The 46,226-nt window shown below is 69.1% G+C and carries 51 protein-coding genes and 1 tRNA gene (1 of these 52 only partly in view); 21 read left to right on the forward strand and 31 right to left on the reverse strand.

Annotation, left to right across the window (positions count from 1 at the left end):
• From mrdA to cbiD, 5 genes are all read right to left on the reverse strand, one after another.
• A protein-coding gene (mrdA, locus tag KUG41_RS11645; RefSeq protein ID WP_216904265.1) for a penicillin-binding protein 2 crosses the window boundary here: on the reverse strand, positions 1-914 show its 5' portion. Its footprint begins 871 nt before the window's first position; 914 of the gene's 1,785 nt are visible here — the first part of the coding sequence; its start codon is at positions 912-914; its stop codon lies beyond the left edge, outside the window.
• Positions 914-1,309, reverse strand: coding sequence for a hypothetical protein (locus KUG41_RS11650; RefSeq protein ID WP_216904267.1), 396 nt, complete (start codon positions 1,307-1,309; stop codon positions 914-916). The genes mrdA and KUG41_RS11650 overlap by 1 nt, the downstream gene beginning before the upstream one ends.
• A 77-nt stretch (positions 1,310-1,386) precedes the next feature.
• A complete protein-coding gene (locus KUG41_RS11655) occupies positions 1,387-2,028 on the reverse strand; it encodes a hypothetical protein (protein WP_371734129.1) in 642 nt (213 codons plus the stop codon).
• A gap of 65 nt (positions 2,029-2,093) precedes the next feature.
• Positions 2,094-3,713: a glutamine-hydrolyzing GMP synthase gene (gene guaA / locus KUG41_RS11660; RefSeq protein ID WP_216904268.1), complete on the reverse strand. Its 1,620-nt coding sequence runs from the start codon at positions 3,711-3,713 to the stop codon at positions 2,094-2,096.
• A 47-nt stretch (positions 3,714-3,760) separates the two neighbouring features.
• Positions 3,761-4,918, reverse strand: a complete 1,158-nt coding sequence (gene cbiD, locus KUG41_RS11665; protein ID WP_216904357.1) for a cobalt-precorrin-5B (C(1))-methyltransferase CbiD — start codon at positions 4,916-4,918, stop codon at positions 3,761-3,763.
• Between the two features lie 79 nt (positions 4,919-4,997).
• Between cbiD and KUG41_RS11670 the strand changes: the two genes are divergently transcribed.
• From KUG41_RS11670 to KUG41_RS11680, 3 genes are all read left to right on the forward strand, one after another.
• Positions 4,998-6,149 carry an alanine--glyoxylate aminotransferase family protein gene (locus tag KUG41_RS11670; RefSeq protein ID WP_216904270.1) on the forward strand — a complete coding sequence of 384 codons (1,152 nt, stop codon included), beginning with the start codon at positions 4,998-5,000 and terminating at the stop codon, positions 6,147-6,149.
• Positions 6,150-6,248: 99 nt separating this feature from the next.
• Complete coding sequence (locus KUG41_RS11675) at positions 6,249-6,689, forward strand: hypothetical protein (RefSeq protein WP_216904272.1); 441 nt, start codon at positions 6,249-6,251, stop codon at positions 6,687-6,689.
• 41 nt (positions 6,690-6,730) lie between these two features.
• Positions 6,731-6,802 (forward strand) — tRNA-Gly (locus KUG41_RS11680).
• A gap of 181 nt (positions 6,803-6,983) precedes the next feature.
• Here KUG41_RS11680 and KUG41_RS16150 read toward each other — a convergent pair.
• The 6 genes from KUG41_RS16150 to KUG41_RS11710 form a co-directional block, all read right to left on the reverse strand.
• Positions 6,984-7,883, reverse strand: a complete 900-nt coding sequence (locus KUG41_RS16150; protein WP_216904274.1) for a gamma-glutamylcyclotransferase — start codon at positions 7,881-7,883, stop codon at positions 6,984-6,986.
• Between the two features lie 18 nt (positions 7,884-7,901).
• Complete coding sequence (locus KUG41_RS11690; protein ID WP_254217186.1) at positions 7,902-8,390, reverse strand: hypothetical protein; 489 nt, start codon at positions 8,388-8,390, stop codon at positions 7,902-7,904.
• 98 nt (positions 8,391-8,488) lie between these two features.
• A complete protein-coding gene (locus KUG41_RS11695) occupies positions 8,489-8,866 on the reverse strand; it encodes a DUF202 domain-containing protein (protein WP_216904276.1) in 378 nt (125 codons plus the stop codon).
• Positions 8,867-8,919: 53 nt separating this feature from the next.
• Positions 8,920-9,111, reverse strand: coding sequence for a hypothetical protein (locus KUG41_RS11700; RefSeq protein WP_216904278.1), 192 nt, complete (start codon positions 9,109-9,111; stop codon positions 8,920-8,922).
• A 261-nt stretch (positions 9,112-9,372) separates the two neighbouring features.
• The gene (locus KUG41_RS11705) at positions 9,373-9,624 is read right to left on the reverse strand and encodes a hypothetical protein (protein WP_216904362.1); all 252 of its coding nucleotides are present in this window, start codon (positions 9,622-9,624) and stop codon (positions 9,373-9,375) included.
• A 48-nt stretch (positions 9,625-9,672) separates the two neighbouring features.
• Positions 9,673-9,957, reverse strand: a complete 285-nt coding sequence (locus KUG41_RS11710) for a hypothetical protein (RefSeq protein ID WP_216904279.1) — start codon at positions 9,955-9,957, stop codon at positions 9,673-9,675.
• 111 nt (positions 9,958-10,068) lie between these two features.
• Here KUG41_RS11710 and KUG41_RS11715 point away from each other — a divergent pair, with 111 nt between their 5' ends.
• From KUG41_RS11715 to KUG41_RS11725, 3 genes are all read left to right on the forward strand, one after another.
• Complete coding sequence (locus KUG41_RS11715) at positions 10,069-10,590, forward strand: AbrB family transcriptional regulator (RefSeq protein ID WP_216904285.1); 522 nt, start codon at positions 10,069-10,071, stop codon at positions 10,588-10,590.
• Positions 10,591-10,654: 64 nt separating this feature from the next.
• A complete protein-coding gene (locus KUG41_RS11720) occupies positions 10,655-11,101 on the forward strand; it encodes a DUF6554 family protein (RefSeq protein ID WP_216904287.1) in 447 nt (148 codons plus the stop codon).
• Positions 11,085-11,570 carry a hypothetical protein gene (locus KUG41_RS11725; protein ID WP_216904288.1) on the forward strand — a complete coding sequence of 162 codons (486 nt, stop codon included), beginning with the start codon at positions 11,085-11,087 and terminating at the stop codon, positions 11,568-11,570. Before KUG41_RS11720 ends, KUG41_RS11725 begins: the two co-directional genes overlap by 17 nt.
• Before the next feature lie 20 nt (positions 11,571-11,590).
• Here the strand turns inward: KUG41_RS11725 and KUG41_RS11730 are convergent, their stop codons facing one another.
• The gene (locus tag KUG41_RS11730; RefSeq protein ID WP_216904290.1) at positions 11,591-13,177 is read right to left on the reverse strand and encodes a DEAD/DEAH box helicase; all 1,587 of its coding nucleotides are present in this window, start codon (positions 13,175-13,177) and stop codon (positions 11,591-11,593) included.
• A gap of 96 nt (positions 13,178-13,273) precedes the next feature.
• On the opposite strand from KUG41_RS11730, the gene KUG41_RS11735 reads away from it, so the two are divergent.
• Positions 13,274-13,711, forward strand: coding sequence for an HNH endonuclease (locus KUG41_RS11735; protein WP_216904291.1), 438 nt, complete (start codon positions 13,274-13,276; stop codon positions 13,709-13,711).
• Here KUG41_RS11735 and KUG41_RS11740 read toward each other — a convergent pair.
• Positions 13,657-14,001, reverse strand: coding sequence for a hypothetical protein (locus KUG41_RS11740; protein WP_216904293.1), 345 nt, complete (start codon positions 13,999-14,001; stop codon positions 13,657-13,659). The two genes, KUG41_RS11735 and KUG41_RS11740, sit on opposite strands and share 55 nt — an antisense overlap.
• Before the next feature lie 34 nt (positions 14,002-14,035).
• Here KUG41_RS11740 and KUG41_RS11745 point away from each other — a divergent pair, with 34 nt between their 5' ends.
• On the forward strand, positions 14,036-14,989 hold the full coding sequence (locus KUG41_RS11745; RefSeq protein WP_216904294.1) for an SDR family NAD(P)-dependent oxidoreductase: 954 nt from the start codon (positions 14,036-14,038) through the stop codon (positions 14,987-14,989).
• 149 nt (positions 14,990-15,138) lie between these two features.
• Positions 15,139-16,134, forward strand: coding sequence for a 4-hydroxythreonine-4-phosphate dehydrogenase PdxA (pdxA, locus tag KUG41_RS11750; RefSeq protein ID WP_216904296.1), 996 nt, complete (start codon positions 15,139-15,141; stop codon positions 16,132-16,134).
• Here the strand turns inward: pdxA and accB are convergent.
• Together accB and efp are read right to left on the reverse strand one after the other, a co-directional pair.
• Positions 16,131-16,616, reverse strand: a complete 486-nt coding sequence (gene accB / locus KUG41_RS11755) for an acetyl-CoA carboxylase biotin carboxyl carrier protein (protein WP_216904297.1) — start codon at positions 16,614-16,616, stop codon at positions 16,131-16,133. The two genes, pdxA and accB, sit on opposite strands and share 4 nt — an antisense overlap.
• A gap of 5 nt (positions 16,617-16,621) precedes the next feature.
• On the reverse strand, positions 16,622-17,182 hold the full coding sequence (gene efp, locus KUG41_RS11760; protein ID WP_216904298.1) for an elongation factor P: 561 nt from the start codon (positions 17,180-17,182) through the stop codon (positions 16,622-16,624).
• A gap of 112 nt (positions 17,183-17,294) precedes the next feature.
• Here efp and KUG41_RS11765 point away from each other — a divergent pair, with 112 nt between their 5' ends.
• A complete protein-coding gene (locus KUG41_RS11765; RefSeq protein WP_216904299.1) occupies positions 17,295-18,401 on the forward strand; it encodes a peptidylprolyl isomerase in 1,107 nt (368 codons plus the stop codon).
• Positions 18,394-19,416 carry a thiamine-phosphate kinase gene (gene thiL, locus KUG41_RS11770; protein WP_216904300.1) on the forward strand — a complete coding sequence of 341 codons (1,023 nt, stop codon included), beginning with the start codon at positions 18,394-18,396 and terminating at the stop codon, positions 19,414-19,416. Before KUG41_RS11765 ends, thiL begins: the two co-directional genes overlap by 8 nt.
• Positions 19,417-19,465: 49 nt before the next feature.
• On the opposite strand, the gene KUG41_RS11775 is transcribed toward thiL, so the two are convergent.
• Positions 19,466-20,488: a type I glyceraldehyde-3-phosphate dehydrogenase gene (locus tag KUG41_RS11775; RefSeq protein ID WP_216904301.1), complete on the reverse strand. Its 1,023-nt coding sequence runs from the start codon at positions 20,486-20,488 to the stop codon at positions 19,466-19,468.
• A gap of 182 nt (positions 20,489-20,670) precedes the next feature.
• On the opposite strand from KUG41_RS11775, the gene murC reads away from it, so the two are divergent.
• Genes murC through KUG41_RS11790 form a run of 3 tightly spaced genes read left to right on the forward strand, consistent with a single transcriptional unit; the run spans position 20,671 to position 23,399 of the window.
• Positions 20,671-22,131 carry a UDP-N-acetylmuramate--L-alanine ligase gene (gene murC, locus KUG41_RS11780; protein ID WP_216904360.1) on the forward strand — a complete coding sequence of 487 codons (1,461 nt, stop codon included), beginning with the start codon at positions 20,671-20,673 and terminating at the stop codon, positions 22,129-22,131.
• Positions 22,132-22,137: 6 nt separating this feature from the next.
• A complete protein-coding gene (gene murB, locus KUG41_RS11785) occupies positions 22,138-23,031 on the forward strand; it encodes a UDP-N-acetylmuramate dehydrogenase (protein WP_216904303.1) in 894 nt (297 codons plus the stop codon).
• 26 nt (positions 23,032-23,057) lie between these two features.
• On the forward strand, positions 23,058-23,399 hold the full coding sequence (locus KUG41_RS11790; RefSeq protein ID WP_216904304.1) for a YbaB/EbfC family nucleoid-associated protein: 342 nt from the start codon (positions 23,058-23,060) through the stop codon (positions 23,397-23,399).
• Here KUG41_RS11790 and rsgA read toward each other — a convergent pair.
• Genes rsgA through grpE form a run of 4 tightly spaced genes read right to left on the reverse strand, consistent with a single transcriptional unit; the run spans position 23,374 to position 26,558 of the window.
• Positions 23,374-24,447 carry a ribosome small subunit-dependent GTPase A gene (rsgA, locus tag KUG41_RS11795; protein ID WP_216904306.1) on the reverse strand — a complete coding sequence of 358 codons (1,074 nt, stop codon included), beginning with the start codon at positions 24,445-24,447 and terminating at the stop codon, positions 23,374-23,376. The genes KUG41_RS11790 and rsgA overlap by 26 nt on opposite strands.
• Positions 24,437-24,676, reverse strand: coding sequence for a sulfurtransferase TusA family protein (locus KUG41_RS11800; protein WP_371734130.1), 240 nt, complete (start codon positions 24,674-24,676; stop codon positions 24,437-24,439). Before KUG41_RS11800 ends, rsgA begins: the two co-directional genes overlap by 11 nt.
• Before the next feature lie 2 nt (positions 24,677-24,678).
• Positions 24,679-25,803: a molecular chaperone DnaJ gene (dnaJ, locus tag KUG41_RS11805; RefSeq protein ID WP_216904310.1), complete on the reverse strand. Its 1,125-nt coding sequence runs from the start codon at positions 25,801-25,803 to the stop codon at positions 24,679-24,681.
• Positions 25,803-26,558, reverse strand: a complete 756-nt coding sequence (grpE, locus tag KUG41_RS11810) for a nucleotide exchange factor GrpE (RefSeq protein WP_216904312.1) — start codon at positions 26,556-26,558, stop codon at positions 25,803-25,805. Before grpE ends, dnaJ begins: the two co-directional genes overlap by 1 nt.
• A 112-nt stretch (positions 26,559-26,670) precedes the next feature.
• On the opposite strand from grpE, the gene KUG41_RS11815 reads away from it, so the two are divergent.
• Genes KUG41_RS11815 through KUG41_RS11825 form a run of 3 tightly spaced genes read left to right on the forward strand, consistent with a single transcriptional unit; the run spans position 26,671 to position 30,506 of the window.
• Positions 26,671-28,128: a GspE/PulE family protein gene (locus tag KUG41_RS11815; RefSeq protein ID WP_216904314.1), complete on the forward strand. Its 1,458-nt coding sequence runs from the start codon at positions 26,671-26,673 to the stop codon at positions 28,126-28,128.
• 5 nt (positions 28,129-28,133) lie between these two features.
• Positions 28,134-29,210 (forward strand): type IV pilus twitching motility protein PilT, encoded by a 1,077-nt coding sequence (locus tag KUG41_RS11820; RefSeq protein WP_216904315.1) that lies wholly within the window; start codon positions 28,134-28,136, stop codon positions 29,208-29,210.
• A 45-nt stretch (positions 29,211-29,255) separates the two neighbouring features.
• Positions 29,256-30,506 (forward strand): type II secretion system F family protein, encoded by a 1,251-nt coding sequence (locus KUG41_RS11825; protein ID WP_216904317.1) that lies wholly within the window; start codon positions 29,256-29,258, stop codon positions 30,504-30,506.
• Here the strand turns inward: KUG41_RS11825 and KUG41_RS11830 are convergent.
• Entirely contained in the window at positions 30,488-31,780 is a 1,293-nt protein-coding gene (locus KUG41_RS11830; RefSeq protein WP_216904319.1) for an NAD(P)/FAD-dependent oxidoreductase, read from the reverse strand. The genes KUG41_RS11825 and KUG41_RS11830 overlap by 19 nt on opposite strands.
• Before the next feature lie 6 nt (positions 31,781-31,786).
• On the opposite strand from KUG41_RS11830, the gene dusA reads away from it, so the two are divergent.
• A complete protein-coding gene (gene dusA / locus KUG41_RS11835; RefSeq protein ID WP_216904321.1) occupies positions 31,787-32,809 on the forward strand; it encodes a tRNA dihydrouridine(20/20a) synthase DusA in 1,023 nt (340 codons plus the stop codon).
• A 35-nt stretch (positions 32,810-32,844) separates the two neighbouring features.
• On the opposite strand, the gene KUG41_RS11840 is transcribed toward dusA, so the two are convergent.
• The 7 genes from KUG41_RS11840 to KUG41_RS11870 all read right to left on the reverse strand — a co-directional run bounded on the left by KUG41_RS11840 (position 32,845) and on the right by KUG41_RS11870 (position 39,932).
• Positions 32,845-33,327 carry an RNA-binding protein gene (locus tag KUG41_RS11840; protein WP_216904323.1) on the reverse strand — a complete coding sequence of 161 codons (483 nt, stop codon included), beginning with the start codon at positions 33,325-33,327 and terminating at the stop codon, positions 32,845-32,847.
• An 86-nt stretch (positions 33,328-33,413) separates the two neighbouring features.
• Positions 33,414-34,832 carry an argininosuccinate lyase gene (gene argH, locus KUG41_RS11845; protein ID WP_216904327.1) on the reverse strand — a complete coding sequence of 473 codons (1,419 nt, stop codon included), beginning with the start codon at positions 34,830-34,832 and terminating at the stop codon, positions 33,414-33,416.
• Positions 34,833-34,869: 37 nt separating this feature from the next.
• Positions 34,870-36,303 (reverse strand): GAF domain-containing SpoIIE family protein phosphatase, encoded by a 1,434-nt coding sequence (locus tag KUG41_RS11850; protein ID WP_216904328.1) that lies wholly within the window; start codon positions 36,301-36,303, stop codon positions 34,870-34,872.
• An 85-nt stretch (positions 36,304-36,388) separates the two neighbouring features.
• Positions 36,389-37,861, reverse strand: a complete 1,473-nt coding sequence (ftsY, locus tag KUG41_RS11855; protein ID WP_216904330.1) for a signal recognition particle-docking protein FtsY — start codon at positions 37,859-37,861, stop codon at positions 36,389-36,391.
• Positions 37,862-37,872: 11 nt separating this feature from the next.
• Positions 37,873-38,502 carry a transcription antitermination factor NusB gene (gene nusB / locus KUG41_RS11860; protein WP_216904331.1) on the reverse strand — a complete coding sequence of 210 codons (630 nt, stop codon included), beginning with the start codon at positions 38,500-38,502 and terminating at the stop codon, positions 37,873-37,875.
• Positions 38,502-39,230 carry a DUF502 domain-containing protein gene (locus KUG41_RS11865; protein WP_216904333.1) on the reverse strand — a complete coding sequence of 243 codons (729 nt, stop codon included), beginning with the start codon at positions 39,228-39,230 and terminating at the stop codon, positions 38,502-38,504. The genes nusB and KUG41_RS11865 overlap by 1 nt, the downstream gene beginning before the upstream one ends.
• 51 nt (positions 39,231-39,281) lie before the next feature.
• A complete protein-coding gene (locus KUG41_RS11870) occupies positions 39,282-39,932 on the reverse strand; it encodes an HpsJ family protein (protein WP_216904334.1) in 651 nt (216 codons plus the stop codon).
• Positions 39,933-39,971: 39 nt separating this feature from the next.
• Between KUG41_RS11870 and queG the strand changes: the two genes are divergently transcribed.
• The 3 genes from queG (at position 39,972) to KUG41_RS11885 (ending at position 44,443) form a co-directional block, all read left to right on the forward strand.
• Positions 39,972-40,925, forward strand: coding sequence for a tRNA epoxyqueuosine(34) reductase QueG (queG, locus tag KUG41_RS11875; RefSeq protein ID WP_216904336.1), 954 nt, complete (start codon positions 39,972-39,974; stop codon positions 40,923-40,925).
• Positions 40,926-40,967: 42 nt separating this feature from the next.
• Positions 40,968-41,900, forward strand: a complete 933-nt coding sequence (locus KUG41_RS11880; RefSeq protein ID WP_216904338.1) for a tetratricopeptide repeat protein — start codon at positions 40,968-40,970, stop codon at positions 41,898-41,900.
• A 65-nt stretch (positions 41,901-41,965) separates the two neighbouring features.
• Positions 41,966-44,443, forward strand: coding sequence for a DNA topoisomerase (ATP-hydrolyzing) subunit A (locus KUG41_RS11885; protein WP_216904340.1), 2,478 nt, complete (start codon positions 41,966-41,968; stop codon positions 44,441-44,443).
• A gap of 88 nt (positions 44,444-44,531) precedes the next feature.
• Here the strand turns inward: KUG41_RS11885 and KUG41_RS11890 are convergent, their stop codons facing one another.
• The 3 genes from KUG41_RS11890 to KUG41_RS11900 all read right to left on the reverse strand — a co-directional run bounded on the left by KUG41_RS11890 (position 44,532) and on the right by KUG41_RS11900 (position 46,075).
• Positions 44,532-45,479, reverse strand: coding sequence for a carbon-nitrogen hydrolase family protein (locus KUG41_RS11890; RefSeq protein WP_216904342.1), 948 nt, complete (start codon positions 45,477-45,479; stop codon positions 44,532-44,534).
• Between the two features lie 109 nt (positions 45,480-45,588).
• Complete coding sequence (locus KUG41_RS11895) at positions 45,589-45,849, reverse strand: DUF2442 domain-containing protein (protein ID WP_216904344.1); 261 nt, start codon at positions 45,847-45,849, stop codon at positions 45,589-45,591.
• Positions 45,842-46,075: a DUF4160 domain-containing protein gene (locus KUG41_RS11900; protein ID WP_087069026.1), complete on the reverse strand. Its 234-nt coding sequence runs from the start codon at positions 46,073-46,075 to the stop codon at positions 45,842-45,844. Before KUG41_RS11900 ends, KUG41_RS11895 begins: the two co-directional genes overlap by 8 nt.
• Between the last annotated feature and the right edge of the window lie 151 nt (positions 46,076-46,226).

Raw genomic sequence — 46,226 nt, forward strand, 5'->3', positions numbered from 1 at the left:
TGGGCCGTTGTGGGCCCGTCGGAAAAGACGTTGGGATCGAAGTTGGGCCGACTGGCCATCGCCAGCACGGCGCCGGTCTGGGGGTCCATGGCCACGATCGCCCCCTTGCGAACCCCGTCGAGGGCTTTCTCCGCCGCCTGCTGCAGATCCAGATCCAACGTCAGGCGCAGATCCTTGCCCGCCTTGGCGGGCTTGTCCCCGAGAACACGCTGCACCTGGCCGGCGGCATTGACCTCGAGCTGCTGCCCCCCCCACTCGCCGCGCAGATGGGTTTCATACGCCTTCTCCAGCCCGAAGCGGCCGATGCGATCGCTGATCCGGTAGCCACGATCCCTGAGGGCGTCGTATTCCTCCTCGGTGATGCTGCTGGTGTAACCCATCACATGGGAGGCCAGGCTGCCGTTGGGATAGGAGCGAAGCACGTCTTCGGATACTTCCGCCCCCCGGAGGGATCCTGACTGCTCCCGGAAACGCAGCACCTGCACCGGGGTCAGGGCGGTGGCGAGGGGGATCCGGAAGCCCTGGCCATTGGCGCCCTGCCTGCGCTGGGTCTCAAGCTTGTTAGCCGGCAGGCCCAGCAGGGAAGCCAGCCGCTCCCGCAGTGCCGGCCAGCGCCGGTCATCGACCAGCAGCGGCTGGAGGTAGAGGTTGTAGGTGAGGCGGTTGGTGGCCAGCACCCGACCCTTGCGATCGAGCAGACGTCCCCGCACCGGATTGCGGGGCAGCAGGCGGATCCGGTTCTCGTCGGCCATGGCCTTGTTCTCGGCCCCGTGCAGCAGCTGCAGCCAGGCCAGGCGTCCGATGATGGCCGCCAGCAGCAGCAGCATGAAGGTGAGCAGCAGGGCGGCCTGGTGACCCACTCCGGTATGACGGGTGGAGGAGGGGCCGCTCCCGAGTCCGGAGGCGCGCACCATCAGGAGAGCCGCGCCTCCAGAAGAGCCAGCCGGTCCTCGATGCGGGCCAGGGCGGCCAGCAGTTCGGAGGGATCGGCGGGATCGGCAGGGGGGGAGGCCGCTTCGGTGGGGGGGGCAGTCCAGGCCACCTCGTCGGCGGCCACATCCCGTACCTCCACCTTCATCACCGGGTTGCCGAGACCGGGCTGAAAGCGATCCAGGTTCTCCCGCACCTGGCTGGCTGCGGGCTCTCCCTCCTGGCGCAGCCGGCCGAGGGGATCGGCGCTGCTGCCGTCGAAGGCGGCCAGCACCTGGGCCGGCCCCCCCTTGCGGACCCGCTCCACCACCGCCAGTCCCACCGGCAGCACGTCCTGCATCAGAGCCAGGCGAAAGGCATCGAGAGGATCGGCAGCCATGGTGACGCAACCTGCGACCGGGTGCTCCAGTCTGACGCGCCCATGGGCCCGGCGGACAGCCGGTGCCGGCCAGACGCTCAGGGCGCCGGACGCTGCACCCCGGGAGCCACGATCACCTGTCCGCAGAAGCGGGTGCTGCCGAGCCACCAGCCGCCGGCGACGGCCAGCACCAGCAGGAACGTGGCGGGAAGCAGGGCCTGCCGGGTGCCATCCAGCGACAGCCATTCCAGCCAGCCGCGCAGCATGCGTTCCCGGTCGAAGCGGCGCCGCTCCCGCAGGCTCTCCTTCTCGCGCCGCTCCAGGGCGCGGGCCACCCAGCGCTCGAAGGCCTTCTTCTTGGTGACGGCCATCTTGCGCTCCACCTCCAGCAGATGGCCGGCGCTGAGGTCGGGATGGAAGGTGCTGATCAGCTCCAGGCTCTTGAGGAACATTTCCACCGCTCCCTCCTTGACCGACAGCTCGGCCGGGTCGAGGGAATCCCAGTCGAGTTCGGGGTAGAAACGCACGCGATTGGAGCGGATCTGCTCCTCAGGCAGCTGGCCGGGCTCCCGCAGCCAGCGATCGGTGTTGGCATCGAAGCGACGCCAGTAGAGGAAGGGGTTGAGGAAAATGGTCTTGCCGGCCAGCAGGATGCTGTCCTGCTGCAGACGACGGTGCAGTTGGGGATCCTGCTCAGCCCCGGCAGGGCTGCCAGCAACGACGGGGGAGACGGGAGGCACGGGGCGAAAGGCCGGGTGCCGACCTTATCGAAGGCCGCCGGCAGGGGCCACCCCGAAGGGATCGCCTACTCCCACTCGATCGTGCCCGGGGGTTTGCTGGTGATGTCGAGCACCACGCGGTTCACCCCCCGCACCTCGTTGACGATGCGGTTGGAGATCAGCTCCAGCAGGTCGTAGGGCAGCCGCGACCAGTCGGCGGTCATGCCGTCCTCGGAGGACACGCAGCGCAGCACGATCGGATAGGCGTAGGTGCGCTTGTCGCCCATCACCCCCACACTGCGCACCGGCAGCAGCACGGCGAAGGCCTGCCAGATCTCGTCGTAGAGGCCGGCGTCGCGCACCTCCTCGCGCACGATCAGATCGGCGTCCCGCAGGATGTCGAGCTTGTCGTCGGTGACCTCGCCCAGGATGCGGATCGCCAGGCCGGGACCGGGGAACGGATGGCGCCCCACGATCTCCTGGGGCAGACCAAGGCTGCGGCCCACCTTGCGCACCTCGTCCTTGAACAGGCGCCGCAGGGGCTCCACCAGCTTGAACTGGAGGTCCTTGGGCAGGCCGCCCACGTTGTGGTGGCTCTTGATCTTCACCGCCACCCGCTCACCGGTCTTGGGGTCCACGTTGGTGCCGGCCGATTCGATCACATCCGGATAAAGGGTGCCCTGGGCCAGGTAGTCGAAGGGACCGAGGCGGCGGCTCTCCTCCTCGAACACGCGGATGAACTCAGTGCCGATGATCTTGCGTTTCTCCTCGGGGTCGGTGATGCCGGAGAGCTTGGAAATGAATCGCTCGCGGGCGTTGATGTACTCCACGTTGATGTGGAACTGGCGATCGAAGAAATCCATCAGGAACTCGGGCTCGCCTTTGCGCATGAAGCCCTGGTCGATGAACATGCAGGTGAGCCGATCACCGATGGCCTGATGCAGCAGGAAGGCCAGGGTGGAGGAATCAACGCCGCCCGAGAGGGCCAGCAGGACCCGCTTCTCGCCCACCTGGGCACGCACCTCATCCACGGCCTCGTCGATGAACGCCGCCGTGGTCCAGTCGGGAATGCAGCCGCAGATGTGATACACGAAATTGCGCAGCATCACCATGCCGCCCGCGGAGTGCACCACCTCCGGATGGAACTGCACTCCGTAGAGGCGGCGGGCGTGGTCGGCCACCGCCGCTTCGGGGGTGTTGTCGGTGTGGGCCAGCCGCACGAAGCCTGTGGGGAGCTCCTGCACCGAATCGCCGTGGCTCATCCACATCGTCGAGCCCTCCTCCACGTTGGTGAGCAGGTCGACCGGGTCGTCCACATGCAGTGGTGCCTTGCCGTATTCCGCCCGGCCCGCCGCCACCACCGAGCCGCCCAGGTGCTGCACCATCAGCTGCATGCCGTAACAGACCCCCAGCACCGGGATGCCCAGCTCCCAGAGGCCAGGGTCACAGGAGGGCGCCCCCTCCTCATAGACGGAATTCGGCCCGCCGCTGAGGATGATCCCCTTCGGCGCCAGGGCCCTGAGTTCGGCCGCGCTGGTGGTGTAGCCCATCACCAGGGAGAACACTTCGGTCTCCCGCACCCGCCGGGCGATCAGCTCGGAGTACTGGGAGCCGAAGTCGAGGATGACGATCGCCGGATGGCGGCGGGAGCCGCTGGCATGGTCCCTTTCCGACCCCTGGGGTGCGGCTGACGGCGTTTGGGACATCGGCTCGAAGGCGGCCAGGGCAGGGGACCGGAATCTGTCCCAGCACCCTAGGTCGCGCCCCCGAAGCGCTCCATCAGAGCCGCCCCCACCGGTCCGCACATCCGCAGCCGCCGCCGCCGGTCGAACAGAGCCGCCCCCACGACGATCGGCCCGGCAGCGTGGCTGGCCAGGTAAGCCTGGCAGCGGGTTTCGATGGTGGCCGCGATCCGCCCCCGCAGGCGCCCGGCCAGGGCGGGATCGGCCTGCTCCAGCTCGTTCAGCCCCGCCTCCACCGTGGCGGCCCCGAGCAGCGCCGTGAGCACCGCGCCGCCCGCCCCCTCCAGGGCCGCCAGGGCGGTGAGCACCTCGGCGCGGCCGTCGGCCAGGTGGTGGTGGGTGTGGAAGATGCCACCGGCCAGCTTGATCAGCTTGCCCTGGTAGCCGAACAGCAGCAGCCTCTCCACCCCTCTTTCGGCGGCCGCCACCAGCACCGGGCCGAGCCAGTTGCCCGCCTTGAGCAGCAGCGATGGCGGCAGCCCCAGCCGCGGGGCGAGATCGAGGCCGTTCTCGCCGATCACCAGCACCAGATCACCGCTGAAACCCGGCGCCGCCGCCCGCTCGGCCAGCGCGGCGAGGGTGCGGCCCAGCTGATCGGGATCGGCGCCGGCCTGCACCTCCGCCTGGGTGCCGATCAGGGCGAGGCCCTCCACCACGCCGAAGGCGGCGTTGCTGGTGCGCTCCGCCAGGCGACGGCCATCGGGCAGCACCAGGGTGAGGGCGAGCCGCCGGCCGGCCGGCACGAGGGGCCGCAGGTTCACCTCCAGCAGGCTGCGGGCATAGGCGGACAGGCAGGCCTGGCCCGTGGCCTCGTGCACCCCCACCCCCTCGCCGGGCTCGAGCTGCAGCCAGTCGTCGGCGTCAGCGTCCTCGCCGGGCCCGGGAGGCGGCAGCCAGCGGGCGCTCACCCACACCACCAGGCCGCGGGTGAGGTCGAGCCCCTCGCCCGGATCACAGCAGCTCTCCCCCAGAGCCAGCCCTTCGCCCAGCCGGGCGGCGGCCCGCACCGGGATCGGCACCACCCCGGGAGGCTGCAGCAGCTCCAGGGCCACCGAGGCCGTGAAAGGATCCCCCCGCAGGGCGCCCAGGGCCGCACGGGCGGCGGCCGCCAGCCACACCGGCAGGGTGAAGCCCCGCTGGGGCGCATCAGGGAAGGGCGGGGAGGTGATGGGCGTGGGGAACGCTGTTTTTTATGGTGGTCGATCGCCTTGCCACCGCCGGGCCCGCGCTCCCTCTTCCCCACAGCTCATGCAGGACAAGCTCACACTGATGATCCCCGGCCCCACCCCGGTGCCGGAGACCGTCCTGCAGGCCATGGCCCGCCACCCGATCGGCCACCGCAGCGGCGATTTCCAGAAGATCGTGCGCCGCACCACCGAGCAGCTGCAGTGGCTGCACCAGACGACGGCCCCCGTGCTGGTGCTCACCGGCAGCGGCACCGCGGCGATGGAGGCGGCGATCGTCAACACCCTCAGCCGCGGCGACCGGGTGCTCTGCGGCGACAACGGCAAGTTCGGCGAACGCTGGGTGAAGGTGGCGCAGGCCTACGGGCTGACCGTGGAGGTGATCAAGGCCGAGTGGGGCCAGCCCCTCGACCCGGAGGCCTTCCGCGCCGCCCTGGAGGCAGATACCGGCAAGGAGATCCGGGCCGTGATCCTCACCCACTCGGAAACCTCCACCGGGGTGATCAACGATCTGCAGGCCATCGCCGGCCACGTGCGGGCCCACGGCACGGCCCTCACCATCGCCGACTGCGTCACCAGCCTGGGCGCCTGCGACGTGCCCATGGACGCCTGGGGCGTGGACGTGATCGGCTCCGGGTCCCAGAAGGGCTACATGATGCCGCCGGGCCTCAGCTTCGTGGCCATGGGCGAGCGGGCCTGGGAGGCGTACAAACGCTCCGATCTGCCCAAGTTCTATCTGGACCTTGGCAAGTACCGCAAGGCGGCCGACGACGACAGCAACCCCTTCACCCCGGCCATCAACCTCTACTTCGCCCTCGAGGCGGCCCTGACGATGATGCAGCAGGAGGGCCTGGAGGCGATCTTCGCCCGCCATGCCCGCCACCGCCGCGCCACCCAGGCGGCCATGAAGGCCATCGGCCTGCCCCTCTATGCGGCCGAGGGCCACGGCAGCCCGGCGATCACCGCCGTGGCCCCCGAGGGCATCGACGCCGAGAGCCTGCGCAAGCAGGTGAAGGAGCGCTTCGACATCCTGCTGGCCGGCGGCCAGGACCACCTCAAGGGCAAGGTGTTCCGCATCGGCCACCTGGGCTTCGTCTGCGACCGCGACGTGCTCACCGCCGTGGCGGCCATCGAGGCCACCCTGCAGGGCCTGGGCCTGGGCAAGGTGACCACCGGAGCGGGCGTGGCAGCGGCGGCGGCCGAACTGGCCCGCTGAGGGGCGGGGCGTTCGTCGCCCCCCTCTGTAAAGGAAGGGCCACCGCACCTGGACGCCGCAGAGGATCGACTTACGTTCTCACTGGACGCTTCTGATGCCATGCGGCTCCTTCCCCTCGCTGTCGCCCTCTGCCTGGGCCTGGCGGCCACAGGCTGCCAGCGGGATGACCTTTCCCAGCGGGAGGCAAAGACCGAAGCGAAGATCTGCACTGAGCTGGCCACGGTGGGCACGGCAATGGAGCAGGTGGCGGCCCTCAAGCCCAGCTCCACCGTGGGTGAGGCCCAGGCCGCCCAGGACAACCTGAGCCAGGCCGTGGCGGCCCTGGAGAACTCCGAGAACCAGCTGGAGCAGATCAGGGTGGAGGCCTTCCGCAAGCTGCTGCAGGGCTTCCAGGGAGAGGTCGCCAAAGCCGCCGCCAACAAGGGCCAGACCCTGGAGCAGGCCGCCACCGAACTGCAGGTCAAGGCCACGCCGGTGATCGCCGCCCGCCGGGCCCTGTCGGCGGCAGTGCAGTGCGAGGAGCCGGCCGCCAGACCCTGAGCGGCCAGGGAGGGCCCAGGCCCTTGCTACAGTCAGCCTGTGCGGGTGTAATTCAGTGGTAGAATGTCAGCTTCCCAAGCTGAACGTCGCCGGTTCGAGTCCGGTCACCCGCTTGATGGAAAACGAAGCAAGAAATTGTCCATTGATAGATTTTATATCATAGGAAGATAGAACCTTCGTGGCATCAGTGATGCGCGAAAGTCAGTTCTCGATGGTCTCGATAATCCGCCGGCGGTAGACCATAACGGCGGGTGACACCCCTCTCTCCATCAGGCAGATCATCCATCCGCTGCCTCACCAGGGATCAAGTTTCAGCTCGGGGCTTGATCCCCTTCCAGTGGTCATGCCACCACCTCCCGCTGCAGAGTGTTGGCGCCTGCACCGGCCCTGCGCCGTGGTGAGGAGCGATGCAGCCAGGCTCTGGCGCCAGGGGCTGGGCAGCTGCCAGTGATCGGCCCCCCGCAGGATGCGGCCTGCGTAGTCGGCGGTGGCCGCCAGCCCCTCGCTCCGGGCCTGGGGCACCGGCACGTAGGTCAGCACGTCAAAGCGCTCGCCGGCCTCGGTGGTGACCGCCACGGTCTGGCGTTCGTAATGGCGGCCTGTACCCGCCCCTTCGCAGCGATCGATCTCCGCCAGGTCGTCCGGGCCCAGGTGGTGCACCACCCCCCAGCAGTGGCTGCCCGCCTCGGCGATGATGCCGGCACAGCCGGCGCCGGTGATGGAGCGCTTGTTGATCCCCCAGCGCCAGCCCTCCAGCCGGGCCACCAGCCCGTGGCCGTCCCAGCCGGGGCAGCGCTGCCGCAGCCGCAGCGGATCCATGTTCGAGCCGTAGCTGAACACCGGCGCGGACCACCAGTCGCCGAGGAGTACCGGATCCTTCCCGGCCACCTGCTCAGGGGCTCCGTGATACACCCAAGCCTCACGGCCGTCGCTCAGCGGCAACCGGCGGCGGTCGTGGACGTGCGGGTAGCCCTCGAGGGCATCAAGGGCGGCCAGGCCGGCATCGTCCACCCGGTACACCTCGCCGTGGATGCTGCCCCCCGCGGCCGGATCGAGCACCGCCATGGGAAAGGCGCCGAGGGAGTGAAGCCTGGCGCCCGCCAGGCGGGCACGACCCTCGAACGCCGCACCCTCCAGACAGCCATGGTGATGGAGACCGCGCTTGTGGGAGCCATACACGAAGACATCAGCCACCACTGCGCCATCCAATCACTAACGGCAGCCCTGCACCGAGATCCTGTAGCTGTAGCCCAAGGCATCCGGGTCGCTGCTGGCGCCCACCTTGAAGTTCATCTCCGTGGCCACCTTGCCGGGGACGGCGGGATAGGGGCCGAACATGCGCCCGGTGCCGATCGAAGGGCTCAGGGTTTCGTTGAACACCTGCAGGTTGCTGCCGTCGCTGAATTTCATGTACCCCTCCACCGGATAGCTGGCATTCGCATCGGAGGAATTGGCCGTGAAGAAGAACTTATAACTGCTGTAGGGCCGGGTCACCAGAAAGTCCGTGTTCCAGTTGGTGTTGCCGATGATCTTTCCGGGTCCCACCGTTTTGGCCACCACCGGAGTCATGCCCTTGCCGCCGATCGGCGGCAGAAAGGTGCAGCGCGATTGGGCCAGACCAGCTGCCGGGGCCTGGACTTCAAGAGCGATCAGGGCTGCGCCGCAGGCCAGCGCCAGACGAAGGAAGGAACGGCTGAGCATCAATCCCGTAGCAATCATCTTGACTGGAGCATGCCACGGGGGCGAGGCGGCCGACAAGTTGCCGCAACCCCTTGGTGCCGAAGAGCCGCCCGCCCGTCTCAGCGGAGGCCGACGAACAACAGCAGCAGCGTCACCATGCCGATCGCCGTGAGGGCGATGGCGGTGGCGACGCCGATGGAGGTCTGGTCGCTGTAGAGGAAGTCGTCGCGTTTCAGCTGCCGCAGGATCTTCAGGTGCTGGCGGGTGGCCGCCGCCATCGCCAGGATGCCGGTGAGCACGAACCCCATTGACACCAGCCGCACCCCGAGCCCGGAGGAGGCCTGGCCATCGAGCTGGGCACTGCGGATCGCCGCGATGATCTTGTCGAGGCCGAAGCCAAAGCTGATCAGCGCCAGACAGGTGCGGATCCAGGCCATCAGCGTGCGCTCCGCCGCAGCCCGGTTGCGCTCCTTGGCCAGCTCGTTGGCGAGATTCACGGTCCTCACGCTCGCTGGGTGGGCCTCAGCCCACCACCGGATCGACTCCAGCCTCAGGCACGGGGTTTGATCAGCTGCAACACCTGGGGGCCGAGGCCAACGGCGCGCCTCTCACAGTCGAGAGCCTCCAGGATGGCCCGGGCCGAAGCCTCCAGCTCGCCCTCCCGGGCCGCCGCGCGGGCGCGTTCATCAAGAGTGGCCGCCTGGAACAGAAGGCGCTGACGGGCGCTGGAATCGGGCGCCATCGCAGCACAGGAACCGGGGCGCTGGGGACGCGTTGATGTCCAGGCGATAGTCGTAGGAGTACTGGTAGCAATCATCATCGGCGAAGGATTCGCACCATTAAAAGCAGACACAACATGGGGCTGGAATGCATCAGACCCCGTCGTTGTTTCACCTTACCTCACAACACATCCCTGAGAGTCCTCTTCGCGAACAAGGCGAAGCAAAACGGCATCTGGAACAACATCTCCAGCAGCCGTGATCGCCATCACGTCAGCTGCAGCTCAGGTGCCGGGCTCCTCCTGATTGCCGCCCAGGGCCGCGATCTGGGAGCGGAGCAGGGCCGAACGCTGCAGATCTCCCCTGGTCAGGGCAACGGCAAGGGCGAATTCAAGTTTTTCCAGCTGATGGTCTCCCTCTTCGTGGGAGGGGTTGCGTAACTGGCAATGGACGGCCTGAGCGGAGGGCCGTGAGCCGCCGTTCGGGGAATGGAGGGAGCCGGAGGAGGACTGGAAAGGGGAGGTGGGGAAGGCCATGACCCGCTTTCTTTTCATTTTGCCACCCCTGGCCAGGGGGGTGCGCCCTCAGGCTGCGGAGGGATAGCCGACCCGGTCGTGACTAGCGTCAGTGGCCGACGCTTCCACGGTCCCATCGATCTCCAGCAGGTGGCGGCAGTCCTGCAGCAGCCGCTCGACGTTGTCGAGGCTGGCCAGCTCTTCAGGCTCCGGCTGGGTCTGGCGTGATGCCTGCAGCTCCATCGCCGCCAGACGCTGCTCCAGCGTCACCAGACGCTGGGAGAGGGCGTGAATGGTTTCGGCGAGATCTTCGGCGTTGCGGCTGATCCGGAACGACACCGAGGCGGGAGCCATGGCAGAGAGAGCGGCTGTGCTGCACCGCATGACAACACACCCGGAGGGCCCTCTCAAGCGCCGCCGGCAGGGATCTCCCAGACTGGGCCCTCCTGAATGGACCCCCGGCGGATGAACCATCCCTGGCATCTGCTGATGTACGTGATGGCGGGACTCGCCGGAGGCCTGCTGGCCCTGCGCACCGGCATCCCGGCGGCCCCCCTGGCCGGCGCCCTGCTGGGAGCCGCCCTGGTGAGCGTGACCGGACGGCTTGAAGTGGCCCAGTGGCCGATCGGCTCCCGCACCCTGCTGGAGATCGGCATCGGCACGGTGATCGGCACCGGCCTCACCGGCACGGCCCTGATTGAACTGCGTCAGCTGTGGCGGCCGGCGATCATCATCACCATCACCCTGGTGCTCACCGGCCTGGTGCTGGGCCTGGGCTGCAGCCGGCTGATGGGCATCGACCCGGTGGTCGCCCTGCTCGGGGCCGCCCCAGGGGGCATCAGCGGCATGAGCCTGGTCGGAGCCGAGTTCGGCGTCGGAGCCGCGGTCGCCACCCTGCACGCGGTGCGACTGATCACGGTGCTGATGATCCTGCCGCTCGTGGTGAAGCTGGTGCTGCCGGCCGCCGCGGCCCCGCCCGGCAGCTGACCCCCCCTGGACAGGGCGGCTGGTGTCGATACGTTGGGCCACTCCGCTCTTTCCTACGGGTCCGATGGCCGCACGCCACTCACTTCCCCGCCGCCTGGGCTGTCTCCTGCTGCTGACCGCAGCAGGCGGCCTGCTCGGCACGATCGGCTCCACCCTCAGCGCCCGGGCGGGCAATGACATCCAGGGTCCCGGCGGCAAGGGGGCCCAGGTCTATTGCTTCATGCGCAACAACGGCAACGTCCACGAAGTGAGCTGGACAGCGGCCTACGCCCTGGTCAAGCGTCAGGGCTCCGGGGTGTTCAAGACCTCCCCCGAACATGCCGCGGTGATGATCACCGAGGCGGTGGTGCAGAACCCTGGCACCTATCCCGACTGTGGCCGTTTCCTGGGCGATCTCTTCGCCCCGAGCAGCACCGCCTCCACCCCCGAACCCAGCCCCACGGCCATCTCGGTCGTCGGCGGTGATAGTGCTGGAGGCAACGGCATGACCCGGAGTGAGCGTTACAACTGATCGGTCGCTCCGACACCACGGCACCCGGGCGGGAGGTCGTCTGCCGCCGCTGGGCCTGATGCTGGTCGCCCTGATGCTCGGTGGCTGCGCCGAAGAGCCGCTGCCCCAGCGACCGATCGGCCGCGAGGACTGCCTGCGGACGGTGAAGCTGGAGCAGCTGCCGGAAGCCCTGGAGCGCTGCGACAAGGTGGTGGCGGCGTTCCCGAAGGATCCAGGCCCCCTGAACGAACGTTTCCTCCTCCACACCCTGGCGGGGAACACGACTGCGGCCTGCCGGGACATCGCCCTGGCCACCACCCTGGCCGCCAGGATTCCCAGGGGCAGACTGGACGCGATCCTGCGGCAGGATCTGGAGATACGGCAGCAGAGCTGCCGCGAGGACGAACCTGGAGCGGGAACCACAGCGTCCCCCGCCACGAAGGAGCCCGCAGCCCCCGGCAGCGGGCAAGCCCCTGGGAAAGAGGGCTGAGTCCCCCTGGCCCCCCGGGCCTACCAGCGCTCAAGCCACTGACGCACCAGCGCGGGCAGGGCCTTCTGGCGGCGCAGGTGATCGCGGTTGTGGAACAGGGTCGCGATGCGCTCGGCCTTGCTGGCGATCAGGTCATCGACCAGTCGGTCGGCGACCCCCAGCTGCATCCAGTGGCTGGTCAGAGCGGCCCCCATACCGATGCGGTGGCAACGGTCCTCCGCCTGTTCGGCGTCGCCGGGGGTCCAGGGCCGTTCGATCAGCACCACATGTCGGGCCCGGTGCAGGGTGAACCCCAGCCCCCCGGTGCCATAGGTGGCGATCAACAGGGGGCTGCGGCCCCCCTGAAAGGCGTCCACCAGCTGCTGCCGGCGGGCCGGGGGCACGGCACCGATCAGGGGGCCCCCATCGCCCTCCCGGCCCAGCTGCCGGTGCAGGGCCTGGGCGGTGGCCACGAAGGCGGTGAACACCACCACCGCTTCGCCCCGCCCCAGCAGGTCGGCCACCAGCTCGGCGGTGGCGGGGATCTTGTGGTGGGAACCGATCAGGCGAAGGGCCGTGAACGCGGCCAGGGCCTCGGCGTCGCTGCGCACCTGGCCGGCCTGGGCCCGGCGACGGAAATCTTCGATCCGCGCCTCCAGGGCCCGCTGGAAGCTGGCCGCGGCGGCCCCGTCGAGCTGCACGGGTCGCTCGAGCCGCTGCTTCGGCGGCAGATCCAGGCACTCACCCTTGCGGCGATGCAGCACCAGAGGCCGCACCAGCCGCTGCAGCTCCTCCAGCTCAGTGGCACCGGTGGCCTGCCAGATCCGCCGTCCCCCCTGCTCCCGCCAGTGGCCCTGGCAGTAGCGCTCCTCGAAGGCCCGCTGGTCGGCGGCCAGGGGATGGCCGATGGCCGCCAGCAGGGGAAACAGCTGGACCGGCCGGCCGTTCTTCATCGGCGTGCCGGTGAGCAGCCAGATCGCCCGCAGGCGGGGATGGCGCGCCAGCCGCAGGAAAGCCTGGGTGCGGGCGGCACGGATCGTCTGGGCGAAGTGCGCCTCATCAGCGATCATGACCGTGCCCGCAGCAGGCAGTTCGCTGGGCAGCCGCGCCCAGCTGTGCAGCTCCAGCCGCAGACCCAGGGCCGCCGCCTCCTGTTGCCAGTGATGGTGCAACCCCGCCGGCGCCACCACCACCAGCCGGCAGTCGGCCAGGCGCACCAGAGCCCGACCCGCCACCAGGGCGCTGAGGGTCTTGCCGAGACCCATCGCATCGGCCAGCACGGCCCCGCGGCGGGCCAGCAGCCAGCGCACCGCCAGACGCTGGTGGCGAAACAGCCGGCGGCCATCCACAAGTTCCCGGTCAGCCGCGGCGGCCGCCACCAGGGAGCGGTGGGGAGGCAGGGGAGGCAGGGGCTGCTGCAGCCAGGCGAACCAGCGGGCCAGCTCCGGCGTGGCCGGGAAACGACCGGCACACTGCTGCTGGAGCGCCACGGCCGCCTCCAGGGGAAACTGCCAGCAGCCGCGGCGGCTCAGCCACTGCCCCCGGGGGCGGATCGCCCGCAGATGGGCCTGGGTCACGGCGTCGAACGGACTGACCACTTCGATGAGACCCGAAGGGCCCAGGCGCATCTGCACCAGGGGGGCAGTCAATGCGGCAAAAAGCAATCATCAACACATTGACACCTGGCGCACCGAGGGCAAACTTCCGCCAACCGAGGCGCGCTGATGCAGGCCAGGGATGGAGTCTTTCTCGAAGACCTCTGCCCCAAGCTGCGCGCGCGACGATGGCGACAGTCGCTGCACCGGATGACCGGTCAACGGTGCCTCTACTGCGGTGAGGCCTCAGAATCCATCGATCACGTCCATCCCCTCAGCCGCGGTGGCCTGAGCGTGACCGAGAACTGCGTCCCGGCCTGTCTGGGCTGCAACGGCCGCAAGGGCGACAGCGATGCCTTCATCTGGTACCGGAGCCAGCCTTTCTACGACCCGCGCCGGGCGATGGCCCTGCGGGCCTGGACCGACGGCGACCTTCGGCTGGCCCTGCGGCTGCTCCAGTGGGTGGCTCCCGTCGAGCCGGACGAGACCGCAGCCGCCACCGCCGGGGAGACTCACCAGACGCGGCAGGCGGCCACCCCGTTGTGGCGGTGGCAGATGGCCTCCTGAGCGCGGGGCTGCTCCGGCGCCAGAAGCACGGCCCCCAGCACCAGCCCCACCGCCACCATCAGGGGCGCTGTGGGCCGGGCATGGGCAGGGGTCACACCCGGGCCCCAGCGGCTGGGCCCGCGCAAGGAGCGCGGCAGGGGAAGCGCCGATGGGAGGCCGACCGGCGGACGGACCCTCAAGCCGGGAGACAGGCCGTCGGCCGGTCCTGCCGCCGCAGAGACGCCCTGCGGGGCGGGGGTCAGCGAGGGTGCCAGTGCGGGTGCCAGTGCGGTGGCCAGACTGGGGGTCACGGGAGGATGGTCAGACAGTGATACAGATGTACTGATGCCCATGGAATCTGTCAACCCCGCGCCCGATCCAGGCGCGCCCGTTCATCCGGCGATGGCCGGGGCCCGCGCCGCCATCGGACGGATGCTGGTGCTGGGCGGGGGCTACACCGGCCGACGCCTGGCCCTGACCCTGGAGGCGGCCGGGGTCCCCGTGGTGGTCACCCATCGGCAGCCCCCCCCCGAAGCCCACGACCCGGGCTGGCTGCGCTTCGATCCCGAGGGTGGGGCGCTGCCCACCCTGGCGGATCTGGCGGGCGTCACCCACGTGCTGGTGACCATTCCCCCCGACGCCGGCGGCCGGGATCCGGCGGTGGATGCCCTCACGCCCTTGTTGCGCAACCTGGCTCCCGCCTGGGTGGGCTACCTCTCCACCACAGGGGTCTACGGCGATGCCGGCGGCGCCTGGGTGGACGAGACCACCCCCACTCGGCCGCTGCTGGAACGCAGCCGGGCCCGGCTGGCCTGCGAGGAGGCCTGGCGCCGCAGCGGCCTGCCGGTGCAACTGCTGCGGCTTCCGGCCATCTACGGCCCCGGCCGCAACCCGATGCTGAGCCTGCGCAACGGCACGGCACGGCTGATCCACAAGCCGGGCCAGGTGTTCTCCCGGGTGCACGTCGACGACATCGTCGGGGCGGTGCTGCACTGCATCAGCCTGGCGTCCGCGGAACGACCCGACACTCTGATCCTGGCGGATGCCTGTCCCTGTCCCTCGAGCGAGATCCTCGGCCTGGCCGCCCATCTGCTGGGCTGCCGGCTGCCGGAGATGCAGCGCTACGAGGACATCGCCCCGACCATGGGAGCCATGGCCCGCAGCTTCTGGGGCGAGAACCGACGCTCCTCCAGCCGGCGACTGCGCGAGGGCCTGGGCTACAGACTGCTCTATCCCACCTACCGGGAGGGTCTGCCGTCCTGCGTGGGGGACTTCTTCTTGGAGTCGAAGATCGACTGATCGATCAGGGACGGCAAGCCCAGGTCGTCACCCGCCTTCTGCCAGTTCACCACAATCCACTGGTTGCGGAAGGCGATGCCTCCTCCGATCAGAAGAACAGCCAGGATCAGCAACCGGAACATGGACCCACTCTCTGAGCGCCTGGAGCCATGAAAACTACATCCGGCCGCCTTGTCATCGCTCTGGGGGATCCCGCCGGCATCGGCGCGGAGGTGACCCTCAAGGCCCTGGCCCTGCCACCGCCCCCTGGCCGTGAGGTGGTGCTGGTGGGTTGCGGCCGCTGGCTTCGGGACTGCCACCGGCGTCTGCAGGAGTGCAGCGGCGTCCCCCTGGCCGACCCGTCTGCCTTCGCCCTGGTGGATGTTCCGCTGGAGCAGCCGATCCGCCCCGGAGTGAGCAGCCCCGCCGCCGGCGCCGCCAGCTTCACCTGGCTCACCCGGGCCGTCGAGCTGGTGCTCGACGGTGAGGCCGACGCCCTGGTGACGGCGCCGATCGCCAAGGCCAGCTGGAACGCCGCCGGCCATGCCTACCCGGGTCAGACGGAACGGCTGGCGGAGCTCTGCGGCAGCGCCGACGCCGCCATGCTGTTCACCGCCGTGGCCCCTGGGGAGGGCTGGCGGCTCAACACCCTCCTGGCCACCACCCACATCCCCCTGGCCGAAGTCAGCCGCCGGCTCGGGCCGGATCTGGTGAGCCGCCGGCTGGATGACCTGCTCAGCTTCTGCCGGCGCTTCACCCCCCGGCCCCACCTCGTGGTGGCGGGCCTCAATCCCCATGCAGGCGAGGAGGGCCAGCTGGGTCGGGAGGAGAGGGACTGGCTGATTCCCGCCCTCGAGCGCTGGCGGGGGCTGCATCCGGAGGTGCGCCTGGAGGGGCCCGTCCCACCCGACACCTGCTGGTTGGACGCGGCGGCGGCCTGGCGAGGCGACGGCCCGGGGCCGGACGGCTATCTGGCCCTGTACCACGACCAGGGACTGATCCCGGTGAAGCTGCTGGCCTTCGACGCCGCCGTCAACACCACCCTGGGGCTCCCCTTCCTGCGCACCTCCCCCGACCACGGCACCGCCTTCGGGATCGCGGGCCGGGGGGTGGCCAGGGCCGCCAGCATGGCGGCCGCGATCCGCACCGCCTGGGAACTGGGTTAGGCGGGCTTGATGCGCATCAGCACCTGGCCGAACTCCACCGGAGTCCCGTTTTCCACAAGGATCTCCACCACCTCGCCGCTGACCTCCGATTCGAGCTCGTTCATCAGCTTCATCGCCTCCAGGATGCAGACCGGCTGGCCGGCGGTGATGCGGCTGCCCACCTGCACGAAGGGGGCCTCCCCAGGGGCCGAGGACCGATAGAACGTGCCCACCATGGGCGCCGTCAGCGCCTGGAGGTCGCTGCGCACGGAGGCCGCCGGCGGGGGCGGGGGTGACGGCGACGGCGGGGCACCGCTTCCTGCCGAGGCCGCCGGCGGGGGCGGCGCGGCAGGCGGCTCAAGGAACACGGTGGCCGGTGCGGCCGATGGCAGATTGCGGCGCACCTCCAGCCGGAAGTCGTCCCCCTCGAGACGGAGCTCCTGGATGTCGCTGTCCCCGAGCAGGGCCAGCAACTCGCGCAGTTGGTCGTGGTCGAGCTGCATGGCGGTCAGGACTCCCGGCCCAGATAGCTGTCGGTGCGGGTGTCGACCTTGATCTTCTCGCCGATGGTGATGAACAGCGGCACCATCACCTGGGCCCCGGTCTCGACGATGGCGGGCTTGGTGCCGCCGGTGGCGGTGTCGCCCTTCACGCCGGGGTCGGTCTGGGTGACTTCGAGCACCACGGAATTAGGCAGCTCCACCTCCAGGGGCTTGCCGTTCCAGGAGACCACGCTCACCTCCATGCCTTCCTTGAGGTACTTGCGGCCGTCGCCGATCTGCTTGGCGGTGAGCCGTGTCTCCTCGTAGGAGGCCATGTCCATGAAGACATAATCCTCGGCTTCCATGTAGGTGTGCTGCAGCGTCGACTTCTCCAGCAGGGCCTGGGGCATGGTCTCCCCGGCGCGGAAGGTCTTCTCCACCACGTTGCCGCTCTGCACGCCCTTGAGCTTGGTGCGCACGAACGCCGACCCCTTGCCGGGCTTGACGTGCAGAAACTCAACGACACGCCAGACCTGGCCATCCAGTTCGATCGTGGTGCCGGTACGAAAGTCGTTGCTGGAGATCATTCCGGCGGATCGGATCGGGGGATTGTACGTCTGGCTACCGGCCCTTCCCGGGACAGCGGCGGGGTGAGCCCCGGGCGGGTTGTGCCAAAGTCCAGGCAGTCACAGGGGAAGCATGGACCGGGGACGCTGGCGTATCGGGTTCACCACCACGGCGGCCCGCCCGCTGGGGGGGGTCGCCGTGGCCCTGGCGCTCACCCTGCTGCTGGCGGTCCCCGCCGCCTGGGCCTACCTGCCCCAGGGCAACGCCGTCAGCGATCCCAGCGCCCTGCTGCGCAACGCCCTGCCCATGGAACAGGGAGACCTTCAGAAGCTGCAGCACCGCCTGGAGGACACCAGCGACGATCTGCGCGCCAAGCGCTGGAACAGCCTGACCGGCTCGGTGCGCCGTTCCCAGTCCCTGCTGGGCAGCAGCCGGGAGCGGATCCTGGCCAGCTTCGATTCCGTCGACCGCCCCAGGGCCGAGGCCCTGCTGGCCGACACGGAGCTGCACCTCCAGGATCTGGCGGCCGCTGCCGAGAGCCAGAACCGGGATCCTTTCCTGGCCGCCCGCCGGGAGGCCCTGGCCGACATCGGCCGGGCCGAAGCCCTGCTGGTGGGTCCCTTCCCCTTCACGATCCCGGCCGAATTCGATGCCCTGCCCCGGCTGCTGGGCCGGGCCACGGTGCGTCTGAGCACCACCAGGGGAGACCTGATCGCCGTGGTGGATGGCTACAACGCGCCCCTGACCGCCGGCGCCTTCGTGGATCTGGTGCAGCGGGGCTTCTACGACGGCCTGAGCTTCGACCGGGCCGAGGACTTCTATGTGCTGCAGACCGGCGATCCCAGGGGCCCGGACGCGGGCTTCATCGATCCGGTCACGAAGCAGGAACGCACCGTGCCCCTCGAGATCATGGTTCCGGGAGAGGAGGCCCCCTTCTACAACCAGACCTTCGAGGACCTGGGCCTGTTCAAGGCTGAACCGGTGCTGCCCTTCGCCAGCAAGGGAACCCTGGGCTGGGCCCATTCCGACAAGGCCCTGGGCGACGGCTCCTCCCAGTTTTTCCTGTTCCTGTTCGAACCCGAACTCACCCCCGCCGGCCTCAACCTGATCGACGGCCGCTACGCCGCCTTCGGCTATGTGGTGGACGGCCTGGACGTGCTGGAGGAGCTCACCGCCGATGACGGCATCGTCTCCGCCACGGTGATCGAGGGCGCCGACAACCTGCGCCCCCATGCCTGAAGGGCCCACCCTGGCGGAGCTGGGGGAGGCCGAACTGATCCGGCGCCTCGGCGCCTTCGCCCCTGCGGGCCAGTTCAGTGATGACGCAGCCCTTCTGACGCTGAACGCCTCAGGATCGATGCAGCCGGGCGGCTCCCTGCTGGTGGTCAACACCGACGTGCTGGTGGAGGACGTGCATTTCAGCGATGCCACCACCGGCGCCACGGACGTGGGCTGGCGGGCCGCCGCCGCCAACCTCTCCGATCTGGCCGCCATGGGCTGCCAGGGGACCCTGGGCATCACCGTGGGGCTGGTGGCTCCGGGCCACACCCCCTGGAGCTGGGTGGAGGAGGCCTATGCCGGCATGGCCGCGCTGGTGGCGGCCCATGGGGGTGTGCTCCTGGGGGGAGATTGCAGCGGCGGCAGCCAGCGGCTGCTGGCGATCACGGCCCTCGGCCGGCTCGAAAGCGGCCGCGGCGGGCCGATCCGCCGCGGTGACGGGCGCCCGGGTGATCTCCTGGTCTGCACCGGCGTCCACGGGCTCAGCCGCCTGGGCCTTGCCCTGCTGCGGCAGGAGGCCCTGCCGACCATCTCCCAGGACGCCCGGAGTCGTGCCGTCGCCGCCCACCGGCGACCGCGTCCCCGCTTCGATGCTGTGACGGCCCTGACCGCCAGCCGACCGTCGGCCCTGCCCTGGCGGGTGGCCGGCTGCGACAGCAGCGATGGCCTGGCCGAGGCAGCGGCCTGTCTGGCGGTGGCCAGCGGCTGCACGGCCCTGCTGGATCCGGAACGGTTGCCCCTGGCCCCGGAGCTGGACGGCCTGGCCGCAGGAACGGCGTGGTGCCTGTGGGGGGGCGAGGATTTCGAACTGGTGCTGGCTCTGGAGCCCACCTGGGCGGAGGGCCTGGTGGAGCGGCTGGAGGGAGTCCGCCCGATCGGCCGGCTGACGCCACCCCAGCCGGCAGGGCCGCTGCTGTGGTCAACCGACGGGGGAGCGATCCGCCCCCCGGGTGGGGCCTTCCGCCATTTCGGCTGATGCCTCCCCACCGGGAGGACCCTGCCAGGGTGGGATCAGACGCCCGGGCTCACTTCCAGTTGCGGGCCACCACTTCGGCAAGGTCGACGACGCGCTGGCTGTAGCCCCACTCGTTGTCGTACCAGGAGATCACCTTGACCATGTTGTCGCCCATCACCAGGGTGAGATCGGCATCAACGATCGCCGACTCGTCGGTGCCGGCGTGGTCGGTGGAGACCAGGGGCAGATCGCAGTACTTGATGATCCCCTTCATGCCGTTCTCCGACGCGGCCTTGAGGGTGGCGTTGACCTCTTCCTTGGTGGTGCTGCGGCTCACCTCGATCACCAGATCCACCACCGACACGTTGGGAGTGGGCACCCGCAGGGCGATGCCGTTGAGTTTGCCCTTCATGGGTGGATACACCAGGGCGACCGCCTTGGCGGCACCGGTGGAGGTGGGCACAATATTGACGGCCGCAGCCCTGGCCCGGCGCAGGTCGCGATGGCTGGCATCGAGGATCCGCTGGTCGCCGGTGTAGCTGTGGGTCGTGGTCATGGTGCCCTTGACGATGCCGAAGGCCTGGTCGAGCACCTTCACCAACGGAGCCAGGCAGTTGGTGGTGCAGCTGGCGTTGCTGATGATCGCGTAGTCATCGTGGCGGTACTGATCCGCGTTGACGCCCACCACGAACGTGCCGACGCCCTCACCCTTGCCGGGGGCGGTGATCAGGACCTTCTTCGCTCCGGCTTCGATGTGCTTACCGGCTCCTTTTTCATCGATGAACACACCAGTGGCTTCGATCACCAGATCAACGCCCCACTCTTTCCAGGGAAGGTTGAGGGGATTGCGATCAGAGAAGCACTTGATCGGCTTGCCATTCACCACGATCGTGTCGTCGGTGTAGCTCACTTCCGCGTTGCGGATGTGGCCCAGCATCGTGTCGTACTGAAGCAGGTGCGCGTTGGTCTTCGGATCGGAGGTGTCATTCAGACCCACCACTTCGATGCCTGTGTTCTCACCGCGGCTGAGCCAGCAACGCATGAAGTTCCGACCGATTCGGCCAAATCCATTGATCGCAACGCGCAAGGTCATGGCAGAAAGCGGTGAAACCCGCTAGCAAGGGAGGATTTTGGCTGCCGATCATACAGAAATGGGGTTCCGGCCCTTTCCTGCAGCCCCAGGGCCCGGATCGGACGGTCGGCAAAGCGCAGTATCTCGTAAGGGGGGGAGGGGGGATCTGCCGTTATTTTCGGCGTGGCCTGGAGTCCCCCTTGATCCCGAAGCTCGATCGCCGTCAGCCGCTCCACTTCATCGGAGCCGGGGGCATCGGCATGTCCGCCCTTGCAGGGATCCTGGCGCAGAGGGGCTTCGCGGTGAGTGGCTCCGATCCCCGTCCCGGCCCGGTGCTGGAACGCCTCCGGGGCGTCGGAGTGCGCATCTTCCAGGAGCAGACCGCGGCCACCATCGACGCGGTGCTGGCCGCCACCGGCGGGGAGGGCTCCAGCGACGACCTGCCGCCCCTTGTGGTGATCAGCTCAGCGGTCCCCGCCAGCAATCCGGAGCTGGCCGAAGCCCGACGGCGGGGGCTGCCGGTGGTGCATCGCTCGGATGTGCTGGCGGCCCTGATCAACGCCCAGCCCTCGATCGCCGTGGCCGGCAGTCACGGCAAGACCACCACCAGCACCCTCATCGCCACGCTGCTGGAGGCGGTCCGTGAGGACCCCACCGCCGTGATCGGAGGCATCGTGCCGGCCTTCGGCAGCAATGGGCGCCAGGGCCATGGCCGTCTGCTGGTGGCGGAAGCCGACGAATCGGACGGCTCGCTGGTGAAATTCCGCCCTCACCTGGGCCTGCTCACCAACATCGAACTCGACCACACCGATCACTACCCGGACCTCGCCTCCCTGGTGGCCACCCTGCAACGTTTCGCCGCAGGCTGCACGACCCTGCTGGCCAACCGGGACTGCCCGGTGCTGCGGAACCACTTCCAGGCCACGAGCTGGTGGTCCACCTGCAGCCTGGAGGGAGCGGACTTCGCCGCCATCCCCCTGGAGGAGCGGGGTGACGGCACCCTGGCCACCTACTTCGAGCAGGGGGTGGCGCTGGGTGCCATCGAGGTGCCCCTGCCCGGCCGCCACAACCTCAGCAACACCCTGGCGGCGGTGGCGGCCTGTCGGCTGGAGGGCGTGCCCCTCCAGGCTCTGCGGCAGGCGGTGGCAGGGTTGCGGCCGCCTGGACGCCGCTTCGACTGCCGCGGTCTCTGGCAGGACCGGGCAATCGTCGATGACTACGCCCACCATCCCAGTGAGGTGGCCGCCACCCTGGCCATGGCCCGTCTGATGGTGGACAGCGGCCGCAGCCCCCTGCCCCTCGTGCCGCGGCGCCTGGTGGCGGTGTTCCAGCCCCACCGCTACACCCGCACCGCCCAGTTCCTGGAGGACTTCGCCGCCGCCCTGAGCCGGGCCGATGCCGTGCTGCTGGCCCCCCTCTATGCCGCCGGCGAGGCCCCCCTGGCGGGGATCTCCAGCCCGGCCCTCGCCGAGGCGCTGCGGTCCATCGACCCCGATCTCCCGGTGGAGGTGGCCGACAGCATGGAGGCTCTGGCCGAGCTGGTGGCCCGTGTCACCGGCCCCGGGGACCTGGTGCTCGCCATGGGGGCGGGCGACGTCAACAGCCTCTGGGACCGGCTGGGGGCCCTGGACGAGCCCGGTAAGCCTTCGGTGCTGGTGGCCTGAGGGGGGATGGTCCCGCCCGCCTGCCACGAACCGATGCGATCGGTGCTCCTGGGGGACTACACCACCTGGAAGGTGGGTGGAGCGTCCGAATGGTTCGCCGAACCCGCTGACCAGGAGGAACTGATCGCCCACGCCGCCTGGGCGGTGGCCGGTGGGGTGCCGTACCGCTGCATCGGGGCCGGCTCCAACCTTCTGATCGCCGATGCCGGCCTCACCGGCCTCACCCTCTGCAGCCGCCGCCTTCAGGGCAGCCGCCTGGATCCGAACGAGGGCTGGGTGGAGGCGGAGGCCGGCGAACCGATTCCCACCCTGGCCCGCAAGGCCGCCCGAAGCGGCCTGCACGGCCTGGAGTGGGCGGTGGGCATCCCCGGCACGGTGGGCGGGGCGGTCGTCATGAACGCGGGCGCCCAGGGGGGCTGCACCGCCGAGTGGCTGCACTCGGTGCGGGTGCTGGATCCCCGCAGGCCAGAGGTCCCCTTCGTCCTGGCCGCCGCCGATCTGGCCTTCGCCTACCGCCACAGCCGCCTGCAGGAAGAACCGCTGCTGGTGCTCTCGGCCCGGTTCCGGCTGGAGACGGGCCACGACCCGGCCAGCGTCGCCGCCCGCACCAGCGCCAACCTGCACAGCCGCACCAGCACCCAGCCCTACCAGCAACCCAGCTGCGGCAGCGTGTTCCGCAACCCGGAGCCCCTCAAGGCCGGCCAGCTGATCGAAGCACTGGGCCTCAAGGGGCTGAGCATCGGCCAGGCCCAGGTGTCGCCGATCCATGCCAATTTCATCGTCAACACAGGCGCCGCCACGGCCACCGACATCGACGCCCTGATCCGGCTCGTGCAGCAGCGGGTGCTGGAAGCCCGGGGGGTGCGGCTGCACCCGGAAGTCAAACGGCTGGGGTTCTAACCTGCCTCCACCCGTAATTCCCTGGCATGGCCGGCTTCGGACTTCCCAACTTCGGACAGCTGACCGAGGCCTTCCGCAAGGCCCAGCAGATCCAGCAGGACGCCCAGAAGCTCCAGGAGGAGCTCGATGCGATGGAGCTCCAGGGCAGCGACCCCGAGGGCCGGGCCAGCGTCTGGCTGTCAGGCAACCAGCAGCCCCTGCGGGTGGAGCTGAGCCCGGAACTGCTGAGCGAGCCGGCCGAAGCTGTCGAGGCCGCGGTGCTGGCCGCCCTCACCAAGGCCTACGAGGTCTCCACCACCACCATGCGCGAGCGGATGGAATCCCTCACCGGAGGCCTGGACCTCAACCTTCCAGGTCTGGGGAACTGAGCTCCGGATCCGCTCCCGGCAGGTCCTGGGCCTCCGCCTGGCGGCGGCTGCGGCGGGAGGATCGTCGCAGCTGGGGATCGAGCAGCGGTTCGAGCCGGTCGCCCCGCTGACGCAGGCCCCGGCCCCCCTGGCCGGCCCTGCCCGAGCGAGCCGCCGCCCCTGCCAGGGCCTCCACCTCCTCCAGACAGCGAGCGAACAGTGCCCGGCGGTCCCAGCTGTCACCCATGGAACAGCCCGGATCGTCCTGATGGCGGCAGTTGGCGAAGCGGCAGGGGGTGGTGCTCAGCCGCGCCTGCAATTCCGGGAACGCCGCCGCCAGGGTCTGGGGGTCGGAGGGCAGGGACGGGGTGTTGAAGCCGGGGGAATCGGCCACCAGGGCCCCTGGCGCCAGGGCAAACAGTTCCACATGGCGGGTGGTGTGGCGTCCCCGGCGCAGACGTCCGGAGACGGTCGCGACCCGCAGCTCCAGGGAGGGCGCCAGGGCGTTGAGCAGGCTGCTCTTGCCCACTCCGGAGGGGCCGCAGAGGACGGCGATGCCTGGTTGGTGGAGCTGCTGGCGCAGGGCCTCGAGGCCTTCGCCGTTGCGGGTGGAGACGGCCGTCGCGCCATAGCCCCAGCCCTCCAGCCGCCGGCACCAGTCCCGCACCTCGCCAGCCGGAAGCAGATCGGCCTTGCTCAGCACCACCTGCACCGGCTGGCCGGTGGCCTCGGCGGTGATCAGGAACCGGGTCAGCTGCAGCGGATCCAGGCGCGGTTCCGCCAGCGCCACCACCACCACGACCCGGCTGACGTTGGCCACCGCAGGCCGCGGCAGCAGGTTGTGGCGGGGCTCGAGGCCCACAACAGCGCCCCGGCGGGCGCCCCAGTCGATGGCCCCCACCGCCACCCGGTCGCCCACGCACACCTGCTGGCCACTTTTGTCGAGCCGGCTGCGGCGGGTGCAGAGCAGGCGCACCGCCGCTCCCAGGAGGGCATCGCCATCGAGGCTCACCAGGCAGAAGTTGGCCTGCAGGGCCACCACCCGACCCGGCAGAAGCTCAGGTCCCATCCCGGCGCACCAGAAGCCTCACCCCAGCACCGTCGCCGAACGGCGACGGCTCCACCAGCTCCACGGCATGACCTTCAAAGCGCAATCCGTCCGCCACCGTCTCCTGCGGTTCACCCTGGTCGAGGTCGATCTGCAGGCAGGCCCCTGGCGGCAGCTTCTCGAGGGCCAGGCGGGCCCGGATGAAATTGAGCGGGCAGGGGGTGCCGCGCAGATCGAGCGCCGTGGTCACGGTCAACCGAACAGGCCGCCGAACAGGCCACTCTTGTGATGGTGGCGCTGCCCCTTGCGGGTGTGGTGGCCGGCCAGCTGCTCCAGCAGCTCCCGTTCCTCGCCGTTGAGCTTGGTGGGCAGCTGGACCTTGATGGTGAACTGGTGGTTGCCCCGGGCCACCGGGTTGCCCAGCCGCGGCACACCCTTGCCCTGGAGGGTGATCACCGCTCCCGGCTGGGTGCCGGCGGGAATCTCCAGCTGCTCGTGCCCGTCGACCGTCTCCACCTCAATGGTGTCGCCCAGGATCGCCTGGAGGTAGTTGAGCGGCACCTCGGAGTGCATCGTCACCCCGTCGCGGCGCAGGTGGGGATGGGACTGGGCGGTCAGGAAGACGTACAGGTCGCCGGCTGGGCCGCCCCGCTGGCCGGCATTGCCCTCCTGACCGACCCGCAGCCGGGTGCCCGTGTCGACGCCGGCAGGAATGTTGATCCGCAGTTTCTTGCGCACCTGCTGCAGGCCCTGGCCGCCACAGGCGGAGCAGGGATCGGCGATCACCTGGCCGCTCCCCTCGCAGGTGGGGCAGGGTGCCACCTGGGTGAAGCTGCCGAAGGGGGTGCGGGTGGCCCGACGCACCTGGCCGGCCCCACCGCAGGTGCCGCAGCCGGTGGGGCCGCTGCCGGCCTTGGCGCCGGAGCCGCTGCAGGTGGTGCAGGTCTCGAGATGGCGGATCTGGACATCCTTCTCGGTACCGAAGACGGCCTCGCTGAAGCTGATGGTGAGATCCAGACGCAGGTCGTCGCCCTGGCGCGGCCCCCGCCGCCGCGCCCCAGCAGGTGCGCCACCGCCGGAACCACCGAAGCCGCTGAAGAAGGTCTCGAAGAGGTCAGCGAAGCCCCCCATGTCGCCCATATCGGGCATACCGCCACCACCGCCCAGTCCGGCCTCACCGAACTGGTCGTAGCGGGACCGGGTCTGGGGGTCGCTGAGCACCTCGTAGGCACGCCCGATCTCCTTGAAGCGGTCCTCAGCCCCTGGCTCCTTGTTGACGTCGGGGTGGTACTGACGGGCCAGACGCCGGTAGGCCTTCTTGAGGCTGTCGGCATCCACATCCCGGGAGACGCCGAGCAGGTCGTAGTAATCCGCCATCAGCCGGCCTGCCCACCGGCGGGAGGAGCCGCGGATTCGGAGCCATGGGCCTCACCTGTCGGGCCCGGACCCATGGACACCTTGACCAGGGCGTGGCGCAGGACGCGGCCATCAAGGTGATAGCCCCGCTGCAATTCCTCGATCACCACGTCCTCGGGGTGATCGTCACTGGGTTCCCGCAGAACGGCCTCGTGAAGTTTGGGATCGAAGGGTTCCCCTTCCACCCGCATCGGTGAAACACCCAGTTGCTTGAACACGTCGACCAGTTGCTTGTAGAGGTTCTGGTAACTGCGGTGCAGGCTCTGGGCCTCCTCGCTCTGGGGGCTGAGCTGCTGCCGGGCCCGGTCGAAGTTGTCGACCACCGGCAGGATCTCGGTGAGGGTGGTGCAGGTGATGTGCAGCCGCTGGTCGTCCTGGTCCCGGCTCTGGCGTTTGCGGAAGTTGTCGAAATCAGCCGCGATGCGCATGTACTGGCTCTTGAGCGACTCGTTCTCGCTGCGCAGGGAAGCCAGTTCGGACTCGAGTTGCGCGATGCGTTCGGCCGGCACGACGCTGGTCTCGGTGGGGCGATCCGCCGGGGACGCCGCTTCAGGGGGATCGGCGGGGCCGGAATCCTGGGCGGATGTGTCCTGATCAGTGTCTCCGCCCGCCTTGTCCTGAAGATCCTTGAAGAGCGACTCCGCCTGAGCCGCGTCGACCGCGCCCTCCTGGGGATCGATCCGTTCCTCGTGGGCAGGGGTGGTTTCGCCGGTCATGCGTTCTGGCAGGGATGTCAGATCCCGTTATGTTGAATGGCCAGGAGGCCTCTTCACAAGCGGCGGAAGCCCGCACCTCCTCCCCCGGCTTCGCTCCCGATCTCCTCCGTCGATGCAATCCGAAAGCCTCACCCAGCGTCCTCAGGTCACCGGGGCGGAGCACACGTCCCTGTTTCGCGATCTCGATCTGGGTCAGGCCTCAACCGTCCAGAACCAGCGGACACCTGAAACCGAAGACCTGGAAGCCTCCAGTTCCGGCGAAGGGATCTCGCCGGTGATGAGCCTGGTGGACCGCATCCTCATCGAGTCGCTGACCACCGGCGCCAGCGACGTCCACGTGGAGCCCCAGGAGGACGGTCTGCTGATCCGTTTCCGCCAGGACGGCGTGCTGCGCAGCATCGACAAGCTGCCTCGCACACTCATCCCTGCGGTGACATCGCGGTTCAAGATCATGGCCGACCTGGACATCGCCGAGCGGCGGATGCCCCAGGACGGCAGGATCCGCCGCAACTTCCGCGGGCGCACCATGGATTTCCGGGTCAGCACCCTGCCCGGCCGCTATGGGGAGAAGGTGGTCCTCCGGCTGCTCGACAGCGGCGCCACCCAGCTCGGGCTGGACAGCCTGATCACCGACGTGGACGCCCGGTCGACCCTGAGGGACATCGGCTCGAAACCCTTCGGGATGATCCTGGTCACCGGACCGACGGGCTCCGGCAAGTCGACCACCCTGTACGCCCTGCTGTCGGAGCGCAACGACCCCTCGATCAACATCTCCACGGTGGAGGATCCGATCGAGTACACCCTCCAGGGCATCACCCAGACCCAGGTGAACCGGGAGAAGGGCTACGACTTCAGCTCCGCCCTGCGGGCCTTCATGCGCCAGGACCCGGACGTGCTGCTGGTGGGCGAGACCCGCGACCTGGAAACCGCCCGCACCGCCATCGAGGCGGCCCTCACCGGCCACCTGGTGCTCACCACCCTGCACTGCAACGACGCGGCCAGCGCCTTCGCCCGACTCGATGAGATGGGCATGGAGCCCTTCCTGGTGAGCGCCTCGCTTCTGGGGGTCGTGTCCCAGCGTCTGCTGCGGCGCCTCTGCAGCGAATGCCGGGTGGCCTACCACCCCAATCCCGGCGACCTGGCCCGGTTCGGCCTGGTGGCCACCGATGAGAGCGACATCACCTTCTATCGCTCCAACACCGTGCTTCCCGGCTCGGAGGGCTGCTGCAGCGCCTGCCAGGGTCGGGGCTATGCCGGCCGGGTGGGGGTGTACGAAATCCTGCGCATGAATGAAAACCTCTCCTCTGCGGTGGCCAAGCGGGCCACCACCGAGGAACTCCGGCGTCTGGCCCTGGAGTCCGGAATGAAGACGCTGCTGGGGTACGGCCTCGATCTCGTGCGCCAGGGGCTCACCACCCTCGAGGAGGTTGAGCGGATGCTCCTCACCGACACGGGCCTGGAGTCGGAGCGCCGGGCCCGGGCCCTGAGCACCCTCACCTGCCGCAGCTGCGGCGCCGGACTTGAGGACGAATGGCTCGAATGTCCCTACTGTCTGAGCGTTCGTAACTGAGCGGAATGGACCTTCTCATTGAAGATCTGATGCAGGTGCTGGTCAGGGAAGGGGGCAGCGATCTGCATCTTTCCGCCGGCGACCCCCCCTACGGCCGTTTCAGCGGCAAACTGCGGCCGATCATCGCGGACACCAAACTCACCGAGGAGAGTTGCAATAAACTGATCTTCTCCCTGCTCAATAATGCGCAGAGGAAGAATCTGGAACAGAACTGGGAACTCGACTGTGCCTACGGCCTCAAGGGCGTGGCCCGGTTCCGGATCAACGTCTATCGCCAGCGAGGCACCTACGCCGCCTGCCTGCGGGCCCTGGGCAACGCGATCCCCAGCCTCGACAAGCTGGGTCTCCCGCCGATCGTCGAGGAGATCAGCGGCAAGCCCAAGGGGCTGGTGCTGGTGACAGGGCCCACGGGCTCCGGCAAGACCACCACCCTGGCCGCTCTGATCGAACACATCAATGCCACCCGCTCGGAGCACATCCTCACGATCGAGGACCCGATCGAGTTCACTTACAAGAATGTGAAGTCGATCATCCACCAACGGGAACTCAACGAGGACACGCGCAGCTTCGCCAATGCCCTGCGGGCGGCCCTGCGGGAGGACCCTGACGTGATCCTGGTGGGTGAGCTGCGCGACCTGGAAACCATCCAGCTGGCGATCACGGCGGCGGAGACCGGTCACCTGGTGTTCGGCACCCTGCACACCAGTTCCGCCTCCCAGACGGTCGACCGGATGGTGGACGTCTTCCCGGCCGGCCAGCAGACCCAGATCCGGGTGCAGCTGAGCGGCAGCCTGCTGGCCGTCTTCTCCCAGACCCTCTGCAAGAACATCCAGCCCACCAACGGGGCCTTCGGCCGGGTGATGGCGCAGGAAATCATGATCAACACCCCCGCCATCGCCAACCTGATCCGGGAGGGCAAGAGCTCCCAGCTCTACTCCCAGATCCAGACCGGCGCCAACCAGGGAATGCAGACCCTCGATCGGGCCCTGGCCAATCTGGTCGAAGCCGGCAAGGTGTCCCGCGAAGAGGCTCTGCAGAAAACCACCAAGCCCGAGGAGCTGATCCGGCTGCTCGACCGCTGATCGTTCCGGCCTTTCCTTCACCCCCGTCCCAGCAGCTCCCCAGCGATGACCGCCTTCGTCGTCACCTACACCACAAGGTCCGGCCAGCGCCGGGAAATGACGCTGAACGCCGACAGCCCTTCCCTGGCGAGGCGGGAGCTGCGCCGGCGGGGCATCCTGGCGAACACCGTGGTGCGCAAGGAAACCCCCAAGCTCGCCCAGGGGGCGGCGAAGAAATCCGGTTCCTCCTTCGCCGGCCTGGCCGACCTGCTGGAGGGCCCGGTCACAGTCCGTGACAAGGCCCTCTTCGCCAACAAGCTCTCCGCCCTTGTGGATGCGGGGGTGCCCATCCTGCGCAGCCTCGATCTGATGCGGATGCAGCAGCGCTCCAAGAAGCTGCGCAACGCCCTGGAGGGGATGACCCAGGACGTCAACCAGGGGGACAGCCTCGGCAACTCCATGCGCCGCTGGCCGAAGGTGTTCGACAACCTCAGCATCGCCATGGTGGAAGCGGGCGAAGCCGGCGGTGTGCTCGACGAGACGCTCAAGCGACTGGCCAAACTTCTGGAGGACAATGCCAAGCTCCAGAACCAGATCAAGGGGGCCATGAGCTACCCGGTCACCGTGCTGTTGATCGCGATCGCGGTCTTCCTCGGCATGACCATCTTCCTGATCCCGACCTTCTCCGGCGTCTTCTCCCAGCTGGGTGCGGAATTGCCGCTGTTCACACGGATGATGCTGGGCCTGAGCGATTTCCTGCGCTCCTGGCGGGCCCTGATCCTGCTGGGGGTGCTGGTGGCCTTTGCCTTCTGGGTGGTCGCGACCTACAACACACCCATCGGCCGCCGCCAGATCGACGGCATGATGCTCAAGCTTCCCCTGTTCGGGGAATTGATTGAAAAGACGTCCAGCGCCCAGTTCTGCCGAACGCTGAGCTCCCTGTCCAAAGCAGGAGTTCCGATCCTTCTGTCGCTTGAGATCGTGAGGGAAACGGCCACCAATTCGGTGATCGCCGACGCCATTATCTCCTCCAAGAATGAAGTGAGTGAAGGCTTGCCTCTCAGTGCCGCTCTTCGCATGAAGAATGTCTTTCCGGAGATGTGCGTGAACATGCTCGCCATCGGCGAGGAGACCGGCGAGATGGACGCCATGCTCTCCAAGGTCGCTGATTTCTACGAAGACGAAGTCACCACCATGGTCAAGGCCCTGACCTCCATGCTGGAACCGGCGATGATCGTGCTCGTGGGCATCATCGTGGGTTCGGTGCTGCTGGCCATGTACCTGCCCATGTTCTCCATCTACGAACACATCCGCTGAGCGGCGAGGGCCTTACCCGCCAGCCATCCGGAACTCCAACAGTGCTGGAAGTTGAACCCGCCGGTCACTCCGTCGACATCCAGCAGCTCACCGACGAGGAACAGACCTGGCTGAAGGCGGCTCTCCATCGTGGCCAGATTGACTTCGGAGAGGGGAACGCCACCGGCGGTCACGAACTCCTCTCCGAAGGGCCCGCGACCGGCGACCGGATAGCGGCTGTCGCGCAGGGCGCTGATCAGGGCAAGCTCACCGCGCCGGGTTAGATCGGCCCAGCGCAGGGAGGCGTCCACACCGTGCCGGTCCAGCAGGTGCAGCCAGAGCCGTCGGCTGAGGTCGGGCCAGGGGCGCCAGTTGCCCATCTGCCGGCGCGCCTGCTCGCGCCGTGCCGCCGAGAAGAGCTCCTCAAGGTCCGCCGGGCGCCGTCCCCCGGTCCAGTCGACCCGCAGCTCGGCGCGGTAGCTGCGTTGACGCAGGACCCGGGCCGCAAAGGCGGTGAGCCGCAGGGTGGCCGGGCCACTCAGCCCCCAGTGGGTGATCAGCACGGCCCCGCGCTGCCGCTGGGGCGCCTCCCGCGGAAGGGTGGCCGCGCCCTCCAGGGGCGCCAGAACAAGCTCCAGCTGAACCGGATCCATGGCCACTCCGGCCAGGCCCGCCAGGGGATGCTCCGCCAGGGTGAGGCTGAACAGGGAAGGCACCGGCGCCACCAGCCCGTGGCCCAGGGAGGTGGCGATGCGGTGGCCACTGGGATGGCTCCCCGTCGCCAGCACGAGACGCTCCGCCTGCACCTCGGCCCCCGAGCGCAGCCGCAGCCGGAAGCCGCCCCCGGCCAGGGCTTCCGCGGCCTGGCCCGCCTGGGCCGTCTGCACCCGCACCCCGGCGGCCAGCGCCGCCTGGCGCAGGGTGTCCACCACCGACGTGGAACGGTTGGAGCGGGGAAACATCCGCCCGTCGGGCTCTTCCACCAGCTCGAGCCCATGGGCCTCGAACCAGGCCACCGTGTCGCCGGCAGCGAAACGGGAGAAGGGTCCGCGCAGGGCCCGGCCCCCCCGCGGGTAATGGTCGGCCAGCAGCCGCGGATCCCAGCAGGCATGGGTGACGTTGCAGCGACCGCCGCCGCTGATCAGCACCTTGTGCAGCGGTTCGGGCGTCGCCTCCAGCAGCAGCACCTCCCCGGCGCGGGAGCCCGCGGAGTCGGCCGTCGCCGCCGTGATGGCGGCCATGAAGCCCGCCGGGCCGCCTCCCACCACCACGACGGAGACACGGCTGGGCAGCATGGGGCGATGGAGCACAACTACCGCTTCAGTGTGGCGCCCATGCTGGACTGCACCGATCGGCACTTCCGGGTGCTGATGCGGCAGATCAGCCGGCACTGCCTGCTCTACTCCGAGATGGTGGTGGCCCGGGCCCTGCACCACATCGCCCGGGACGGCGGCGTCTCCCGGATGGGGGAGCGGCAGCAGCGGCTCGAACGCCTGCTCGGCTTCGATCCGATCGAGCGGCCCCTGGCCCTGCAACTGGGGGGGGACGACCCGGAGCTGCTGGCACAAGCCGCCCGGATGGGCACCGACCGGGGCTACGACGAGATCAACCTGAACGTGGGCTGCCCCAGCGAGAAGGTGCAGCAGGGCCGCTTCGGCGCCTGCCTGATGGCGGAGCCGGATCAGGTGGCCCGCTGCGTGGCGGCCATGGCGGCGGCCACGCCGCTGCCGGTGACGGTGAAGCACCGCATCGGCATTGATGCGCGGGACTCCTACGGGGAGTTGCTGGCCTTCGTGGACACGGTGGCCTCAGCCGGCGCCGGGCGCTTTGCCGTCCATGCCCGCAAGGCCTGGCTGAAGGGCCTGGATCCGAAGCAGAACCGCACGGTGCCCCCCCTGCGCTGGGATCTGGTGCAGCGACTCAAGCAGGATCGCCCCGACCTGCGGATCGAACTCAACGGCGGACTGGAGGAACTGGGGCCCTGCCAGGAGCAGCTGACCTGGGCCGACGGGGTGATGGTGGGCCGGGCCGCCTATGCCCATCCCCTGCGCTGGACCGGGGTGGACCACCGGATCTTCGCGGACCCGAGCGACACGGAAGCGCGGGCCTCGACCGTGGCCAGGGGCCTGGTTCCCCACGCAGAGCGCTGGTGCGCCGCCGGAGGGCGGCTGTGGCCTATCGCCCGGCACCTGGTTCAGGTGGTCGAAGGGGTCGGCGGGGCGCGCCACTGGCGGGGCTGGCTGACCCGGGAAGCCTCTCAGGCCGGGGCCGGTCCGGAACTGCTGGAGGCCGCGGCCCTCCAGCTGGAGGAGCGGGGGCTCTGAGGGAGGCTCTGAGGGAGCTTTGAGGGGGCGCTCCCTCAGCCCTCTGCACCGCCGTAATCGCCGCCACCACCGCTGCGGCGGCGCCGTGCCCGACCCGCCTCAAAGGAATCGGGAGCGGCGGCGGCGCCGCCGTAGCTGCGGTCCTCCCAGCCCCTGGAACCGGAGCCGCGATCGGCCCCGTAACCACCGCCACCACCACCACCACCACCACCGCCATAGCCGCCGCCGCCACCCCCGTAGCCGCCGCCCCGACGGGGGGCACCACCGCCACCGCCGCTGCGGGGCTCGGCCTTGTTGATCCTCAGGGGGCGGCCCATCAACTCGGCACCCTGGAGGGCATCGATGGCGCGGGTCTCCGTGTCGGCATCGACCATCTCAACGAAGGCGAAGCCCCGCTTGCGGCCGGTGTCCCGCTCCAGAGGCAGGGAACAGTTGACCACGTCTCCGAAAGGGGCGAACAGCTCAGCCACGTCTTCCTGCTCAGCACGGAAGGGAAGATTGCCGACGAAAATACTCACTGACCGATGAGGGGGGACCGAGGGGGCGCGCAGGCGCCTACGACGATCCAAGATTAGACCGAGACGCCCGATTCTCCCGTCCCGCCTCATTCATGCAGCGGGGCAGCGGTGGCACCCCCGAGGCGGCCCCGGGCCCGTTGCAGCGCCTCGGCCACCCTGTCGAATCCGGTGCCGCCCTCGCTGCGCCGGGCCGCCACCACCTGCCGCGGGGCGATCGCCGCGTGGATGTCGGCTTCGAAAGAGGGATGCAGCTCCTGCCAGCGCTCCAGCGGCAGCTCCGCCAGCAGCCGCTGCTCCCGCAGGCAGGCCTTCACCAGGCCGCCCACCAGCTGGTACGCCTCCCGGAACGGCACGCCCCGGGCCACCAGGTAGTCGGCCACATCGGTGGCATTGGAGTAATCCGCCGCCACGGCCGCCTCCAGCCGGGCCGGCCGGAACACAAGCCCCTCCTCGAACAGCACGGCCATCGCCTCAAGACAATCCAGGCAGGTGCGCACCCCATCGAACAGGGCCTCCTTGTCTTCCTGGAAGTCCTTGTTGTAGGCAAGGGGCAGCCCCTTGATCATGGTCAGCAGCCCCATCAGGTGGCCGAACACCCGGCCGCTCTTGCCGCGCACCAGCTCGGGGACATCGGGATTCTTCTTCTGAGGCATCAGGCTGCTGCCGGTGGCGCAGCGGTCGGTGAGTCCCACGAACGCGAACTCCTCACTGGCCCAGAGGATCACCTCCTCCGCCAGGCGGCTGAGATGCACCATCACCAGGGACAGGGCCGCCATGGCCTCGACCGTGAAGTCCCGGTCGCTCACCGCATCGAGGCTGTTGGCGTAGATCGCCTCGAAGCCCAGCTCCGCCGCGGTCTGGCGCCGATCGATGGGTACGGACGTTCCCGCCAGGGCGGCCGCTCCCAGGGGGCAGATGTTGACGCGGCGACGCACATCAGCCAGCCGCTGCCGGTCCCGTTCGGCCATCTCCACGTAGGCCAGCAGATGGTGGGCCAGACAGACCGGCTGGGCCCGCTGCAGGTGGGTGTAGCCGGGGATGAGGGTGTCGGCGTGGGCCTCGGCCTGGGCCAGCAGGGCCCGCTCGAACCGCACCAGGCCTGCGTCGACGGCGTCGATGCGGCGGCGCAGCCACAGACGCAGATCGGTGCCCACCTGGTCGTTGCGGCTGCGGCCGGTGTGCAGCTTCTTGCCGAGGGGGCCGAGCAGCTCGATCAGCCGCCGTTCGACGGCGAAATGGACATCCTCCGCCTCGATGCCGGGGTTGAAGCTCCCGGCGGCGGCCTCCACCCGGATGGCCTCGAGCCCCTCGATCAGCCGTTCCGCCTCCGCCGTCGTGATCACCCCGCAGCAGCCCAGCATGCGGGCATGGGCGATGGAGCCGTCCAGATCCTCCTGGAGCAGGGCGATGTCGAAGCCGATCGAGGCATTGAACCGTTCGATCGCCGGATGCAGACCCTGCTCGAAGCGATCGCTCCAGGTGGAAGGGGAGGGGTCAACGGCCATACGGGATTCCGGGCAGCCCCTCAGCTTGCCACCCGTCTCAGGCGGGGGACACCGGGCCCGCCGGTGGCGCGCTGGGCAGGCTGGGCAGCACCACCCCATCCCGCACCTTCAGCACCACCATCGAGGCATCGTCCTCCAGACGGCGATCACTGCCGACGAACCGGTCCAGGCGGCCGAACAGACGATCGAGAATGGTCTGGGCATCCAGGGCCGCCTTGCAGGCACCGTGAAAGGCCCGCACCAGCCGTTCCTCGTCGAAGCGCTCGCCGCTGAAGCCGCTGGCCTCGGTCACCCCGTCGGTGTAGTACAGGATTACGTCGCCCGGTTCCAGCTGCAGCTCACCGCAGCCATAGTCGGCCTCGCTCTGCAGACCGATCAGCAGGCCGGGGGTGTCGAGCCGGTCCACCCGGCCGCTCTGCCGGCGCCAGAGCAGGGGCGGGTTGTGGGCCGCGTTGGCGTAGCGCAGCAACCGGGTGCGGGGGTCGTAGTCGGAATAGAAGAGGGTGACGAAACGGTGGGAATGGGCCAGGTCCTCCTGGGCCAGCTGGTTCAGGTCGTGGAGGATGCGGTCCGGCGGCAGGCCGCTGAGCACCTCGGCCCGCAGCATGCCCCGCAGCAGGGTCATCAGCAGCCCGGCCGGCACCCCCTTGCCCATCACATCACCCATCACCAGGGCCCAGGGGGCCTGCTCGCGCCGGTGGCCGGTCAGCTGGGGCCGGGTCGGGATGAAGTCGTAGTAGTCACCGCCCACCTGGAAAGCCGGACGGCAGAGGGCCGCGAGCTCCACACCCTCGATCACGGGGCAGTGGTCGGGCAGCAGCTGGGACTGGACCTCCGCGCCGATGCTCAGCTGGCGGTCGAGCCGCTCGTGGCGGCGCCTGTCCTGCTGCAGCAGCTCGTTCTCCAGCGCCACGCCGGTGAGGTCGGCCACCAGCTGGAGGTGCCGGCGACGCACCTCGCTCCAGCTGTAGCCCCGCCGGCCGCTGAAGACGTACAACCGGCCCCGCTGGCGGCTGCGGGCCACCACCGAGGTGGAAACGAGCTGGCTGGTCCCCAGAAGGCGCTGGATCAGGGGATCCAGCAGCGCCGCGACGGCCTCGTCGCCGGCCTGGTTGCGGAGATGGTCGTCGGGAAGGGCGGCGAGCTGCCGCAGCGCCTCGGCGCAGCGCTCACAGGTGGTGGCCTGCAGCTGCTCGCGCCAGAGCCGGCCGTCCGGGTGGAAGACCACCAGCAGACTCCCATCGCCCTCCACCAGGCGGGAGGCCACCAGGGGCACCAGCTCGAGGAATCGCTTGAGGTTGGTGTAGCTGCGCAGGGCGAAGGCCAGAGACGCCAGCAGCTCCTGGTTGCGGCGCTGCTCCCGTCCCAGGCTGTCGAGCAACTGGCGCAACGATGCCGTGACGGACAGGGCCGGACCCGAGGGGGCAGCAGAGGTGGTGGGAAGGGACTGCGGAGGCGGCTGGCTGCTCACCGAGCGGCCGCAAAGGATCCGCAAGGTAGCAATGTCTGCGGGTGTTGAGGGTTCAGCGGTGGGGTGAGCGCTCACCGGGATGGGGTCAGCTGGCCAGCAGGGCCTCCACGAACTCGAAACTGTTGAAGGGCCGCAGGTCGCGGATGCCCTCACCGGCTCCGATGAAACGGATCGGCAGACCCGCCTCCGAGGCCACCGCCAGGGCGACGCCGCCGCGGGCGCTGCCGTCGAGTTTGGTGAGCACCACCCCGGTGAGACCGGCTGCACTGGCGAAGGCCATGGCCTGGCGCAGGCCGTTCTGGCCCTGGCTGGCGTCGAGCACCAGCAGGGATTCCACCACCGCCTCCGGCGCCAGCTTGTCGATGGTGCGCCGCACCTTGCCGAGCTCCTCCATCAGGTTGTGCTTGGTCTGCAGCCGGCCGGCCGTGTCGACCAGCACCAGTTCGGTGCCCTTGGAGCGGGCGGCGCCGATGGCGTCATAGACCACCGCGGCGGGGTCGGCGTTGGCGCTGGGATTGGCGACCACCGCCACCCCGCTGCGCTCCCCCCAGACGCTCACCTGCTGCACCGCCGCGGCCCGGAAGGTGTCGGCGGCGGCGATCAGACAGCTGTAGCCGCTGCGCACCGCCAGGTTGGCGAGCTTGCCCAGGGTGGTGGTCTTGCCGACCCCGTTCACACCGACGAGCAGCCACACGTTGAGCCGGTCGCGCTGGGGGGCCAGCAGGGACGTCCCACCGGAACGGATCGGCTCCTCCAGCAGTCCGCACAGCTGCTCCTTGAGGAACCGGAGCCCTTCGGCCGGATCCACCACCTCCTCGTTGAGCCGGCGCCGCAGGGCCTCCAGCACCTGGTCGGTGGCCTTCACTCCCACATCGGCGCGCAGCAGGGTGGACTCCAGATCGTCCAGCACCGCCGGGGTGAGGGGATCGTCGCCCAGGTTCTCCAGCAGCTGGGTGACGAAGCCCTTCCGCGTCTTCTCCAGGCCCTGCCGCAGCCGCCCCAGCCAGTCGATCTCCTCCAGGGAGACCTCCTCCACCCGGCGCCCCTGGGCGGCCAGCACCTCCGCCGACCAGGTGAAGGTGGCATCGAAGGCGCCCAGGCTGGGATCGGCCCTGTCGCCCTCGCCCGCTTCGGCAGCGGCCGGAGCGGCGACGGGCTCAGGCGGGGGCTCGGCGGGGGCGGTGATCTCCTGGAGGCGCTGGCGGCGCTGGGCCGCAGCCTGCTCCAGCAGGGACGGAGCCGCAGGCTCCGGTGGCGAGGGGACAGCGTCGGCGACAGAAGGGGCGGCCGGGGGGCCTTCGGGCTCCGGGACCGGAGACTTCAAGGCCTCCTCCTGCTGGGCCTTGAGCCGGGCGTAGGCCGCGCGCGCCCAGGCCAGGGCGTCCTCATCGACGGCATCTCCGGCCGGGACGACAGGGGTGGGCGGCGCGGGAGGGACCTCCTTCTGCAGCTCGGTAGCTTCGGCCTGCGGCTCGGCAGGTTCGGCGGCGGCGGGATCGGGAGCTGGCCCGGGAGCCTCCGGCTCGGCCGCCTTTCTGTTGAACCAGTCGAAGACCATGGCGTTCCTGTTCAGACCCGGGCGGCGGTGAAGCGCCGCAGCACCCCGTTGATCATGCGCCGCCCCTGTTCATCGCTGTAGCGGTTGGCGAGCTCCACCGCTTCGTTGCAGGCCACGGCCGGCGGGGTGGCGAACTCCTCAAGATCCACCACCGCCAGCCGCAGGATGTCCCGGTCCACCCGCGGCAAGCGGGTGAGCCGCCAGCCCTCCATGACCGCGTCGATGCGGCCGTCGAGTCCCGGCCGGTCCCGAAGCACCGCCCGGGTGCGGGCGATCGCATCGAGGCGCACGGCGTCCTGATCGGCGAGCAGCAGCAGGCGAGGCAGCTCCAGACCGGCGGACAGGCGGTTCAGGGCCTGCTCGGCGTGGGCGAGACCCTCCTGCAGGTGGCGACGCACACGGGGCAGCTGCTTCTCGCCCTGATCCTGCAGCTCGCTGTCGAGCAATTGCTGCTGGGCCTGCTGCAGGTCTTCCGCGGAACGGTCGAGGGCCTCGCGCACATGCTGGCTGAGGCTGGTGGCCGCCTGCTGGAGCAGCAGGTCGAAGGAGCCGCCGGGGGCTTCGGCGGCGGCGCTGCCGCGATCGCTCACCTGGCCGAGCATCAGCAGGGCCAGTTCACGGGCGAGGGTGCGACTCTGCATCAGGAGGGTTGGGGGGCGCGCAGCTGGGCCAGCAGGCCGGCGAAGCTGCGGTTGGAGGTGGGTTCCCGCTCATCGGGGCTGACGATGCCGGCGGAAATGATCGTGCGGAAGGCATCCTCGACGCTCAGGTCGAGATCCTTCACCAGACGCTCGGGCACCACGGCATACCAGCCGGTGGTGGGATTCGGGGCGGTGGGGATGAACACGCTGAGCATGGTCTCGTTGAAATCGGCCTGGATGGCCGTGCCGATCACGCCGGTGACGAATCCGACGGCATAGAGCCCTTCCCGGGGGTATTCCACCAGCACCACCCGGCGGAACCGGGAGGAACTGCCCTGCAGGAAGGTTTCCAGCAGCTGCTTGAGGGTCTTGTAGACGGACCCCGCCAGAGGGATGCGCAGCAGGGTGCCCTCCCCGAATTCCAGCAGCCAGCGGCCGACGATGTTGCGGGCCATCAGACCGATGAGCAGGATGCCCAGCAGCGGCACCAGCAGACCCACCCCCAGATTGATCAGATCCTGAAGGAGGGGGTTGAGGGTGTTGAACGGGTTGAACTGCTTGGGGATCGAGGTGAGGAAGGCCAGCACGAAGCGGCTGACCGTGGTGGCCAGCCAGATGGTGGTCGCCAGAGGAATGACCACCAGCAGACCGGCGATCAGGTCGTTCTTGAGATCCTGCTGGAGGCGGTTGCCCAGGGGCTGATCGGAACTGGGACTGGATGGGACCAATGGATGGGGTCCGTGGGGGCGGGACCCTAACGGTAACGATCCGAGGAGGCCTTACAGCACGCTGCCGAGACAAAGGATGGTGAAGGCCACGATCAGCACCACCGCGCCGAGGGATCCACCGAAACGGCGCTGGTTGAGACTGACCTTGCTGGTCTGTTCGGTCTGTTTGTACTGGGTTTCGAGCTGGTCCAGCTGACGGTCGACGAAGGCCCTGGCGGACTGGGTCTTCTGGGCATCGGTGGCGCCGGGAGGCACTTGGCCGGTGGCCTCGGCCTGCTGGATGAGCTGCTGAAGCAGGGCCGGATCCTTGCTCTGCTGACGGGCCATCTCCAGCTGACCGCGCTTGGTGGCAAGCTGCTGATCACTCTGCTGCTGCATCACCTGGTCGCCGCCGAAGGCGATCGGCAGGGAAGCGGTGAGCAACACGGCCAGCAGACCACTGATGATGCAGACCGTCCAGAGCACGGGCGTGCGCGCCTCGGCCGGGTCTTCCAGACGGGAGGAGAGGTACATGAGCAGCAGGCCGATCAGAGCCATCGGGGACTGGCTGATCAGCCGCTCCACCACCAGCTGGCGAAAGGCCTCTTCCTGCCACTCCCAGAGGGAGAGGACCGCAGCCAGCTGCAGAGCCAGCAGCACCACCAGCGTGATGCCCATCCAGCGCAGGAGAGGACTGAATCGGGTGGAGGAGACGGCAGTCACGCAAGCGCGCACGGAGTCGCAGGACTCTACCGGCAGCTCTTGAAACGCCCTCTTGCCGTCGACGGGCTGGCCGAGGCCCTGCGGCTCCGGGCCGAAGCGCTGGGCTTCGCGCCGGTGGGCATCGCCGCAGTGCCGGGAAGCCCCAGGCTGACCCTGCGCACGGCCGCTCTGGAGCGCTGGCTGGGGGCAGGTCATCAGGCGGACATGGCCTGGATGAACGATCCCCGCCGCCGCCGTATCGAGGCACTCCTGCCAGGGGTTCGCAGCGTCCTCGCCGTGGGCTGGAACTACCACGTGGCGGCCCAGCGGCGGCCCGGCAGCCTGCGGGTGGCCCGCTACGGATGGGGCCGCGATTACCACAGGGTGATCGATTCCCGGCTGCGGCAGCTGGGGCGCTGGCTGGCACAGGAGGCCCCCGGCACCACCTGGCGGGCCTGCGTCGACAGTGCCCCCCTGCTGGACAAGGCCTGGGCGGAGGAGGCGGGCCTCGGCTGGATCGGCAAGAACGGCAACCTCATCCATCGCCAGCGGGGATCCTGGATGCTGCTCGGCCACCTGCTCACCAGCCTGCCCCTGCCGCCCGACCGCCCGGCCGAAGCGTTGTGCGGCACCTGCACGGCCTGCATGGAGGCCTGCCCCACCGGGGCCATCGACGAGCCGTTCGTGGTGGATGCCCGCCGATGCATCGCCTACCACACCATCGAGAACCGGGACAGGGACCTGCCCGCCCCGATCCGTGACCAGCTCCAGGGCTGGGTGGCCGGTTGCGACATCTGTCAGGAGGTCTGCCCCTGGAACCGTCCGCCCCTGGCCTGCTCCTCCGATCCGGATGTGCAGCCCCGCGACTGGCTGCTGGATCTGCGCGGCCCGGAGGCCCTGGCCTGGAGCGATGCGGAATGGGATGAAAGGCTGCGGGCCTCGGCCCTGCGGCGCATCCGCCCCTGGATGTGGCGACGTAATCTCCGGGCCGCCCTGGCCGGAGAATGGGGTTAAGGGTGGGCGGCTCCCTAGGCTGAAGCCATTCGGGACAATTTCGTGGGCCGGCGGCTGTGGCGACTGCTTTCCTCCCTGTACCTGACCCTGCCGCTGACGGCGTCACCGGTGGTGGTCTACGCCCTGCCGGCCAGGGCCCTGGTTCCCTTCGTCTATCTGCCCCAGGAGAAGGAGCTGGAGGGAGCGGGACTGGGCATCGCCCAGGCGGCGGCCAGGCTGCTGCGCCTCGGCCAGGCGGAGGATGCGGCCCGGCTGGCCGAACTGACCGTGCGGCTGCTGCCCGATGACCCCCGCGGCTGGGTGCTGCTGGCGGAAGCGGAGCTGCGCAGCAACCAGACCGACAAGGCTGTGGTGGCCCTGAGCCGGGCCAAGGAACTGGATCCCGACAACGCCGGCATCTGGTTCGCCGAGGGCTCCCTGGCCCTGCGCAACGGCAAGCCAGAGGACGCCATCGGCCTGCTGCGCAAGGGACTGGAACTGGATGGCAAGAACGCCGGCGCCTACTTCGATCTGGGCAATGCCCAGATCCTGCTGGGCAACAACGAGGCCGCCCTCGGTTCCTTCGAGAAGGCCTCCGGCCTGCGCAAGGATTTCTGGGAGGCGATCAACAACCAGGGGCTGGTGCTGTTCGAGAGCGGCCGCACCAACGATGCCATCGGCCGCTGGCAGCGGGTGCTGAAGATCAAGGCCGACATCGCCGAGACCTCCCTGGCCATGGCGGCCGCCCTGTACGAGCGCAACCCGGCGGACCGGGCCGAGGCCCTGCGCCTGGCCGAGTCCGCCCTGGCGGAGGAGCCCAACTACGTCAAGGAGAGCTTCCAGAAGGAACAGCTCTGGGGTCCCCGGCTTCGCGCCGTGACCGCCCAGCTCCTGGCCGTGCCGGAACTGAAGCCGGCGGTGGAGCGGGCCCTGGCCAATGCCACCAGCGGCGACGGCGGCATTGAAGGTGGCGTTGAGGGTGGCGAGGGCTCCTGAGCCGCCGGTCGCCCAGGGCGCCATCTGTAGGCTGAGCGCCCTGAGCCGCACCACCGCAGGTACGGATGGCCGACGAGCGCGTCCAACCCATCGCCCTGCATCAGGAGATGCAGCGCTCCTACCTCGAGTACGCCATGAGCGTGATCGTGGGACGGGCCCTGCCGGACGTTCGCGACGGCCTCAAGCCCGTGCAGCGACGCATCCTCTATGCGATGCACGAGCTGGGTCTCACCCCCGACAGGCCCTACCGCAAATGCGCCCGGGTGGTGGGCGATGTGCTCGGCAAGTACCACCCCCACGGCGACCAGGCCGTCTATGACGCCCTGGTGCGCCTGGTGCAGACCTTCGCCAGCCGCCATCCTTTGCTGGATGGCCACGGCAACTTCGGCTCGGTGGACGACGATCCCCCGGCCGCCATGCGGTACACCGAAACCCGGCTGGCCCCGATCGCCAATGAGGCGATGCTGGATGAGATCGGCAACGACACGGTCGATTTCGCCTCCAACTTCGACGGCTCCCAGCAGGAGCCCACGGTGCTGCCGGCCCAGCTGCCGTTCCTGCTGCTGAACGGCTGCACCGGCATCGCCGTGGGCATGGCCACGAGCATCCCGCCCCACAACCTGGGCGAGGTGGTGGATGCCCTGATCGCCCTGATCCGCAAGCCCGACCTGGCTGAGGAAAAACTGCTGGCGATGGTGCCCGGCCCCGACTTCCCCACCGGCGGCGAGGTGCTGCTGGGCAGCGGCGTGAGCGACACCTACCGGACGGGCCGGGGCAGCATCCCCATGCGGGGCGTGGCGCATATCGAGGAGGTGCAGCCCGGCAAGGGCCGCCACCGCCGCGGCGCCGTGGTGGTCACCGAGCTGCCCTACCAGCTGAGCAAGGCGGGCTGGATCGAGAAGCTGGCCGAGCAGGTCAACGACGGCAAGATCGGCGGCATCGCCGACATCCGTGATGAGAGCGACCGCGAGGGCATGCGGGTGGTGATCGAACTGCGGCGCGATGCCGAACCTCAGAAGGTGCTGGAGGAACTGCAGCGGCGCACGGCCCTGCAGAGCAATTTCGGCGCCATCCTGCTGACCCTGGTGAACGGCCAGCCCCAGCAGCTCAACCTGCGCCAGATGCTGCAGCGGTTCCTCGAATACAGGGAGCTCACCATCATCCGGCGCACCAGCCACGCCCTGAAACGCTGCGAAGACCGGCTCGAGGTGGTGCTGGGTCTGATCAAGGCCCTCGATGCCCTCAAGTGGGTGATCGAGATGATCACAGAGGCTCGCGATGCCGCCACGGCCCGGGCCAGCCTGCAGGTGCACCTGGATCTGAGCGAACGCCAGGCCGATGCGGTGCTGGCCATGCCGCTGCGGCGGCTCACGGGCTTGGAGCAGCAGGGCCTGCGCAAGGAGGCGGAGGATCTGCAGCAGGAGCGGACCCGGCTGCGGCACCTGCTCAACGACCGCGACACCCTCCTGGCCACGATGGTGGCTGAACTGAAGGGGCTGAAGAAGCGCTATGCCACCCCCCGCCGCACCCGGCTGGTGGAAGGGGGCGATGCCCTGGTGGCCCAGCGGGCCGCCGCCGTGCGGCCCAACACCGAACTGCAGCGGCAGCAGGCCTTCGAGGCCCTGGCCGGCGACGGCCGGCTGCTGATCCAGGCCGACGGAGCCGTCCGGATCGTCACGCCCCAGATGCTTGGGCGCCTCCATCTCGACGAGGCGGCTGAACTGGGCGACCTGCCGCCGCCGGCGCGGCTGATCCTGCCGGTGACCGACCAACCCGCCCTGCTCGCCTTCAGCGCCGGCGGCCGGGTGGCTTTGCTGCGCTGGGAATTCGCCGGCCAGCAGCCCGGCAAGCTGGAGCGCTTCCTGCCGGACAGCCTGCACGGGGAGCGGGTGGTGCAGGTGCTGCCCCTGCCCCACCCGCCCGGGAGCATCGGCCTGCTCAGCACTGACGGCCGCTTCAAGCGGCTGCCGATCGAGGATTTCCTTGAGCTCTCCGGCCGGCCCGCCACCGTGCTCAAGCTCAAGGAAAGGGTGGAACTGCAGCGGGTGGTGCCCTGCCGGGAGGGGGAGGATCTGGTGGTGGCCACCAGCACCGGCCGGCTGTTGCGCCTGCCGGTCAACGACACCAACCTGCCGGTGATGGGCCGCACCGCCCAGGGCCCCGTGCTGCTGCGCCTGCTGCCGGGCGAACGGGTGGTGGGGGCGGCCCGGGCGGCCAGCGGCGGCCACGTGCTGCTGGCCAGCCGGCGGGGCCAGGTGAAGCGGCTGCAGCTGGACAGCCTGCGGCCCTGCCAGCGAGGGGCGATGGGTCAGATCGGCCTGCGCTTCCTGGAACGGGACGATGCCCTGGTGGATCTGCAGCCCGACGACACCCGGGTGATCGGGGTGCTGCTGGCGGGCGGCGAGGGCCGCAGCCTGCGGCTGACGGTGGATTCCCTGGCGCCGGAGGACTGCAGCGGGGCGGGAACGGCGCTGACGCTGAAGAGCGGTGATGCGGTGACGGAGCTGGTTCCCCTGCTGCTGGAGCCAAGCACCGGCGGCTGAACGGCGTGGCTCACGTCGCAACGCCGGCAGGCCAGATGAAGCCGGGACGGGGACTGGAGGGGGGGGTGGTTCTCAGGACCCGCAGGTTCTACGCGTCCTTCGATGCCTCAAACTCAACGGGATTGAGAGCCTTGGTATTCACACGCAACGTGAAGATGTCTGGTCTCGAGTAATGCCCAACAACATCAAGGCTCCGCTGGGCCAAACCCACGCGCTCCAGGTCGATCTCCGCATACAGAATTCCCAGCTCACGGCGCATGGGCCCAGCCACGATCCTTCCGCCGGGCTCGATCACCACGGAGTCGCCCGGATTGATCCACTCCTCGGCCTTCGGATACAGCTCCGCCTTACCGGGAACGGAGTCCGGGATGTCGCTGCCACGGAAGGCAATGCCGCTTCCCACCACCCAGCATCCGCCCTCCCGTGCGATGTGCTGGAGAGTGCCGATCCACTTGTCGCCGGAATCGTAGGAAGGGGCGATGTAAATCTGGATGCCAAGGGCATAGAGCGCACATCGCGCCAGCGGCATGTAGCTTTCCCAGCAGATGAGCGTGCCGATACGGCCGCAGGGGGTGTCGAGCACCTTCAGCCCTGAACCATCGCCGAATCCCCAGACCATCCGCTCGGGGTTCGTCGGCATCAGTTTTCGGTGCCGGTTCAGCAGCTCTCCATCAGGCCCGATCACCACAACCGTGTTGTAGAGCGTCCCGCGGCTGAATTCAGCATCGCGCTCGTCGATGCCACAGACGACCGTCACCTTGTGCTCCGTGGCCGCTTCCCTGAGGGGAAGGAGATCATCACCATCGAGGCTGACGGCGTTGCTGAGAAGGCGGGAGTGGAGCTGCTCGGCAAGCGCCATATCCGCACCCGGCCTTAGCCTCCAGATCCAGGATGGATAGCCCGGAATGTACGCCTCAGGGAAGATGACGAGTCCAGCCCCATTGGATGCCGCCTCCCCAATCGAAAGGACGGCATCAGCGAGTGTTGCTGAACGGTTCAGCAGCACGGGGGGTCTTTGAACCACTGCAATTTTCATTTATTTCCATCGGTTGTATGAATCAGGCTAACGCTCGCCATCACCTGGCCGCATGGTTTGCTCGGCGAAGAATACAGCGTTACGGCGGCGGCTCAGATGCATGGCTGTGTTAGCTGACCAGAGCCTTTGCCTGGGGCGCTGGCGCACCTCGAAGCAGGCCTTCCACACTTAAGTCCTCATCGACATCTGGCCAGTGGATTCCGTAGCCAGCCCCTGCAATCTCCCAGTTGCCACGCTCCTGGGAGGTTGCATGTAGAAGCCTTGGGAACCAAGCCAGCGGTACCGAGATAGAACGACCGTCAGCCAGGTCGACGATCAGCCTGTCTTCTGTCAACGCAACGTCACTGACCTGCTCACCAGGGTTAGCCATGAAACTCCTCCCATGCTTTCAGCAGGATAGCTCTGTTCAAGCTGACCAGCCGTTCAATTTCACGCAGCTCTCTGGCGCTGAAACCAAGGCTCGAGGACAGTGCAACAGGAACAAGCCAGACCTTGCAAGACGCCTTATCTCTGTCGACATGAACATGGGGAGGCTCGTTTGGCTCGTGACTGTAGAAGTAGACCCTATAAGGACCGCTTCTGAGGATTGTCGGCATCCGAAAGGGCCACCATCACATCAACGATACCGACCTCGGCCTTCCTGTGCAGCTAACGCTCAAGATCAGCGGCGGGCGATAGCTCTGTGCAATGAAAAGGCATGCTTGGCTCCCCGCCCGCTGGATCTTGATGTTAGGCCTTCAAGCGAAG

The organism is Synechococcus sp. CCY 9618 (assembly GCF_019038415.1).
Classification (GTDB): domain Bacteria; phylum Cyanobacteriota; class Cyanobacteriia; order PCC-6307; family Cyanobiaceae; genus Cyanobium.

Excerpts from the sequence above, each read along its gene's own strand:
- KUG41_RS11775 (WP_216904301.1), bottom strand. The coding sequence starts at position 20,488 with ATGACCTTGCGCGTTGCGATCAATGGATTTGGCCGAATCGGTCGGAAC.
- KUG41_RS11815 (WP_216904314.1), top strand. The coding sequence starts at position 26,671 with ATGCAATCCGAAAGCCTCACCCAGCGTCCTCAGGTCACCGGGGCGGAG.
- KUG41_RS11765 (WP_216904299.1), top strand. The coding sequence starts at position 17,295 with ATGGACCGGGGACGCTGGCGTATCGGGTTCACCACCACGGCGGCCCGC.
- KUG41_RS11705 (WP_216904362.1), bottom strand. The coding sequence starts at position 9,624 with ATGGCCTTCCCCACCTCCCCTTTCCAGTCCTCCTCCGGCTCCCTCCAT.
- dnaJ (WP_216904310.1), bottom strand. The coding sequence starts at position 25,803 with ATGGCGGATTACTACGACCTGCTCGGCGTCTCCCGGGATGTGGATGCC.
- KUG41_RS11900 (WP_087069026.1), bottom strand. The coding sequence starts at position 46,075 with ATGCCGACAATCCTCAGAAGCGGTCCTTATAGGGTCTACTTCTACAGT.
- KUG41_RS11700 (WP_216904278.1), bottom strand. The coding sequence starts at position 9,111 with ATGGCGCCCGATTCCAGCGCCCGTCAGCGCCTTCTGTTCCAGGCGGCC.
- murB (WP_216904303.1), top strand. The coding sequence starts at position 22,138 with ATGGTCCCGCCCGCCTGCCACGAACCGATGCGATCGGTGCTCCTGGGG.
- dusA (WP_216904321.1), top strand. The coding sequence starts at position 31,787 with ATGGAGCACAACTACCGCTTCAGTGTGGCGCCCATGCTGGACTGCACC.
- KUG41_RS11720 (WP_216904287.1), top strand. The coding sequence starts at position 10,655 with ATGGCCGCACGCCACTCACTTCCCCGCCGCCTGGGCTGTCTCCTGCTG.
- KUG41_RS11820 (WP_216904315.1), top strand. The coding sequence starts at position 28,134 with ATGGACCTTCTCATTGAAGATCTGATGCAGGTGCTGGTCAGGGAAGGG.
- pdxA (WP_216904296.1), top strand. The coding sequence starts at position 15,139 with ATGAAAACTACATCCGGCCGCCTTGTCATCGCTCTGGGGGATCCCGCC.
- KUG41_RS11670 (WP_216904270.1), top strand. The coding sequence starts at position 4,998 with ATGCAGGACAAGCTCACACTGATGATCCCCGGCCCCACCCCGGTGCCG.
- KUG41_RS11830 (WP_216904319.1), bottom strand. The coding sequence starts at position 31,780 with ATGCTGCCCAGCCGTGTCTCCGTCGTGGTGGTGGGAGGCGGCCCGGCG.
- argH (WP_216904327.1), bottom strand. The coding sequence starts at position 34,832 with ATGGCCGTTGACCCCTCCCCTTCCACCTGGAGCGATCGCTTCGAGCAG.
- nusB (WP_216904331.1), bottom strand. The coding sequence starts at position 38,502 with ATGCAGAGTCGCACCCTCGCCCGTGAACTGGCCCTGCTGATGCTCGGC.
- KUG41_RS11885 (WP_216904340.1), top strand. The coding sequence starts at position 41,966 with ATGGCCGACGAGCGCGTCCAACCCATCGCCCTGCATCAGGAGATGCAG.
- KUG41_RS11650 (WP_216904267.1), bottom strand. The coding sequence starts at position 1,309 with ATGGCTGCCGATCCTCTCGATGCCTTTCGCCTGGCTCTGATGCAGGAC.
- KUG41_RS11735 (WP_216904291.1), top strand. The coding sequence starts at position 13,274 with ATGCAGGCCAGGGATGGAGTCTTTCTCGAAGACCTCTGCCCCAAGCTG.
- ftsY (WP_216904330.1), bottom strand. The coding sequence starts at position 37,861 with ATGGTCTTCGACTGGTTCAACAGAAAGGCGGCCGAGCCGGAGGCTCCC.
- guaA (WP_216904268.1), bottom strand. The coding sequence starts at position 3,713 with ATGTCCCAAACGCCGTCAGCCGCACCCCAGGGGTCGGAAAGGGACCAT.
- KUG41_RS11710 (WP_216904279.1), bottom strand. The coding sequence starts at position 9,957 with ATGGCTCCCGCCTCGGTGTCGTTCCGGATCAGCCGCAACGCCGAAGAT.
- KUG41_RS11890 (WP_216904342.1), bottom strand. The coding sequence starts at position 45,479 with ATGAAAATTGCAGTGGTTCAAAGACCCCCCGTGCTGCTGAACCGTTCA.
- thiL (WP_216904300.1), top strand. The coding sequence starts at position 18,394 with ATGCCTGAAGGGCCCACCCTGGCGGAGCTGGGGGAGGCCGAACTGATC.
- rsgA (WP_216904306.1), bottom strand. The coding sequence starts at position 24,447 with ATGGGACCTGAGCTTCTGCCGGGTCGGGTGGTGGCCCTGCAGGCCAAC.
- KUG41_RS11675 (WP_216904272.1), top strand. The coding sequence starts at position 6,249 with ATGCGGCTCCTTCCCCTCGCTGTCGCCCTCTGCCTGGGCCTGGCGGCC.
- KUG41_RS11790 (WP_216904304.1), top strand. The coding sequence starts at position 23,058 with ATGGCCGGCTTCGGACTTCCCAACTTCGGACAGCTGACCGAGGCCTTC.
- KUG41_RS11730 (WP_216904290.1), bottom strand. The coding sequence starts at position 13,177 with ATGCGCCTGGGCCCTTCGGGTCTCATCGAAGTGGTCAGTCCGTTCGAC.
- KUG41_RS11825 (WP_216904317.1), top strand. The coding sequence starts at position 29,256 with ATGACCGCCTTCGTCGTCACCTACACCACAAGGTCCGGCCAGCGCCGG.
- efp (WP_216904298.1), bottom strand. The coding sequence starts at position 17,182 with ATGATCTCCAGCAACGACTTTCGTACCGGCACCACGATCGAACTGGAT.
- KUG41_RS11895 (WP_216904344.1), bottom strand. The coding sequence starts at position 45,849 with ATGGCTAACCCTGGTGAGCAGGTCAGTGACGTTGCGTTGACAGAAGAC.
- KUG41_RS11745 (WP_216904294.1), top strand. The coding sequence starts at position 14,036 with ATGCCCATGGAATCTGTCAACCCCGCGCCCGATCCAGGCGCGCCCGTT.
- KUG41_RS11715 (WP_216904285.1), top strand. The coding sequence starts at position 10,069 with ATGAACCATCCCTGGCATCTGCTGATGTACGTGATGGCGGGACTCGCC.
- grpE (WP_216904312.1), bottom strand. The coding sequence starts at position 26,558 with ATGACCGGCGAAACCACCCCTGCCCACGAGGAACGGATCGATCCCCAG.
- accB (WP_216904297.1), bottom strand. The coding sequence starts at position 16,616 with ATGCAGCTCGACCACGACCAACTGCGCGAGTTGCTGGCCCTGCTCGGG.
- KUG41_RS11690 (WP_254217186.1), bottom strand. The coding sequence starts at position 8,390 with ATGCTCAGCCGTTCCTTCCTTCGTCTGGCGCTGGCCTGCGGCGCAGCC.